Origin of the sequence: Bradyrhizobium sp. SZCCHNR2028 (assembly GCF_032380995.1) — a bacterium.
Lineage (GTDB): Bacteria > Pseudomonadota > Alphaproteobacteria > Rhizobiales > Xanthobacteraceae > Bradyrhizobium.
Map to the genome: position 1 here is coordinate 1 of NZ_JAUHJF010000012.1, position 56745 is coordinate 56745.

At 65.5% G+C, this 56745-nt stretch carries 54 protein-coding genes and 1 tRNA gene (1 of these 55 only partly in view); 24 read left to right on the forward strand and 31 right to left on the reverse strand.

Translation table 11 applies throughout. The features are described 5' to 3' along the window. Positions 1–318: 318 nt before the first annotated feature. Positions 319–1398 (reverse strand): COX15/CtaA family protein, encoded by a 1080-nt coding sequence (locus QX121_RS19205; RefSeq protein WP_315812775.1) that lies wholly within the window; start codon positions 1396–1398, stop codon positions 319–321. Positions 1399–1500: 102 nt separating this feature from the next. On the opposite strand from QX121_RS19205, the gene QX121_RS19210 reads away from it, so the two are divergent. Then, positions 1501–1722: a DUF2842 domain-containing protein gene (locus QX121_RS19210; protein ID WP_315711497.1), complete on the forward strand. Its 222-nt coding sequence runs from the start codon at positions 1501–1503 to the stop codon at positions 1720–1722. Here QX121_RS19210 and QX121_RS19215 read toward each other — a convergent pair whose 3' ends face one another. Then, the gene (locus QX121_RS19215) at positions 1723–2784 is read right to left on the reverse strand and encodes a polysaccharide deacetylase family protein (RefSeq protein WP_315812776.1); all 1062 of its coding nucleotides are present in this window, start codon (positions 2782–2784) and stop codon (positions 1723–1725) included. A gap of 272 nt (positions 2785–3056) precedes the next feature. On the opposite strand from QX121_RS19215, the gene QX121_RS19220 reads away from it, so the two are divergent. Then, a complete protein-coding gene (locus tag QX121_RS19220; protein ID WP_315812777.1) occupies positions 3057–4301 on the forward strand; it encodes a GNAT family N-acetyltransferase in 1245 nt (414 codons plus the stop codon). Here the strand turns inward: QX121_RS19220 and QX121_RS19225 are convergent. Next, the gene (locus tag QX121_RS19225; RefSeq protein ID WP_315812778.1) at positions 4298–6568 is read right to left on the reverse strand and encodes an exopolysaccharide transport family protein; all 2271 of its coding nucleotides are present in this window, start codon (positions 6566–6568) and stop codon (positions 4298–4300) included. The genes QX121_RS19220 and QX121_RS19225 overlap by 4 nt on opposite strands. A gap of 364 nt (positions 6569–6932) precedes the next feature. On the opposite strand from QX121_RS19225, the gene QX121_RS19230 reads away from it, so the two are divergent. The 3 genes from QX121_RS19230 (at position 6933) to QX121_RS19240 (ending at position 11108) form a co-directional block, all read left to right on the forward strand. Continuing rightward, positions 6933–8066: a glycosyltransferase family 4 protein gene (locus QX121_RS19230; protein ID WP_315780317.1), complete on the forward strand. Its 1134-nt coding sequence runs from the start codon at positions 6933–6935 to the stop codon at positions 8064–8066. Positions 8067–8219: 153 nt separating this feature from the next. Continuing rightward, complete coding sequence (locus QX121_RS19235) at positions 8220–9749, forward strand: undecaprenyl-phosphate glucose phosphotransferase (protein ID WP_315780293.1); 1530 nt, start codon at positions 8220–8222, stop codon at positions 9747–9749. 87 nt (positions 9750–9836) lie between these two features. After that, positions 9837–11108 (forward strand): O-antigen ligase family protein, encoded by a 1272-nt coding sequence (locus tag QX121_RS19240; RefSeq protein ID WP_315812779.1) that lies wholly within the window; start codon positions 9837–9839, stop codon positions 11106–11108. On the opposite strand, the gene QX121_RS19245 is transcribed toward QX121_RS19240, so the two are convergent. After that, positions 11105–12283, reverse strand: coding sequence for a saccharopine dehydrogenase family protein (locus tag QX121_RS19245; RefSeq protein WP_315812780.1), 1179 nt, complete (start codon positions 12281–12283; stop codon positions 11105–11107). The genes QX121_RS19240 and QX121_RS19245 overlap by 4 nt on opposite strands. A gap of 120 nt (positions 12284–12403) precedes the next feature. Beyond that, entirely contained in the window at positions 12404–13189 is a 786-nt protein-coding gene (locus tag QX121_RS19250) for a DUF169 domain-containing protein (protein WP_315780298.1), read from the reverse strand. A gap of 186 nt (positions 13190–13375) precedes the next feature. On the opposite strand from QX121_RS19250, the gene QX121_RS19255 reads away from it, so the two are divergent. Next, positions 13376–15223: a tetratricopeptide repeat protein gene (locus QX121_RS19255; RefSeq protein ID WP_315812781.1), complete on the forward strand. Its 1848-nt coding sequence runs from the start codon at positions 13376–13378 to the stop codon at positions 15221–15223. Here QX121_RS19255 and QX121_RS19260 read toward each other — a convergent pair. Next, complete coding sequence (locus tag QX121_RS19260) at positions 15220–16008, reverse strand: YdcF family protein (RefSeq protein WP_315812782.1); 789 nt, start codon at positions 16006–16008, stop codon at positions 15220–15222. The genes QX121_RS19255 and QX121_RS19260 overlap by 4 nt on opposite strands. A 130-nt stretch (positions 16009–16138) precedes the next feature. On the opposite strand from QX121_RS19260, the gene QX121_RS19265 reads away from it, so the two are divergent. From QX121_RS19265 to QX121_RS19275, 3 genes are all read left to right on the forward strand, one after another. Then, on the forward strand, positions 16139–17080 hold the full coding sequence (locus tag QX121_RS19265) for an acetamidase/formamidase family protein (RefSeq protein ID WP_315812783.1): 942 nt from the start codon (positions 16139–16141) through the stop codon (positions 17078–17080). Between the two features lie 1002 nt (positions 17081–18082). Further along, on the forward strand, positions 18083–18280 hold the full coding sequence (locus QX121_RS19270) for a hypothetical protein (RefSeq protein ID WP_006614936.1): 198 nt from the start codon (positions 18083–18085) through the stop codon (positions 18278–18280). A gap of 87 nt (positions 18281–18367) precedes the next feature. After that, the gene (locus QX121_RS19275) at positions 18368–18844 is read left to right on the forward strand and encodes a GcrA family cell cycle regulator (RefSeq protein ID WP_315740196.1); all 477 of its coding nucleotides are present in this window, start codon (positions 18368–18370) and stop codon (positions 18842–18844) included. A 170-nt stretch (positions 18845–19014) separates the two neighbouring features. Here the strand turns inward: QX121_RS19275 and QX121_RS19280 are convergent, their stop codons facing one another. Continuing rightward, entirely contained in the window at positions 19015–19983 is a 969-nt protein-coding gene (locus QX121_RS19280) for an SDR family NAD(P)-dependent oxidoreductase (RefSeq protein ID WP_315774235.1), read from the reverse strand. A gap of 224 nt (positions 19984–20207) precedes the next feature. On the opposite strand from QX121_RS19280, the gene QX121_RS19285 reads away from it, so the two are divergent. From QX121_RS19285 to QX121_RS19320, 8 genes are all read left to right on the forward strand, one after another. Next, the gene (locus QX121_RS19285) at positions 20208–20363 is read left to right on the forward strand and encodes a hypothetical protein (protein WP_315740199.1); all 156 of its coding nucleotides are present in this window, start codon (positions 20208–20210) and stop codon (positions 20361–20363) included. 420 nt (positions 20364–20783) lie between these two features. After that, positions 20784–21893: a BMP family ABC transporter substrate-binding protein gene (locus QX121_RS19290; protein ID WP_315740200.1), complete on the forward strand. Its 1110-nt coding sequence runs from the start codon at positions 20784–20786 to the stop codon at positions 21891–21893. After that, positions 21890–22999 carry an ABC transporter permease gene (locus QX121_RS19295; RefSeq protein WP_315740201.1) on the forward strand — a complete coding sequence of 370 codons (1110 nt, stop codon included), beginning with the start codon at positions 21890–21892 and terminating at the stop codon, positions 22997–22999. The genes QX121_RS19290 and QX121_RS19295 overlap by 4 nt, the downstream gene beginning before the upstream one ends. Before the next feature lie 3 nt (positions 23000–23002). Beyond that, positions 23003–23929: an ABC transporter permease gene (locus tag QX121_RS19300; protein ID WP_315812784.1), complete on the forward strand. Its 927-nt coding sequence runs from the start codon at positions 23003–23005 to the stop codon at positions 23927–23929. Between the two features lie 229 nt (positions 23930–24158). Further along, positions 24159–24842: an isochorismatase family cysteine hydrolase gene (locus QX121_RS19305; RefSeq protein ID WP_315812785.1), complete on the forward strand. Its 684-nt coding sequence runs from the start codon at positions 24159–24161 to the stop codon at positions 24840–24842. Positions 24843–24892: 50 nt separating this feature from the next. Next, positions 24893–26368 carry an ABC transporter ATP-binding protein gene (locus QX121_RS19310; protein WP_315812855.1) on the forward strand — a complete coding sequence of 492 codons (1476 nt, stop codon included), beginning with the start codon at positions 24893–24895 and terminating at the stop codon, positions 26366–26368. A 155-nt stretch (positions 26369–26523) separates the two neighbouring features. Further along, positions 26524–28083 carry an oleate hydratase gene (locus QX121_RS19315; RefSeq protein WP_315774242.1) on the forward strand — a complete coding sequence of 520 codons (1560 nt, stop codon included), beginning with the start codon at positions 26524–26526 and terminating at the stop codon, positions 28081–28083. Between the two features lie 114 nt (positions 28084–28197). Then, positions 28198–29757, forward strand: a complete 1560-nt coding sequence (locus QX121_RS19320) for an oleate hydratase (RefSeq protein WP_315812786.1) — start codon at positions 28198–28200, stop codon at positions 29755–29757. Positions 29758–30278: 521 nt separating this feature from the next. On the opposite strand, the gene QX121_RS19325 is transcribed toward QX121_RS19320, so the two are convergent. The 10 genes from QX121_RS19325 to QX121_RS19370 all read right to left on the reverse strand — a co-directional run bounded on the left by QX121_RS19325 (position 30279) and on the right by QX121_RS19370 (position 37852). Then, positions 30279–31160: an AraC family transcriptional regulator gene (locus QX121_RS19325; RefSeq protein ID WP_315812787.1), complete on the reverse strand. Its 882-nt coding sequence runs from the start codon at positions 31158–31160 to the stop codon at positions 30279–30281. A 104-nt stretch (positions 31161–31264) separates the two neighbouring features. Then, positions 31265–31675, reverse strand: a complete 411-nt coding sequence (locus QX121_RS19330) for a hypothetical protein (protein WP_315740207.1) — start codon at positions 31673–31675, stop codon at positions 31265–31267. Between the two features lie 102 nt (positions 31676–31777). Beyond that, positions 31778–32653 carry a class I SAM-dependent methyltransferase gene (locus QX121_RS19335; RefSeq protein WP_315812788.1) on the reverse strand — a complete coding sequence of 292 codons (876 nt, stop codon included), beginning with the start codon at positions 32651–32653 and terminating at the stop codon, positions 31778–31780. A gap of 183 nt (positions 32654–32836) precedes the next feature. Continuing rightward, positions 32837–32914, reverse strand: a tRNA-Pro gene (locus tag QX121_RS19340). A 216-nt stretch (positions 32915–33130) separates the two neighbouring features. Continuing rightward, positions 33131–33691, reverse strand: a complete 561-nt coding sequence (locus tag QX121_RS19345; RefSeq protein WP_315740210.1) for a MerR family transcriptional regulator — start codon at positions 33689–33691, stop codon at positions 33131–33133. 152 nt (positions 33692–33843) lie between these two features. Then, a complete protein-coding gene (locus QX121_RS19350) occupies positions 33844–34200 on the reverse strand; it encodes an integration host factor subunit alpha (RefSeq protein ID WP_315758632.1) in 357 nt (118 codons plus the stop codon). Between the two features lie 133 nt (positions 34201–34333). Continuing rightward, a complete protein-coding gene (locus tag QX121_RS19355) occupies positions 34334–35308 on the reverse strand; it encodes a beta-ketoacyl-ACP synthase III (protein ID WP_315812789.1) in 975 nt (324 codons plus the stop codon). Next, positions 35305–36366 carry a phosphate acyltransferase PlsX gene (gene plsX, locus QX121_RS19360; protein WP_315740213.1) on the reverse strand — a complete coding sequence of 354 codons (1062 nt, stop codon included), beginning with the start codon at positions 36364–36366 and terminating at the stop codon, positions 35305–35307. Before plsX ends, QX121_RS19355 begins: the two co-directional genes overlap by 4 nt. 318 nt (positions 36367–36684) lie before the next feature. Continuing rightward, complete coding sequence (locus QX121_RS19365; RefSeq protein WP_315812790.1) at positions 36685–37311, reverse strand: DUF177 domain-containing protein; 627 nt, start codon at positions 37309–37311, stop codon at positions 36685–36687. 4 nt (positions 37312–37315) lie between these two features. Further along, the gene (locus QX121_RS19370) at positions 37316–37852 is read right to left on the reverse strand and encodes a ubiquinol-cytochrome C chaperone family protein (protein ID WP_315740215.1); all 537 of its coding nucleotides are present in this window, start codon (positions 37850–37852) and stop codon (positions 37316–37318) included. 129 nt (positions 37853–37981) lie between these two features. Here QX121_RS19370 and QX121_RS19375 point away from each other — a divergent pair, with 129 nt between their 5' ends. The 3 genes from QX121_RS19375 to QX121_RS19385 all read left to right on the forward strand — a co-directional run bounded on the left by QX121_RS19375 (position 37982) and on the right by QX121_RS19385 (position 40908). Next, positions 37982–38443: an outer membrane protein assembly factor BamE gene (locus QX121_RS19375; RefSeq protein WP_315740216.1), complete on the forward strand. Its 462-nt coding sequence runs from the start codon at positions 37982–37984 to the stop codon at positions 38441–38443. Positions 38444–38599: 156 nt separating this feature from the next. Further along, positions 38600–39607, forward strand: a complete 1008-nt coding sequence (locus tag QX121_RS19380) for a tripartite tricarboxylate transporter substrate binding protein (protein WP_315812791.1) — start codon at positions 38600–38602, stop codon at positions 39605–39607. A 218-nt stretch (positions 39608–39825) separates the two neighbouring features. Further along, positions 39826–40908 carry a DUF2336 domain-containing protein gene (locus QX121_RS19385; RefSeq protein WP_315812856.1) on the forward strand — a complete coding sequence of 361 codons (1083 nt, stop codon included), beginning with the start codon at positions 39826–39828 and terminating at the stop codon, positions 40906–40908. An 83-nt stretch (positions 40909–40991) separates the two neighbouring features. Here the strand turns inward: QX121_RS19385 and QX121_RS19390 are convergent, their stop codons facing one another. The 13 genes from QX121_RS19390 to QX121_RS19450 all read right to left on the reverse strand — a co-directional run bounded on the left by QX121_RS19390 (position 40992) and on the right by QX121_RS19450 (position 52021). Further along, positions 40992–43112: a sodium-translocating pyrophosphatase gene (locus QX121_RS19390; protein WP_315740218.1), complete on the reverse strand. Its 2121-nt coding sequence runs from the start codon at positions 43110–43112 to the stop codon at positions 40992–40994. Between the two features lie 201 nt (positions 43113–43313). After that, positions 43314–44306 (reverse strand): thiamine-phosphate kinase, encoded by a 993-nt coding sequence (gene thiL / locus QX121_RS19395; protein WP_315812792.1) that lies wholly within the window; start codon positions 44304–44306, stop codon positions 43314–43316. A 196-nt stretch (positions 44307–44502) separates the two neighbouring features. Next, entirely contained in the window at positions 44503–45012 is a 510-nt protein-coding gene (gene nusB, locus QX121_RS19400) for a transcription antitermination factor NusB (RefSeq protein ID WP_315798031.1), read from the reverse strand. 1 nt (position 45013) lies between these two features. Further along, the gene (ribH, locus tag QX121_RS19405; protein ID WP_315740221.1) at positions 45014–45505 is read right to left on the reverse strand and encodes a 6,7-dimethyl-8-ribityllumazine synthase; all 492 of its coding nucleotides are present in this window, start codon (positions 45503–45505) and stop codon (positions 45014–45016) included. A gap of 182 nt (positions 45506–45687) precedes the next feature. Then, complete coding sequence (locus tag QX121_RS19410; protein WP_315773144.1) at positions 45688–46296, reverse strand: riboflavin synthase; 609 nt, start codon at positions 46294–46296, stop codon at positions 45688–45690. Then, positions 46296–47447, reverse strand: coding sequence for a bifunctional diaminohydroxyphosphoribosylaminopyrimidine deaminase/5-amino-6-(5-phosphoribosylamino)uracil reductase RibD (gene ribD, locus QX121_RS19415; protein WP_315773142.1), 1152 nt, complete (start codon positions 47445–47447; stop codon positions 46296–46298). The genes QX121_RS19410 and ribD overlap by 1 nt, the downstream gene beginning before the upstream one ends. After that, positions 47444–47929: a transcriptional regulator NrdR gene (gene nrdR / locus QX121_RS19420; protein ID WP_006612773.1), complete on the reverse strand. Its 486-nt coding sequence runs from the start codon at positions 47927–47929 to the stop codon at positions 47444–47446. Before nrdR ends, ribD begins: the two co-directional genes overlap by 4 nt. Before the next feature lie 13 nt (positions 47930–47942). Then, positions 47943–49247, reverse strand: coding sequence for a serine hydroxymethyltransferase (gene glyA / locus QX121_RS19425; protein WP_315740224.1), 1305 nt, complete (start codon positions 49245–49247; stop codon positions 47943–47945). Between the two features lie 184 nt (positions 49248–49431). After that, complete coding sequence (locus QX121_RS19430; RefSeq protein ID WP_315812793.1) at positions 49432–49668, reverse strand: hypothetical protein; 237 nt, start codon at positions 49666–49668, stop codon at positions 49432–49434. Positions 49669–50010: 342 nt separating this feature from the next. Beyond that, entirely contained in the window at positions 50011–50232 is a 222-nt protein-coding gene (locus QX121_RS19435) for a hypothetical protein (RefSeq protein ID WP_315711437.1), read from the reverse strand. A gap of 26 nt (positions 50233–50258) precedes the next feature. After that, the gene (locus QX121_RS19440; RefSeq protein WP_315740226.1) at positions 50259–50474 is read right to left on the reverse strand and encodes a hypothetical protein; all 216 of its coding nucleotides are present in this window, start codon (positions 50472–50474) and stop codon (positions 50259–50261) included. A gap of 206 nt (positions 50475–50680) precedes the next feature. Beyond that, positions 50681–51193 (reverse strand): transcriptional regulator LdtR, encoded by a 513-nt coding sequence (gene ldtR / locus QX121_RS19445; protein ID WP_008962376.1) that lies wholly within the window; start codon positions 51191–51193, stop codon positions 50681–50683. A 360-nt stretch (positions 51194–51553) separates the two neighbouring features. Continuing rightward, positions 51554–52021, reverse strand: coding sequence for a DUF6163 family protein (locus QX121_RS19450; RefSeq protein WP_315740227.1), 468 nt, complete (start codon positions 52019–52021; stop codon positions 51554–51556). 215 nt (positions 52022–52236) lie between these two features. On the opposite strand from QX121_RS19450, the gene hemB reads away from it, so the two are divergent. The 3 genes from hemB (at position 52237) to QX121_RS19465 (ending at position 54898) form a co-directional block, all read left to right on the forward strand. After that, on the forward strand, positions 52237–53298 hold the full coding sequence (gene hemB / locus QX121_RS19455) for a porphobilinogen synthase (protein ID WP_315758572.1): 1062 nt from the start codon (positions 52237–52239) through the stop codon (positions 53296–53298). Positions 53299–53496: 198 nt separating this feature from the next. After that, entirely contained in the window at positions 53497–54030 is a 534-nt protein-coding gene (locus tag QX121_RS19460; protein WP_315758573.1) for an RDD family protein, read from the forward strand. A 91-nt stretch (positions 54031–54121) separates the two neighbouring features. Beyond that, positions 54122–54898: an arginyltransferase gene (locus tag QX121_RS19465; protein ID WP_315773141.1), complete on the forward strand. Its 777-nt coding sequence runs from the start codon at positions 54122–54124 to the stop codon at positions 54896–54898. A gap of 88 nt (positions 54899–54986) precedes the next feature. Here the strand turns inward: QX121_RS19465 and QX121_RS19470 are convergent, their stop codons facing one another. Continuing rightward, a complete protein-coding gene (locus QX121_RS19470; protein WP_315775168.1) occupies positions 54987–56363 on the reverse strand; it encodes an Nramp family divalent metal transporter in 1377 nt (458 codons plus the stop codon). Between the two features lie 203 nt (positions 56364–56566). Between QX121_RS19470 and QX121_RS19475 the strand changes: the two genes are divergently transcribed. Then, positions 56567–56745, forward strand: partial view of a class I SAM-dependent methyltransferase gene (locus tag QX121_RS19475; protein WP_315812794.1) — the beginning only. Its footprint extends 610 nt past the window's final position; 179 of the gene's 789 nt are visible here — the first part of the coding sequence; the start codon lies at positions 56567–56569; its stop codon lies off the right edge, out of view.

Below are 56745 nucleotides of genomic sequence, written 5' to 3' on the forward strand. Positions count from 1 at the left end.
CGAACCGCCGTATACGTGATCCGTATGTACGGTGGTGTGGGAGGGGTGGAGTCGCGAGACTCCCCCCTATCCCGATCCGGCCAGGCATCCGGCCTTCCCCGCGCCCTCGCGTGTTTTCGAGGGTGAAACGATCGGCAAAGCTCGGCGCGATAGCGCGCGAGGATGAAAACTGATGTCTCCACGTCATTGCGAGCGAAGCGACTTGTCCGCCGAAGCTCGAAGAGCGAAGGCGGAAGCAATCCAGAGTCGCGCGCGGGACTCTGGATTGCTTCGTCGCCTTCGGCTCCTCGCAATGACGGAAGAGAAACTCTACCCCACCTACCCCGCAGCGACCGCCGCCTGCGGCACGACGACAACAGCGACACGCCGCGGCGACAGGCGCTCGGCCTGCAGCACGGCGAAGGTCAGCACGATGATGGCCGTGCCCTGATGCAACAGCGCCAGCGAGATCGGGACCAGCGCCAGCAAGGTGAGAATGCCGAGCACCGCCTGCACAAAAATCGCGGCGAGCAGCCGGTGCGCGCCACGCACCATGGCCCGTCCGGCGCCGGCGCGCATCACGTCGAAGGCGTGCCACGCGGCCAGCGCCAGCAGCGTGTAGGCGGTCATGCGATGCATGAACTGCACCGTCAGATCGTTCTCGAACAGATTGATCCACCACGGCGAATGGATCCACAGATTGGCCGCCTTCGGGATCAGGCCGCCGTCGATTTCCGGCCAGGTGTTGTAGACGAGGCCGGCGCGCAGGCCGGCGACCAGCGCGCCGAGATAAAGCTGCACGAAGGTGACGCCGACCAGCATCCACGCGGTGAGCCGCAGCCGCGCCGGTGCCGCGGTTTCCTCGCGCGACGCAAGCCGGCGCAGGGTCCAGACGATCGACGCAAAGATCAACAGCGCCAGCGCGAGGTGCGTCGCGAGCCGGACCGGCGCCACCTCGGTGCGCTCGGTGAGGCCGGATGCCACCATCCACCAGCCGACCGCGCCCTGCAGCGCGCCGAGGCTGAAGATCAGCCACAGCCTGCGGCCGAGCGGGCCGGACACGGCGCCGCGCCACAGGAACCACAAGAACGGCAGCAGATAGACCATGCCGATGACGCGGCCGAGCAGCCGGTGGCTCCACTCCCACCAGAAGATGGTCTTGAATTGGTGCAGGGACATGCCGGTGTTCATCTGCCGGTACTGCGGAATGGTCTTGTAGGCCTCGAAGGCGTCGGTCCAGGCCTGTTCGGACAGCGGCGGCAGGGTGCCGGTGACCGGCTTCCATTCCACGATCGAGAGCCCGGATTCGGTCAGCCGCGTCGCGCCGCCGACCAGCACCATCAGCGCGATCAGGCCGGCCACGACGAGCAGCCAGATGCGGATCGCGGCGAGATCTGTCGTGCGGGGAACCGTGGTCATGGACGTTGAGCGCTCGATTGAACCGGGGCTGACAGGCCCTTATAATCCTGGGGAAATCGCGCGCAAGCCGCGCCGCCCCCAGCCGAGGCCGACAATCCCGTCATGACGATCCGCACCCGCAAACTGATCGGCGCCGTCGCGCTGCTCCTGCTCGCTTTCGCCTGGTCGATGATGGGCATGGTGATGGCGCAATTCCCTCTGATCGCCAACTCCGGCTGGCTGCAGGCGGTCTATTACGTCGTCGTCGGCATGGGCTGGGTGCTGCCGGCGATGCCGATCGTGAGCTGGATGCTGCGCCCGGATCCGGAGCGGCAGCAGGGCTGATCAGCCGAGATCGAGCTTCGGCTGCGGCGCGGATTTTTCCCGCGGCAGGGTGATGCCGGCCATCAGCACCTTCAAGGCGCGCAGCGAGCGCGAGCGGCCGTCCCAGGCGATCCGCGGCAGCATGTGCAGGCTGGTGCGGCCCTCGCTTTGCACGACGCCGCCGATGGCGGAAGCCGCACTGACGAAGCCCGCCTGCTCCGCGAGCACGACGTCGCTGCGGCGGAACGAATAGCGATCGCCGAACGGATACGCCATGTGCCGGACCGGTCGCCGCAGCGCCGTCTCCAGCACCGCCATGCCCATCGTGATCTCGCGCTGGGCGTCGGCATCCCGGAGATTGGCGAGGACAGGATAATGCACGGTGGCACTGCCGATCGTGACGTTGGGGTCGGCGGCGAGACGGGCGATGTCGGTCCAGTCCATCGAGGACTCGCGGCTCAGGGCGGCGAGATCGACCGAATGGCGCGCGCAGAGGTCGCGGATCGCGATCGACAGCTCGGCCGGAGGCAGCTTGCGCAGCCAGCCCGCGAGATGGGCGAACAGCTCGTATTTTTCGGCCGTCGTGGACACATTGAAGCGCTGCTCCCGATGCTCGATCACGAGGCTGATGCGGGCCTCGCGCGCGATCACGGCCTCCAGCGCCAGCCACCAGGCCTCGCCGAGCCCATCGGGGAAGGCCGAGGGCACGTAGATGGTGAACGGCACGCCGTGGCGGGCGAGCACAGGATAGGCATGCGTGATCACGTCCTTGGAGGCGCCGTCGAAGCTCAGGCAGGCGAAGCGACGGCTTTCGGGCAGCCGGACCGACCGGTCGCAGGCCTCGTCGAGCGAGACGATGTCATAGCCCCAGCGCTTCAGCGCCCGGATCACCTTGTCGAGGAAGACGGGCGTGATCTCCGCGCATTTCAGCGGCTGGAACGCGCCCTTGCGCCGCGGCCGCACCCGCTCGAACCGCAGCACGGCACCGGCGCCGGCTGTGGCTCGCGACGCGAGCAGCGTGCGACCGCTGAAATAGGCCAGCTCGAGCCGGGCGCTGCGCAGCCACCTGTTGTCCGACGACAATTCCCGCGCCCCTTCCCCGAATCCCACTTGAAACCAAACCGGCGGCGCCCACCTGATGCTGTCAGACCATGGCGCGATCGCGTCATGGTCGCCGCCATCCCATGATAGCGATCATCCGCCGTCAAGATCGCTTGGCCGATGCCGATTTGAACAGGTCTTTGTTTGTGCCAATCCCGATTTGGGACGAAGTCATTGCCATTACCTTTTGTTGAGACTTCTTTGCGAGGGTCTCCCGACAAGCAACAAAATTCCACGACAACGCGAGCTGCGCGATGACCATGGCCGCCGTGATCGAGAGCCGGACGGCGCGGGCGCCCGCGCGGCGACTGCCGTCGGGGCTCGCGCGGATCGACATCGTGTCCGATCTGGCTGCCGCCGAGCCGGTCTGGCGCGCGCTCGAAGTCCCCGAACATGTCTCGACGCCCTACCAACGCTTCGACCTGCTCGGCGCATGGCAGCGCGACGTCGGCGCGCGCGAGCATGCGACGCCTTTCATCGTCATCGGGCGTGATGCCGAGCAACGCCCGCTGCTGCTGCTGCCGTTGACGTTGCGGCACGCCTGCGGCGTCCGCATCGCCACCTTCATGGGCGGCAAGCACGCGACCTTCAACATGCCGCTGATGGATCGCGAATTCGCCACTCGCGCGAGCGCCGGCGATCTCGACGTCCTGCTCGCAGGGTTGCGCGACCGCGGCGGTGTCGACGTGCTCGCCTTGACCCAGCAGCCACAGCGCTGGCGCGATCTCGCCAATCCGCTGGCGCAATGGCCGCACCAGCCGTCAGTGAACGACTGTCCGGTGCTGCTGATGCCGCCGGGGGCGGCGCCGACGGCGCTGTTGTCGAATTCATTTCGCAAGCGGCTGAAGAGCAAGGAAAAGAAGCTGCAGGCGCTGCCCGGCTATCGCTACGTGGTCGCGAGCAGCGACGCCGAGATCGCCGAGCTGCTCGACTGGTTCTTCCGCACCAAGCCGATCCGCATGGCCGAGCAGAGGCTGCCGAACGTGTTCGCCGAGCCCGGTGTCGAGGCCTTCGTGCGCAGCGCTTGCATGGCACAGCTCGATTGCGGGCATCGCGCCATCGATATCCACGCGCTGCGCTGCGATGCCGAGATCATCGCATTGTTTGCCGGCGTAGCCGACGGGGCGCGCTTCTCGATGATGTTCAACACCTACACGCTGTCGGAGAATGCGCGCTGGAGCCCCGGGCTGATCCTGATGCGCTCGATCATCGATCATTACGCGCGAGAGGATTTTCGCGCCCTCGATCTCGGCATCGGATCTGACGACTACAAGCGGATGTTCTGCAAGGATGACGAGCCGATCTTCGACAGCTTCATGCCGTTGACCGCGCGGGGCCGCGTCGCCGCAACGACGATGGCTGCGGTCGGACGGGCCAAGCATGCCGTCAAGCACAGCCCTGCCCTGTTCCGTCTGGCACAGCAGCTGCGCGGCGCGCTGCAATCGCGTGGCGGCGCCGCCCAGGTGGACGAAAAGGCCGACGAGAAGGCCGGAGACTAGGCGGCGACGCCGCGCGGCCCCGGCTGGTTGCGGTTGGCGCCTCCGACCGGTGCCTTCAGCATGGTGACGGCGCCGAAGCCGACCTCACGCAGCTGCTCGCTCATCTGGCTGCGTGCGTCGGCAGACATGTTGGGATCGGGCACGACGATGGCGCGCGCGCCCGCGGTCAAAAGCTCGGCCGGCAGGTCGGAGGCGTTGCCGGCGTCGAGCAGCACGTGGTCATAGACGCGCAGCAGCGCATCGATCGCGAGCGCGAGCCGCGGCGATTGCAGTTGGCTGCGGTCGGCGCCGGGGCGGCCGGCGTTGACCAGATGCAGCCGCGAGGCCTGGTCCTTGGTGATGATGGACGCAAACGATGCCTCACCCAGCATCAGCTCGATGAGGCCGGGCGCGGCCGGATCGACCGACACGCCTGCAAGCAGTTGCGGGCTGCCGGCGAGGTCGACCAGCACCACGCGCGCCTGCGCTGCCATGGTGCGCGCGATCGCGAGCGCGGTGGACGTGACGGCCTCGCCGCCGGCCGTACCGAGCACGGTGACCTTGCGGGCGCCCTCTCCCGCGGCGAGCAGATCGGATGCGAGCTGCTCGAACTCGTTCATCGGCGGCGGCTTGACCGGTTCGGGCGCGACGGCGGCCACCGCTGGCGGCACGACCGCGGCGGGACGCGCCGCTGCAGTCGTTGCCGACGCGGCAACGGCCGGCGCTGCGGCGACCATGGGCGCCGCGATCATCGGCTCGACCCGGGCCGCGAGCACCATGACATCCGGCATCGCGCTCGCCGCTGGGATCTGGCTCGCTGGGCGCGGCGCGGTCAGACGCAGCAGCTCGCCGGTGATGACCACGCCCGAGGTCAGCATCAAGGTCGCCAATGTGGCGATCAGCACGATCGGCAGCTTCTTCGGGTACGCCGGCGTGTTGGACAGCACCGCCCGCGAGATGATCCGCCCATCCGCCGGCGGGGTGTCGAGCGACTCACGGGTGTTCGCCTCGCGGTACTTGGCGAGATACGATTCCAGCAGGTCGCGCTGCGACTTCGCATCGCGCTCCAGCGCCCGCAGCTGGACATCGAGGCCATTGGTGGAGGTGGCCTGCTTCTTGGCCTGATCGAGGCTCTGGCTCAACATCTGCACCCGCCCGTCGGCGATGCGCGCGTCGCTGTCGAGCGAACGCGAGATCTTGCCGGCCTCGTCGCGGATCTGGCGGTCGAGATCAGCCAGTTGCGCTTTCAGCTCCTTGATGCGAGGGTGATTGTCGAGCAGCGTCGACGACTGCTCCGCGAGCTGCGCGCGCAGATTCACGCGCTGCTCGGACAGCCGGCGCATCAGCTCCGAGTTGACCACCTCGGACGCCTCGATCGGCTGGCCGCTCTGCAGCATCTCCCGGATCAGCCGCGCCTTGGTCTCGGCATCCGATTTCAAGGCGCGCGCATTGTTGAGTTGGGTATTGACCTCGCCCATCTGCTGGTTGGACAGCGACGTGTTGTTGGTCCCCATGAACGAATTCGACTTGGCGCGGAACTCCTCGACCCGCGACTCCGCCTCCTCGACCTTCCTGCGCAGCCCCTGGATCTCCCCAGAGAGCCATTGGCTGGCCGATTTCGCCTGCGCCTGGCGGGCATTCTGCTGAACTACGAGATAGCCATCCGCGATCGAATTCGCGACTTGCGCCGCAAGCGCCGGATCCTGCGACTGGAACTCGACGACGAGCACCCGCGATTTGTCCACGGCGTAAACGGTCAAGCGCTCGTAATAGGCGTCCATGACGCGCTCGTCCGGCGTCATGGCGAGCGGATCTTTCACGAGGCCGATCATCGCCGCGACCGACTTCAGCGGCGACACGCCCCGCAGCACGGGATCGAACTCTGACAGCTCGCCCAGCTTGTTCTTCCTGATGATGTCGCGGGCCAGATCGCGCGACAGGACCAGTTGCACCTGGCTCGTGACCGCCTCGGCATCGAGCGCCGTCCGCTCCTCGGTGCGCTCCCCGTTCGGCCGCACGAACACGTTCTCGCGGCCGTCGATCAGAATCCGCGCTTCGGACTTGTAGCGCGGTGTGATCATGTTGACTGCGGCAATCGACAGAACGAGAGCGAGCAGCGTGGGCAGAAGGATGAAGCCACGCTTTCGCGCCAGGGCACGACCAACCAGCCGGATGTCGAGATCGCCGGCCGGGCCGGGCTCCGCCGACGACGGCGAGCCTGTCACAGGTCGGGCGGAGGCTCCGTCAACCTGTGTCTTCTTGCCGGCACGCCAGAACGCCAACCGCATTATCCACTCCCGCGAGACCCGCGCCACGCCGCCACCATACGTGGTACAATTACACTCTATTAAGGTTGCTGACGGGTTAACCGGAGCGCCTGCAACCTCGCCCTATCGAACAATCGTCATCCTTCGCCATATGCTGCTCGCAACACGTGAGCTTGCGCCAGATCGTCACAATGCTGGTGCGAGCTTGCCTGGTAGTGACGACAAGTGAGACTTTGTTAACCATCAAGCCTCTATCGAGGTTGGAGCTATCGATATTCAGCGACGAGAGGCGCCCGTGCTTCCGCTATCCGCCAGTCGTCAGATCAGCTCGCGCAGCGGCGCCTGGCAAAACCAAGCGCAAGCCGAGGGCGCGGGCGAGTTCGACATGGCACCGTCGCAGAACAAACCTCTCAAAATCCTTCACGCGGTCAGAGCTCCCGTCGGCGGCATCTTTCGGCATATCCTCGACCTTGCCAACGGTCAGGTCGATCACGGGCACGACGTGGGCATCATCGCGGACAGCCTGACCGGCGGCGAACGCGCCGATGCCGCGCTGGCCCAGATCGCGCCTCGCCTGACACTCGGCGTGCACCGCATCCCCATTCATCGGGAGCCTTGGCCGAGCGACATTCTGGCACTGAGACGGTTTTATCGACTCGCCCGTACACTCGCCCCGAACGTTCTGCACGGCCACGGCGCCAAGGCCGGCGCATTCGTCCGCCTGCTGCCGCACCGGCCAGGAACGATCCGCATCTACACGCCTCACGGCGGTTCGCTGCACTACCCACGCGACACGTTCAAAGGCGCGCTGTATGGCCGGCTTGAACGTGCGCTGATGAACCGGACCGACCTCTTCCTGTTCGAGAGCGTATTCGCCCGCGATACCTATGAGCGCATGATCGGCCATCCTCAGGGACTGGTGAATTGCGTCTTCAACGGTGTCACTGCAGGCGAGTTCGACCCGATCGCACCAGCCCGGGACCAGACCGACCTGGCGTATGTCGGCGAGTTCAGGCACATCAAGGGCACGGATCTGCTGATCGATGCCGTCGCGGAGCTGCGCTCCCGTGGCCGCCCGCTGACGCTGACTTTGGGCGGCGACGGCGAAGAGATGACGAAACTCAAGGCTCAGGTCGAACGCCTCGGTCTTGCGGCCGCAGTACGCTTCATCGGCCACGTGAAGGCCCGCGACGGATTTTCGAAAGGGCGGCTGCTCGTCGTTCCCTCGCGTGGCGATTCCATGCCCTATGTTGTGATCGAGGCGGGAGCCGCCGGGGTTCCGATGATCGCAGCGAGAGTCGGCGGCATCCCTGAGATCTTCGGACCGCACGACGACGCGATGTTCATGCCGGGCAACGCGACCGCGCTGGCCGACGCAATCGCTGCCGCACTGGACGATCCGGCTACCACGCAACTGCGCGCCAAGGCGCTGCGCGAGCGGGTCTTCCAGCATTTCTCACAGAAAGCGATGGTCGATGGCGTGCTCAACAGCTATCGCGAGGCGTTTACCAAGACCTGACGTCATTTACCATCGCTAACCGTTTCTTCCGATTTGGCCCTTAATCCCGCCGGTGGGGAATTTCCCCCGGCGCTATCAGCGCTTACATGACCACAAATACTAACAAACATAATCCGGGCTTGTACGACTGTGGAACCGATCAACGCTCGCTCGATGTTGGATGCTGCTGCGGCGACGGCCGCATCGACCGCCGCGGCCGGACGGCCGGCCGTTGAACGGCGCCGCCGCTTGTCGCCGGCGGCCCTCGCGGTCGCCAATCAGAAGGTTCACCGCGCCTACTCTCCGATCGTCCTCGCCGGCATCGTTCGCATCATCGATTTCGTGCTGCTGAGCGTCGTCGGCAGCGTCATCTATTTCGGCTACGTGGTTCCGCTCAGCGGCTTCCATTGGGAGTATCTCGTTGCCATTCTCGGCCTGGCCGTGACCACGGTGGTGTGCTTCCAGGCCGCCGACATCTACCAAATCCAGGTCTTCCGCGCCCAGGTGCGGCAGATGACCCGGATGATCTCGTCCTACTGCTTCGTCTTCCTGCTGTTCATCGGGCTCTCCTTCTTCGCCAAGATCGGCAACGAAGTCTCCCGTCTCTGGCTCGCCGCGTTCTTCTTCGTGGGGCTCGGCGCGTTGATCGCGAGCCGCGTCGTGCTGCGCAACCTCATCCGCAGCTGGGCCAGACAAGGACGCCTCGATCGCCGGACCATCATCGTCGGCGCCGACCAGAGCGGCGAGGACTTGGTGCGTGCCCTGAAGGCGCAGGACGACTCCGAGATCGAGATCCTCGGCGTGTTCGATGACCGCAACGATTCCCGCGCGCTCGAGACCTGCGCTGGCGCGCCGAAGCTCGGCAAGGTCGATGATATCGTCGAGTTCGCGCGCAGAACCCGCGTCGACCTGGTGCTGTTCGCGCTGCCGATCTCGGCGGAAACCCGCATCCTGGACATGCTGAAAAAGCTGTGGGTGCTGCCGGTCGACATTCGCCTTTCGGCCCATACCAACAAGCTGCGCTTCCGGCCGCGCTCCTACTCCTATCTGGGCGTGGTCCCGACGCTCGACGTGTTCGAGGCCCCCATCACCGACTGGGACCTGGTGATGAAGATGCTGTTCGACCGGCTGGTCGGCGGCCTCATCCTGCTGCTTGCGCTTCCGGTGATGGCGCTGGTCGCGCTCGCGATCAAGCTCGACAGCCCGGGGCCGGTGCTGTTCCGGCAGAAGCGGTTCGGCTTCAACAACGAGCGCATCGACGTCTTCAAGTTCCGTTCGCTCTATCACCACCAGGCCGACCCCACGGCGTCCAAGGTCGTCACCAAGAACGATCCGCGCGTGACCCGCGTCGGCCGCTTCATCCGCAAGACCAGCCTCGACGAGCTGCCGCAGCTGTTCAACGTGGTGTTCAAGGGCAACCTCTCGCTGGTCGGTCCGCGGCCGCACGCCGTGCAGGGCCAATTGCAGAACCGGATGTTCGACGAGGCCGTCGACGGCTATTTCGCCCGCCACCGCGTCAAGCCCGGCATCACCGGCTGGGCGCAGATCAACGGCTGGCGCGGCGAGATCGACAACCAGGAGAAGATCCAGAAGCGCGTCGAGTTCGACCTCTACTACATCGAGAACTGGTCCGTGCTGTTCGACCTCTACATCCTGCTCAAGACGCCGCTGGCGCTGATGACCAAGAGCGAGAACGCCTATTGATATCGGGGATCCGGAGCGGGCACACGCCCGCTTCGCGCGTGTGTCTGGCCGATCCCGCCATGCGTTGCGTATGAGTGTGAGTTCGCGATGGCCATGACGGCGGCAGCCGGAGAGTTCGCATCGAGGCCGATCGCCCCTCCGGGCGTCGTCGCCCTGCAGCGTGCGCTGGTCTGGCTGGTCGGGGTCTCCGGCGCCATCGTGTTCATCGAACCGAGCCCCTATGAGCTCGTCACGCTCGCCTCCGCCGCGGTGTTCTTCGCGACCGGCATGAGGCTGCGCCTCGTATTCCTGCCGCTCCTGCTGTTGCTGGTCCTGGTCAATCTCGGCTACACGATCAGCGCCATACCGCTGCTCGACGATTCCAAGATCGCGACCTGGATCGCTACCTCCTGGTACATGGCCTTCACGGCGATCTTCATCGCCATGCTGACGTCGGACGACACAGAAGCGCGGCTCGACATGCTCCGCCGCGGTCTCGTGATGGGCGGCGCGATCGCAGCCCTCGCGGGCGTCGCCGGCTATTTCCATCTGGTGCCGGGTGGATACGATCTCCTCACCCTGTATGGCCGTGCGCGCGGCACCTTCAAGGACCCGAACGTGCTCGGCGCGTTCCTGATCCTGCCGGCGCTGCTCGCGCTGCAGAACGCCGTGACCGCCCGCTTCGCCGCGACCTTGCGCGCCAGCTTTGCGCTCGGCGTGATGGCGCTCGCCATCCTGCTCGCCTTCTCGCGCGCGGCCTGGGGCGGCCTCGTCCTCACCGCCGCCTTCATGCTGGCGACGATGGTGCTCACCAGCCAGACGCGGGGCGAGCGCTCCCGCATCATCTTCATGACGTTGGCCGCCGCCGTGGCCGGCATCGTCCTGATCGGCGTTCTGCTCTCCATCGATTCCATCGCCGACATGTTCAAGCAGCGGGCAAGCTTCGACCAGAGCTATGACGAGGGCCGGTTCGGACGCTTCGGACGCCACATTCTCGGCGCCGACATGGCGCTCGACCTGCCGTTCGGGATCGGGCCGCTGCAGTTCCACAACTACTTCCCCGAGGACACCCACAACTCCTATCTGAACGCCTTCATGTCGGGCGGCTGGCTGTCCGGCATCTGCTATCCCGCGCTGGTGTTCACCACTGTCATTCTCGGCTTCCGCTATCTGTTCGTGCGCGTGCCCTGGCAGCGCACCTACATCGCGGTGTTCGCAGCATTCCTCGGCACGGTCGGCGAAAGCTTCATCATCGACACCGACCACTGGCGGCACTTCTTCCTGATGCTCGGCACGATGTGGGGCATGATCGCCGCCACGCGCGCCCATCAGGCCGAAGCGAACCGATCCGCAGGGACCGGTGCGCACATCACCTCTTAATCCTCCACCGCAAACGTCAGCCCGGCATTATCCACCAGCCGCTTGATCAGGCTGTCGCGGAGCGCAGCGCCCGGCGTCCAGAACCCGCCTTTCACGCCGGCGCCGTCGCGTAGCAGGCCGACGGCGCATTCACTGATCATCTTCGAGGTCGAACCGTAGCCGGGATCGCGGTTGCCCTTCACGGATGCGCGGACCTGGCGGCCGTCGGGGGCGATCGCGACGAAGAGAAGATTGTAGTAGCCGTTCTCGCGCTCCTCCTTCGAGGGACCCTCGCCCGGCTTCGGCGCGTTGGGGCCGGTTTTCTCGGCATTTGCCGCCATCACCTTCTTGGCGTTGGCCTCGCCCTTCTCGCCCGGGCCGGTCAGCACCATTTCGTCGTAGACGAAATCCTGACCGTAGGGAAAACCCATCAACATGTTGGAGCGGTGGACGTTGCGGGTGTTGATCAACGCCATCATGAACGGTGCCGTCCAGGACTGCAGATCCTCCTCATAGACCGGCTTGTTACCGGACGGCTGCTTCGGGCCCTTGAAGCCGGGCGTCAGGGCGAACGAGTCCTTGAGGATCGATACCAGGCTCAGATCCCTGGCGACCGCATCGAAGGTCGCCTTGGCGCTCGCGGCGGTGCCGCCCGAGAGCGTGCCGCTCATGCCGCGGACGCGGCCCTTCACGCGCGACGCTGCGGCGCCGAGCACCTTCTTGGCCTGCTGCTGCACGAAGTAGACGCCGAGCTCGAACGGCACGGAATCGAAGCCGCAGGAGAACACGATGCGCGCGCCGCTGTTCTCGGCGGTGGCCTGATGCTTGTCGATCATCTGCCGCATCCACACCGGCTCGCCGCACAGATCGACGTAGTCGGTGCCGGTCTCGACGCAGGCGGCGACGAGTTCGTTGCCATAGAGCTGATACGGACCCACGGTGGTCAGCACCAGCCTGGTCTGCGCCACCATCGCCTTCAGCGACGCCGGGTCCGAGGCATCGGCCGCGATCAGCGGCGTGTCCGCAGGCGCGCCGATCGCATCGCGCACTGCGGCGAGCTTGCCGAGGCTGCGGCCGGCCATCGCCCAGCGCAGCGAGCTGTCGCCGCGATATTGCGTGGTCAGGTATTCAGCGACGAGCTGACCGGTGAAGCCGGTGGCGCCATAGACGATGATGTCGAATTTGGATGACGTCATTCTTGTTTCCTAGATCTGCTGCAAATCAGTTGCTCCGTCATTGCGAGAAGCGCTTGCGACGAAGCAATCCAGACTGTCTCTGCAGAAAGATTGCTTCGCTGCGCTCGCAATGACGATCACCTATTTCTTCCCATACGACACGCTCATGCCGGCGCGGACGTCGTTCTGGATGCCATAGGGCGCGATCGGATAGCGCAGGCCGTTTTTGGCGAGCTGTTTCATGCCGGTGATCGCCCTGGCAAGATCGGCCGGCTTCAGCGCCATCAACATCTCCTCATCCGGCACGCCGCCATAGCGGCGCTCGGCGAAGCACGGCAGCGACAGGCTCGGCTCGCCGGTCTTCAGCGCGCGGCCCCAGGAGTCGGCGCAGGCGGTCTCGCCGACGACGCCCCATTCGAACTTCTTGTAGCCTGTATATTGCAGGCCGTTGATCAGGATGATCATCTGTCCCGGCGTCGCATAGACGAGGCAGATGTCCGGCGGATCGAGCCGGCCGCTCGAAAGCGGGCTGACCGCCATGGCCTGGTAGCGGCCGAACGGCACGACGTCGAGCGCCTCCTGCCGCTTGCGCGCATCCTCGGCCGTGCCGTGCCAGACTCCGACATAGTTCTCGCCCTTGAGCCAGGTCTCGTCCTGCGGGCCGAGTCCGATCACGGCCCGGCATTGCGCGCCGACGAGATCGTCGCCGGTGATGCCGACGGTCCAGCCGAGCCGTGCGGCCATGCTGACGATCTGGTCGGTCGTGTGCACGGCGTTGGGACGGCGGATCTTCTCCACCGCCTCCATGTCGGCGACGCGGGCGAACATCTTGATGCCGATGACGGTCGTCTTCAGCCGCAGCAGGTTGTTGAGATCGGCGACCATGGCAACCAGATCCAGCCTGTCCGGCGCGCTCGGCTGTTGCATGTGGCGTTCCCCTCTGCCGCACCCATCGGATGGCGCGATCCGTGCGTTCGATGTCGGGCGCTTGTTAATGCCTTGCACCGGCCGAGGCCAGTATTTCTGCGCGACGCGCTCGCACGCCATACCATGATCCTTCTCGATGTCCCTAGAATCACTTATGAATTTTTGATCCTCGGACAGGGCCCCGCGATGAGCCAGCGCGACCGGAAAGATGGCGCGACAAGCGCGAAGGCCGGCCCCGGCGGAGCGCCGGTGCTGTCGCCGGCCGCGCTCTACGAGGCCGGGCTGCATCACCTCGGCGCCGGCCAGCTGCTCGATGCCCAGATGTGCTGCGAGCAGGCGCTGGCGGCCGACCCGAACCACGCCGACAGCCTCGCGCTGCTGGGCATCGTCGCGCTGCAGACCGGGCAGCACGACCACGCCGTGGCGTGGTTCTCGCGGGCCATCCGACAAACGCCGAAGATCGACTATCTCACCAGCCTCGGCTTCACCTTGAAGCAGATGGGCCGGCTCGACGATGCGCTCGCGGTGTTCGACAAGGCGATCCAGCTCAAGCCCGACGATGCCGAATTGTGGAAGCATATGGGCGGCGTACTGCTGGCGCTCGACCGCGGCGCCGAGGCGCTGCTGAGCTATCAGCACGCGCTGACGATCGATCCCGCCCACCGTGAGGCTGCGTTCCAGAGCGGCCTGCTGCTGCATCAGCAGCAGCGCTATGAGGAAGCCGCCCGAGCCTTCACGATATGCCTGACGCAGCGGCCGGACGACCTGCAGTCGCTGCAGATGCGCGCCCGATGCCTCCGCGAGCTCAGACGCTACGACGAGTATCTGGCCGATTGCGAACGCGCGCATGCGCTGGCGCCGACAGAGCCGATGGTCTGCAACAATCTCGGTGATGCCTTTGTCTGTCTCGGCCGCAGCGCGGAGGCACTGCCGTGGTTCGATCAGGCCCTGGCGTTGCGGCCGGACTTCGTCGAGGTGCTGCTCAACAAGGGTTTTGCGCTGCTGCAGCTCCTGCGTTTCGAGGATGCTGCTGCCGTCTACCGGCAGATTCTCGCGCTCGTCCCCGATCATCCCAAGGCGGCGTGGCAGCTCGCGCATATCGAGCTGCAGTGCGGCGACTTCGTCTCCGGCTGGGCCCGGCGCGAGGCCCGCTGGGCCATGCCGGATTTCTCGATCGACTATCCGCGCTTTGCCGAGTCCAAATGGCTGGGCCACGAGGACATCGCCGGCAAGACCCTCCTCATCGAGGAGGACGAGGGTTTCGGCGACACCATCCAGTTCGCCCGCTACGTGCCGATGGTCGCCGCGCGCGGCGCCAAGGTGATCCTGGTGGTGCGGGAGGCGCTGCGGCCGCTGATGGCCGGCATCGACGGCGTGACGCAATGCCTCGCCTACGCACCGGACCTGAAGCGGCCGGTCTTCGACATGCACTGCCCGGTGATGAGCCTGCCGCTGGCCTTCGGCACCACGCTCGATACCATTCCACCGCCAAGCTATCTCCCGCCACTGCCGGCCGAGCGCATCGCGGCCTGGGAGCGGCGGCTCCGAGCGCATGACCGGCTGCGGGTCGGTCTCGTCTGGTCCGGCAATCCGCATCAGGGCAACGATCGCAACCGCTCGATGCCGCTTGCGACCCTGCTGCCGCTGCTCGATCTCGGGGCGGATTTCATCAGCCTGCAAAAAGAGCTGCGGCCAGCCGACAAGGCCGTGCTGGCGCAGCAGAGCGGCATCCGCGACCTCACCGTCGAGTTGACCGACTTCGTCGAGACCGCGGCGCTGATCTCCTGCCTCGACGTCGTCGTCACCGTGTGCACCAGCGTCGCGCATCTCGCCGCCACACTGGGACGTCCGACCTGGATCATGCTGCCCCATCTCGCCGACTGGCGCTGGCTGCGCGATCGCGACGACAGCCCGTGGTATCCGAGCGCGCGGCTGTTCCGGCAGGACGCGAGCTGCCGCTACGAGCCGGTCGTCGAGCGCGTGCGCGGCGAGCTGGCGGCAAAGGCGGCGGGCTTCAGCAAGACGATTGCCTAGGCCGGTCCCGGAAACAGATCGTCGATGCGGCCGCGCAGGCGGTAGGCCACGAGCCCGACCCATTCGCGCACGGCGATGTCGGCGCGGCGCAGTCCGAGCAGCGAGATGCCGTCGAAGTCGAGCACGCGGCCGACGCGCCAGTCCACGGGATAGGGCTCGACCGGGAAGCCGGCCTTGCGGAACAGCCCCACCGAGCGCGGCATATGATAGGCCGAGGTCACCAGCAGCCAGCGCTCGCCCGGCTTCGGAGAGATCATCGCCTTGGAGAAGATCGCATTCTCGTAGGTGTTGCGCGACTGCCGCTCCAGCAACAGCCGCTCCTTCGGCACGCCGAGGCTGAGCAGGATCTCGGCGCCGACATCGGCCTCCTTGGCCTCTGTCGCGATCAGGTTGGCGCTGCCGCCGGTGAACAGGATGCGCGCATTCGGGTAGCGCCGCGCCAGCGCGGCTGCCTGGATCACCCGGTCGGCGCCCGCCACCGTCACCGGCATGCCGTACATGACCGACAGGTCGGAATCGACGGGACCGCCAAGCACGATGATGCCGTCCGGCGCGCCGCTCGCCGGGTCCCATTTCGGAAACCGGCTCTCCAGCGGATAGAGCATGAGGCTGCCGAGCGGCGTCAGGCCCACGATCGCCAGCAGCAGCATGGCAGAGACCACGAGCCTGCGGCCGAGCACGGTAAACCGGGTCAGCATGAGGATGGCGCCGAGCAGGCCCAGCGCGATCATGAAATTGGTCGGCAGTGCCAGCAGGCCGAGCGTCTTCGACAGGACAAAGAACATTGCGAGCTCCGGCGCGGGGTGAGGTGCCACGGCCGCCCTCATACACGACAGCCGCCATGCGTCGCCATCTCTCTGCGGCGGCCAGCAGATGCGCTATGCTCGGTCCCGAACCGGTACGAATGAGAGGACCATGGCCCATCACCATCTGCACGCGAGCCCCGAGACCTGCCATTGGGGCTTCTTCGAATCCCGGCTGAAGCCGGTGCTGACGATCGACAGCGGTGACGAGGTCACGATCGATTCGATCAGCGGCGGGCCCGACGTCGTGCCCGACACCAGCAAATTCCACGTTCCGCCGGAATTGTTCGAGGTTCACGCCAAGAGCGAGCGCATGGTGCCCGGCCACATCCTGACCGGCCCGATCGCGGTCAAGGGCGCGGAGGTCGGCGACGTGCTCGAGGTCGACATCCTCGACGTCCAGCTGCGGCAGGACTGGGGCTACAATTTCATCCGGCCGCTGGCCGGCACCCTGCCCGACGATTTCCACGAGAGCCGGCTGATGAACATCCCACTCGACAAGACCAGGATGGTCGGCAAGATGCCGTGGGGGCTGGAGCTGCCGCTGGCGCCGTTCTTCGGCGTGATGGGCGTGGCGCCGCCGCCGGCCTGGGGCCGGATCACATCGCTGATCCCGCGGGCGATGGGCGGCAATCTCGACAACAAGGAGCTTAGGCCGGGCGCCAAGCTGTATCTGCCGGTGTTCGTGCCAGGCGCGCTGTTCTCCTGCGGCGACGGCCATGGCGTGCAGGGCGACGGCGAGGTCTGCGTCACCGCGATCGAGACCGCGCTGCAGGGCCGTTTCCGTCTCACCGTGCGCAAGGATCTCAAATTCGACTATCCGCGCGCCGAGACGGCGACGCACTACATGACGATGGCGATGGACCCCGACCTCGACCAATGCGTGGTGCGGGCGCTGCGCGACATGATCGTGCTGCTGGGCGAGAAGCGCAATCTGTCGCGCGAGGACGCCTACACGCTGTGCAGCCTCGCCGCCGATCTGCGGGTGACCCAGACCGTCAATGGCTCCAAGGGCATTCATTGCATGATCGCGAAGGCGGTGGTGCACGGGTGAGAGCGTCGGGCCAAACACACTGCTGTCGTCCCTGCGAACGCAGGGACCCATAACCACCGAGCCAAGTCCTGACGAGAGGTGGTTGGACTTGCGCAAGCCAACTGCTCCCTGGGGTTATGGGTCCCCGCGTTCGCGGGGACGACGCCATTGATGCCGCGCGAGGGAGCGCATCGAACGACGCGTGACGTCGCGCTGCCGCGGCAGATCCTGCCCGGGTCATGCTGCAGCATCTCACCCTCTGAAAGGTCGGAGGGCGCAGGGAAGGCCAGGCGTCGGCTGACGCCCGCGGCCCGCCTGCGAGAAAAAATGCAGGCGGCAGGTACCACAGGTGCAGCCGAGAAACGCCCGGCCTTCCCTGCGCGATGGTCTTCACGCTTATACGCAGTCTGCCTGGTGCGCCGGGCTTGTTGGCCACCATACGCGATGATGCGCTTTCGCGTACCACCGCGGGGACACCAGCATCGGGGTGTCAGCACGCTGCGACTTCACGTCCGCGCCGAGCCGTTCGTCCGCGCGACCATAAGGACACGCTGCGGCTCCATCGCGGCCATCGCTCCCCGCCTCGCGTGTCGTGACGATCGCGCGCAACGCCCCTCCGGCTGAGGCGGGATGGCGACACTAAAGCACAATTTCCGGAAAAGCGAAAGCATCATTTCTGGAATGACGAATTTTTTTCGCAGTGACCGCGATGGCCGCCGCCCGCTCTGCGGAAAATTCAGCCAGGGTCCCCCAACCAGGCACCGCCGCACGACGGTGGTTGAAGAGACCATCGGGCACCGCGGCTCACGCGAATCTTCTCGACCCGTGCTTCGCCGTCGGATTCCGGCCCCGGACTCGCCGAGCGGGCGGAGAGTCACCGTCGCGACCGGCCCGGTCCGTCATATTTCCATAAAATTCAATACCTTAACCAGTTATCCCCAAGCCGCTGTACAACCTATTAGATTCCTAATAGAGTCTAAAAAGTTACTTTTCTGTACACCGGTTACGGACTAGCTTTTAGGCATGGCGACGGAAAAAGCCGAAACTGACCGCATCCCCGTAACCCTAGCCCTGGCAACCATCGGCTATCTCGAAAAGCTCGTGAAACAGGGAACCCACGGCACCAGCGTTCCGGGTGTCTGCAGAACGTTGATTGAAGAAGGCATCCGGCTCGCCATCAAGGATGGGCTGCTGTCGATTCGCGACAACGGACGGGCGTAAGCTAGGGACACGCAACGCGGACAACAGTTTTCGGTGCAGCCGTCGGCCAGGACGATCCAGGACGGATCAAACTTGGAAGCGACAACAATGCCCGCCGAACGACAGACACTCCCCACCTGGACCGAGGAACGGCTCCAGGCCCTGAAGCAGCACTTTGAGGCCGGGCTGACCTGCCGAGAGATCGCCGCCGAGCTCGGCGTCAGCCGCAACGCCGTGATCGGCAAGATCTCCCGCCTGGCACTGACGCGCGACAATGGCGGCGATTCCAGGCGCGTGGTCCGCGCCGAGACGACACGCGATGGCGCACGCCGTCCCGTGCCAAAGCTGCGCCGCCGCATCCTGCGCGCGGTGCAGAACGACCCGCCGCCTGTGATTGTCGAGGAGCCGGTCGGCACCGTCGTGAACGGCTGCTCGCTGTTCGAGCTCTCCAAGGAACGCTGCCGCTGGCCGATCTCGACGCCCGGCGCCGACGATTTCTGCTTCTGCGGGTCGAAGCCGATCGAGGGCTTGCCGTATTGCCCCAGCCATACGCGAATGGCGTATCGGGTGGCGTCGTCGCGGTAATGAGGGCGGCGTAGCAAAGATCCTACGGGCCTAATGGCTTTCACGCTTTGCCTAGTCTCCGCATTTTGCGGGGACGGCGCGGCGGCCTCGTCTCCCCTCCCCGCAAGGGGGAGGGGAGCTCACCGTCTCGGGGCGAGAGATCCCGTCCCAACTACACCAATGGACCTGCCCTACCCCAGCTTCCACCCAGCCTCCTGCGCGAAGCGCTGGAAGAATTCCGGCTCGTAGGCCTGCTCCGGCGACTGGCGGACGCGCAAGTCCAGCAGCTTGGCGTCCTCGCCCACCAGAATCCGCCACTGCTCGGCCTTGACGCCGTCGAGGATGATCTTGGCGGCCTGCGCCGCCGTGGTCGGGGCGTCCTCGAGGAAGCTGCGGGCGCGCTCGCGGGCGGCAGCCTGGATGTCGGCGTCGCTCATGGCGGCGACGTCGATGCCCATGCCCTGCATGCGCTGGCGGGCCAGGATGATCTCGGTCTCGCTGAGCTCGTCGGACTCGGTGCCGCTCTGCACCTTGCGCGAGTTGGAGACGATCGAGGTGCCGATATGGCCGGGCATCACCACGGAGCATTTGATGTGCGGCGCGTTGAGGCGGAGGTCGTTGATCAGCGCTTCGGTAAAACCCTTCACCGCGAACTTCGCGGCGCTGTAGGCGGTGTGCGAGACGCCCATGCCGACCGAGGCCCAGAAGCCGTTGACGCTCGAGGTGTTGACGATATGCGCCTCGTCCGCCTTCAGCAGCATCGGCAGGAAGGTGCGGACGCCGAGATAGACGCCGCCCCAGCAGATGTTGAAGGTGCGCTCCCACTGCTCGCGGCTGTTGGTGAACAGGCTGCCGCCGCCGCCGATGCCGGCATTGTTGAACAGCAGATGGATCTTGTCGGTGGCCTGCTGCTCGGCGAGCTCGTCGCGAAAGCGTTGGAGCTGCGCTTCGATCGAGACGTCGGCGACATGGGTGGTGACGCGCAGGCCCTGCGGCAGCTTCTCGGCCTCGCACAGCCGCTTGGTCTCGGCCATCGCCTCGACCGAGACGTCGCACATCGCGACGTTGCAGCCCTCGGCCACGAGCTGGCGGGCAAGCTCGCGGCCCATGCCCGTGCCGCCTCCGGTGATCACGGCGATCCTGCCGGCGAAATCCTTCATCAGATGCTCTTCCTTCCCTACTGCGGGCGCAGCCCTGCCGCCCGGCCACTTCCTCGTTCTCTTCGCGGAACGCGTCCCGAGCTTAGGTCGTTTCGCGGGCCTGACCAGAGGGGATGTCGGGGATTTGCGTTGCAGCGCACGCAACGAAGATTTCAGCTTGGGGTTGAACCTTTCCAAGGGGTGTCCGACTTATCCCACGGGGAGGCAGGCTCGAGGAGGTTCGCATGGCGTACCAACAGGGGCACTGGCAGGAGGAAGGCTGGCGCGACACGATGGTCGATCCCGCGGGATCGGACGACGGCGCCTATGTGACGGGCTGGACGATCAGCGGGCTCGCTGTGATCGGCACCATCGTCGCGGTCTGGCTGCTCGGGATCTGAGACCCCAGACAGTCTGCAGCAGATATGAAAAGGGCTCGCTCACCGGCGAACAGCCTGCGGAGGACGATTGCGCCACCGCTCCCCCTCACTGCGACATTCGTTCTGCCTCGCTTTGAGCTGGCGGCCGCCGCCGCGTCGCAGCCTCCGGCTCGCGGGCACGGTTGGCGCCGGTACCACGCGGCCGAACTCATTGCATACAATTGAAGTCGATTGATTATTTTATAGGCTGAAACCGAGCAGGGAATTCGTCTGCCTAAGCTCCGATCATCTGCAAAATGGCGCTATTTCAACGACTTGGTGCGCCTGCCTGCCCGCACGCCGCTGGCACAAAGCTTGCGATCACTCCCTTTCGAGGCTCCGCCGTGCCGGTGAAGCCGTGATGACAGCGCGGGCGGATCGACCCGCCGAGGGAGCTCACCAATGGACTTTGGCAGGATTTCACGACGGCATCTGTTGCAGGGTGGCGCGGCGCTGACGCTCGGCGCAGCCGCCGGCCTGCGGCCGGCCTTCGCGGCGGAGACGACGATCGGCTTCATCTATGTCGGCTCGCGCGACGACTACGGCTACAACCAGGCGCATGCGCAAGGTGCAGCGGCGCTGAAGAAGCTGCCTGGGCTGAAGGTCATCGAAGAGGAGAAGGTGCCGGAGACCGACGCGGTCGAGAAGACGATCGAGTCGATGATCAATCTCGACGGCGCCACCCTGCTCTTCCCGACCTCGTTCGGCTACTACAATCCGCACATGATCAAGATGGCCGCGAAGTATCCGAAGCTGCGCTTCGAGCACTGCGGCGGCCTGTGGAGCGAGAAGGACCCGAAGAACGCCGGCTCCTATTTCGGCTATATCGATGAGGCGCAATACATCGCCGGCATCGTCGCCGGCTATACGAGCAAGAGCGGCAAGCTCGGCTTCGTCGCGGCCAAGCCGATCCCGCAGGTCCTGCGCAACATCAACGCCTTCACGCTCGGCGCGCAGCTCGCGAACCCGAAGGCCACCACGCAGGTGATCTTCACCGGCGACTGGTCGATGCCGGTCAAGGAGGCCGAGGCCACCAACAGCCTGATCGACCAGGGCGTCGACGTCCTGACCTGCCATGTCGACGGCCCCAAGACGATGGTGGAGAATGCCGCGCGCCGCGGCGCCTTCGTCACCGGCTATCACGTCAACCAGTCGCCACTGGCGCCCAAGGCGTATCTGACCGGCGCGGAATGGAATTGGGAAGCGCTGTATCCGAAATTCGTCAAGATGCTCCAGGCTGGCGAGAGCATCCCGAACTTCTATCGCGGCGGCCTCAAGGAAGAAGTGGTCAAGATCTCGGCGTATGGCGAGGCGGTCTCCGAGCAGGCACGCAAGCATGCCGACGAAATCAAGAGCAAGTTCCTCGGTGAGGGCTACACCATCTTCAAGGGCCCGATCAAGGACAACAAGGGCAACACCGTGATCACCGCCGGGACCGAGCGCGGCCAGAAGGATCCTGAGCTCGAGAAGATGGACTACCTGGTCGAGGGCGTGATCGGAGCCACGTCGTGACATCAGAGGCGGCCGATCCGGTTGATGCGGCCGCCATCGCGCCGGCCGCCGACGCAGGTTTCCTGCAACGTTACGGCGGGAGCATCGAGTACATATTGATCCCGGGCGCGGCGCTTGTCGCCGCGCTCATCGTGTTCGGCATCTTCGTCGCGCTGTTCGGCAAGAACCCGCTCGATCTCTACTGGTACATGTATTACGGCGCCTTCGGCACCTGGTTCTCCTGGCAGAACACCCTGACGCGGGCAGCTCCCTTGATCCTGACGGCGCTGTGCACCGCCCTGCCCGCGCAATTGGGCATGGTGATCATCGGCGGCGAAGGCGCGCTGCTGATCGGCGCGCTGTCGGCGACCTCGGCGGCCCTGGCGCTGCAGGGCATGCCGCCGCTCGTGGTGCAGATCGCGATGGTGATCGCCGGCATGACTGGCGGCGGTTTGTGGATCCTGCTGTCCGGGGCCTTGCGGCAGTATCGTGGTGTCAACGAGACGATCTCGAGCCTGCTGCTGGTCTACATCGCGCTCGCGATCCTCAATCATCTCGTCGAAGGCGCGATGCGCGATCCGGCGAGCCTCAACAAGCCGTCGACGCGTGAGATCGGCGCGGCCAACATGATCGGCAGCATTCCCGGCACCGACGTGCACTGGGGCCTGGTGTTCGGCCTGATTGCCGCCATCGCGGCCTATGGGCTGATCTACCACACCACCTTCGGCTTTGCCGCGCGCGTCGCCGGCGGCAACATCCGCGCCGCCAAGATCGTCGGTCTGTCGGTCGGCAAATTGATCCTCACCGTCTGCTTCCTCGCCGGCGCCTGCGCCGGGCTGGCCGGCATGGTCGAGGTCGCCGCCGTGCAGGGCCGCACCAACGCCAATCTCGCCGTCGGCTACGGTTTCACCGGCATTCTGGTCGCGTTCCTGGCACGGCAGAATCCGCTCGCCATCATTCCGGTCGCGATCCTGCTCGGCGGCATCAATGCGTCGGGCGGACTGCTGCAGCGCCGGCTCGGCCTGCCCGACGCCTCGGTGCTGGTGCTGCAGGGCATCCTCTTCATCTCGGTGCTGGCGAGCGACGCGCTCTACGGCCGCATCGGTTTCCTCAAGGGAAAGTCGTGATCCATGGCTGACGGCAATATCGGGCTCTGGACCGTGCCGCTCGCGGTGCTCGGCGGCGCCATCCGCGTCTCCACGCCCTTCCTGTTCGTGAGCCTCGGCGAATGCATCACCGAGCGCTCCGGCCGCATCAATCTCGGCCTCGAAGGCACGCTGGTAATGGGCGCAATGAGCGCCTACGGCATCTCCTACCTCTCGGGATCGCCGTGGGCAGGCGTGCTCGCCGCCGGCCTCACCGGCGCGCTGCTGGGGGCCTTGCACGCCGGCATCTGCTCGCTGCCGCGCGTCAACGACGTCGCGGTGGGAATCTCCTTGATGCTGTTCGGCACCGGCCTCGCCTTCTTCCTCGGCAAGCCGCTGATCGAGCCGACGGCGGCGCGGCTTCCGGCGATCGATTTCGGCTGGTGGAGCGACGTGCCGCAGGTGCGTGCGGCCTTGCGCATCAACGTCCTCTTCCTGCTCGGCGTCGTGCTCGCGCCGCTGTTGCTGTGGGCATTCCGAACCACGCGCTGGGGCCTCCTGATCCGCACCGCCGGCGAGAGCGCCGACGCGGCGCGGGCGATGGGCCATTCGGTGCTGATGATCCGACTGCGCGCCACCATGGCCGGCGGCTTCCTCGCCGGCATCGGCGGCTCGTTCCTGTCGCTGTTCTATCCCGGCAGTTGGAACGAGGGCTTGTCGTCGGGACAAGGCATCACGGCGGTGGCGCTCGTGATCTTCGCACGCTGGGACCCGATGCTGTGCCTGTGGGCCTCGCTGGCTTTCGGCGGTGCTGCCGCGCTCGGACCGGCGCTGCAATCGGTCGGCGTCACCTCCGGCTATCATTTGTTCAACGCCGCGCCCTACATCCTGACGCTTCTCATCATGATCATCACCTGCTCCCCGAAGCGCACCCTCAGCGGCGCACCGGCCGAGCTGTCCATCACGCGGTGACAGGTAGTTGGCCATGAGGACAGAAGTTGGAGCGGGCACTTCCTTCGCGGCCATCCTTCGAGACGGCCGCCTTCGGCGGCCTCCTCAGGATGAGGAGTCTCTGCGCGGCAACATGCCCACCCTCATGGTGAGGAGCGTCGCACTTGCGACGCGTCTCGAACCATGAGGCCCGAGATGGTGCGGCGACGCAAGCACTGCCGATAGCTTCGACTGTTAAGGGAGACCACACATGACCGGCCGCACCATCCGCTCCGAGCCCTATGCCTGGCCGTATAACGGCGATCTGCGCCCCGAAAACACCGCGCTGATCGTGATCGACATGCAGACCGATTTCTGCGGCGTCGGCGGCTATGTCGACAAGATGGGCTATGACCTCTCCTTGACCCGCGCCCCCATCGAGCCGATCAAGACGCTGCTCACGGTGATGCGCGCGCAGGGCTTCTGCATCATCCACACCCGGGAGGGCCACCGCACCGATCTCTCCGACCTGCCCGCCAACAAGCGTTGGCGCTCGCAGCAGATCGGCGCCGGCATTGGCGACCCCGGCCCCTGCGGCCGCATCCTGGTGCGCGGCGAGCCGGGCTGGGAGATCATTCCCGAGCTGGCCCCGGCTCCGGGGGAGATCGTGATCGACAAGCCCGGCAAGGGCTCGTTCTGTGCGACCGATCTGGAGCTGATCCTGCGCCTGAAGGGCATCCAAAACATCGTGCTGACCGGCATCACGACCGACGTCTGCGTCCACACCACGATGCGCGAGGCCAATGATCGCGGCTTCGAATGCGTGCTGCTGTCGGACTGCTGCGGCGCCACCGACAAGGGCAATCACGACCACGCACTGAAGATGATCAAGATGCAGGGCGGCGTGTTCGGCGCGGTCGCGACCTCGTCGGCGCTGATCGAGGCGCTGTCGTGATCGGCGACGATCCGACGCCTGCGGGGGCATTCGGGGTCGAAGCGATCGCGATGACGATGCGCTTCGGCGCGTTCACCGCGCTCGACAATGTCGAGCTGAAGGTCAAGCCCGGCTCGTTCCACGCGCTGCTCGGCGAGAACGGCGCCGGCAAGTCGACGCTGGTCAAATGCATCATGGGCTACTACCGCCCGACCGAGGGCGACGTGCTGATCGGCGAGCGCGAACGGGAGATCAACAATCCCAAGGACGCGCATGCGCTCGGCCTCGGCATGGTCTACCAGCACTTCACGCTGGTACCGGCGATGACGGTGGCCGAGAACCTGGTGCTGGCGCGTGACGACATACCGGCGGTGGTCAACTGGGCCAAGGAGAGGAAGGAGCTGGAGGCCTTCTTGGCGCGCATGCCGTTCCGCGTGCCGCTCGACGCCAAGGTGTCGGACATCTCCGCCGGCGAGCGGCAGAAATGCGAGATCCTCAAGCAGCTCTATCTCAAGCGGCGCTTCCTGATCCTGGACGAGCCGACCTCGGTGCTGACGCCGGGCGAGGCGGATGAAGTCCTGGGCATGCTGCGCAAGATGGTCGAGGCCGGCGAGCTGACCATTTTGATGATCACCCACAAATTCCGCGAGGTGATGGCGTTCGCCGATGAGGTCACGATCCTCAGGCGCGGCAAGCTCGCCGGCCGCGGCAAGGTGTCGGAGCTGACACCGGACGACATGGCGCGGATGATGATCGGCGCCGAGCAGCTCACCGTACAGCCGGCGCGCTCCGGCGAGGCCGGCGTGGTCAGGCTCGAGGTCGACAAGCTGGTGGCACGCGACGATGCCGGCGGAGTGGCCGTGCATGATCTGTCGCTGACCGTGCGCGCCGGCGAGATCGTCGGCATCGCCGGCGTCTCCGGCAACGGCCAGCGCCAGCTGGTCGAGGTGCTTGCCGGCCAGCGTGAGGCCGAGAGCGGCGCTGTCCGTGTCTCCGGCCAATCCTATTCCGCGAGCCGCGAGGAGATGCGGCGCCACAAGATGTCGCTGCTGCCCGAGGAGCCGCTGAAGAACGCCTGCGTCGGCGGCATGAGCGTCGCCGACAACATCGCGCTGCGCGAGTTCGACCGCGCTCCGTTCGCCCGCGGTGGCTGGTGGCTGAACAAGTCCGCCTTCCGAAAGGATGCGACCGCCAAGATCAACCGCTACAAGATCAAGACCCGCACGCCGGATACGCCGATCTCGGCACTGTCCGGCGGCAACGTGCAGCGCGCCGTCCTGGCGCGCGAGCTCGGCCACGACGTCGAAGTGCTGATCGCCGCCAATCCGTGCTTCGGCCTCGACTTCGCGGCGGTGGCGCAGATCCATGCCGAGATCATGGCCGCCCGCAACCGCGGCGCCGCGGTGCTGCTGGTCAGCGAGGATCTCGACGAGCTGCTCGAACTCTCCGACCGCCTGGTCGTGATTTTCCACGGCCAGCTCGTCTACGAGACCCGCGTCGGCGAAGCCGACCTGACCGAGATCGGCCGCCACATGGCGGGACATTGAGCCGCATGCGGATAGACGACCTCAACGTGTTGACGACTAATTCATCCCGCCGCGGCAACATGACCCTCGGCGGGTTTTTATTCGGCTTTTGATACGCCGCGCCTGCCGGCATTTTCGTCATTGTGTTTCAAACCCTTGGATAGCAGGTCGATCTCATGAAGGCCTATTTCATCGGCGGCGGCATCGGCTCGCTCTCGGGCGCAGCATTCATGATCCGCGACGGCGGCATCCCCGGTCAGGACATCACCATTTTCGAGAAGCGCCTGCCCTATGGCGGCAGCCTCGACGGCACCAGGCTTGCCGACGGCTCCTACTCCATGCGCGGCGGACGCATGCTGACGACCGAACAATACGAATGCACCTGGGACCTGCTGTCGACGATTCCCAGCTACTCACGGCCCAAGGAGAACATCCTCAACGAAACCGTCGCCTTCAACGAGCTCCACGTCACGCACGCGCAGGCGCGGCTGGTCGATGCCAACCGGCACAAGGTCGACGTTTCCACCATGGGATTCTCGATGCAGGATCGCATCGAGCTGACGAGGCTCACGGAGACTTCCGAGGAGAAGCTCGGCAATTCGCTGATCTCGGACTGGCTGTCGCCGCCGTTCTTCACCACCAATTTCTGGTACATGTGGCAGACGACCTTCGCCTTCCAGACCTGGCACAGCGCCGTCGAGTTCAGGCGCTATCTGCGGCGCTTCATGAACGAATTCCCGATGATGAATACGCTCGGCGGCGTCAAGCGGACCGTCTACAACCAGTATGACTCGATCGTGCTGCCGCTGGTGCGCTGGCTCGAGGGTCGCGGCGTCAACTTCGTCGGCGGCGCCGACGTCGAGGACATCGAGATCGTCACCACGGACGGCCGCCACCGCGCGAGCCGGCTCGTGCTCAATCAGGACGGCGCACGCCGCAGCATCGATCTCGCGAGCGACGATCTCGTGTTCTACACCGCGGGCTCGATGACCGACGCGACCAGCCTCGGCAGCCATGACAGCCCGCCGAAGCCGCTTACCAAAGCCGACAGCCATGGCTGGACCTTGTGGGAGAAGCTCGCGGCCGGCCGGCCCGAGTTCGGCAATCCCGCCGTGTTCAACGCGTGCATCCCGGAGTCGAGCTTCGAATCCTTCACGGTGACCTGCCGCAATCCACGTTTCTTCGACGCGATGCAGGCCTTCAGCGGCAACGTCGCCGGCACCGGCGGGCTCGTGACCTTCACCGACTCGAACTGGCGCATGTCGATCGTGCTCTATACCCAGCCGTACTTTCCGAACCAGCCTGACGACATCCAGATCTTCTGGGGCTACGGCCTGTTTCCCGATCGCGTCGGCAATTTCGTGCCCAGGCCGATGTCCGAGTGCAGCGGCGCCGAGATCCTGAAAGAACTATGCGGGCACCTGCGCTTTCCGCTCTCGGTGTTCGCCGACGCGAGCTGCGTGCCGTGCTGGATGCCGTACATCATGAGCATGTTCATGCCGCGCAGCTATGGCGACCGGCCGCTGCCGGTGCCGCTCACCTCGCAGAATCTCGCCTTCATCGGCCAATATGTCGAGCTGCCCGAAGACGCCGTTTTCACGATCGAATATTCGGTGCGCGCGGCCATGCATGCGGTCTATCAGCTCTTGAAGATCGACCGTGCCATTCCGCCGGTCACGCCGTATGACAAATCGCTGAAGGTTTTGCTGCAATCGGTGGTGAAATCATTCGCATGAGGGACCACGCGAGATCGTGATCACCGCGCGCCGCGGCGGTTGACCTGGATCAGTTCCGCCAGGGAACACAGCGGCTAAGCCCCGGATCGCAACAGACGATCCGGGTGAACCATCATGAAGGCGTATTTCATCGGCAGCGGCATCGGCGCATTGGCCGGCGCGGCATTCCTGATCCGTGACGGCGGCGTCGCGGGACGCGACATCACCATCTACGAGAAGCGTCTGCCCTATGGCGGCAGCCTCGATGGCGCGCGGCTGCCCGACGGTTCCTATTCGCTGCGCGGCGGCCGCATGCTGACGACCGATCACTACGAATGCACGTGGGACCTGCTCTCCACCATCCCCAATGCCGGCGATCCCGGCCGCACCGTGCGCGACGAGACGCTCGCCTTCAACGAGGCCCATGTCGCGCATTCGCAGGCGCGCCTCGTCGATCGCAACCGGCACAAGGTCGACGTCTCCACCATGGGCTTTACGATGCAGGATCGGCTCGAGCTCGTCAGGCTGACCGAGGCCTCCGAGGACAAGCTCGGCAACTCCCGCATCACCGACTGGCTGTCGCCGCCGTTCTTCACCACGAATTTCTGGTTCATGTGGCAGACGACGTTCGCATTCCAGCCCTGGCACAGTGCGGTCGAGTTCAAGCGCTATCTGCATCGCTTCATGAACGAGTTTCCGCGCATCGAGACGCTGGCCGGCGTCAAGCGCACCGTGTTCAATCAGTACGACGCGATCGTGGTGCCGCTCGTCAAATGGCTGGAGGGCCATGACGTGAATTTCGCCGGCGGCGTCGATGTCACCGACATCGAGATCGCGACGGAAGCCGGCAAGCACGTCGTCAAGCGCTTGACCCTCGATCGCAACGGCAAGCCGGAGACGGTCGTGGTAGCAACCGACGATCTGGTCTTCCTGCAAAACGGCTCGATGACGGATGCGACCAGCCTGGGCACGCAGGATGCGCCGCCGCCGCGGCTCACCAAGCAGGACAGCCAGGGCTGGACGCTGTGGGAGAAGATCGCAAGGGAACGCCCGGAGTTCGGCAATCCCGCCGCGTTCAACTCATCGATCCCCGAATCCTGCTGGGAGTCCTTCACCGTCACCTGCCGCAATCCGCGCTTCTTCGACGCGATGGAAGCGTTCACCGGCAATGTCGCCGGCACCGGCGGGCTCGTTACCTTCACCGAGTCCAACTGGCTGATGTCGGTCGTGCTGTATCACCAGCCGCATTTCGCCGGCCAGCCTGCGGACGTGCAGGTGTTCTGGGGCTACGCGCTGCATCCCGACCGCATCGGCAACTTCGTGCCGAAGGCGATGGCCGATTGCGGCGGCGCCGACATTCTCAAGGAACTGTGCGGCCATCTCAACTTCGACCTTTCGGTGTTCGACGAGGCGACCTGCGTGCCCTGCCGCCTGCCCTACATCACCAGCATGTTCATGCCGCGCAACATCAGCGACCGCCCGCTGCCGGTGCCGGCGAATTCGAAGAATCTCGCCTTCGTCAGCCAGTTCGTCGAGATTCCCGACGACGTCGTGTTCACCGTGGAATATTCGGTGCGCGCGGCGCAGATGGCGGTCTATCAGCTGCTCGGCATCACCCGGGCGATTCCGCCGATCACCCGCCACGACAAGTCATTCCGCGTGCTGATCGAGACGGTGGAAAAGGCCTTCGCATAGCGCCTTGGCCCTTCGCATCCGCAAAAACGCGCGCCCGGATCAGGCTCGATCCGGGCGCTTTCCATCTCGCGAGGCAGAGTGCGCCTCTATGCTTGCGTGAGCTATCAGTAGCCGAGCAGTGCGAGACCGACCCAGCTGACGGCAAACAGCGACACCACCGAGGTTGCAGCGGCGAAAACGGACAGCGACACTTTCAAAGTCCTGAGGACCATACGCGCCTCCTTCAACGACAATGAACAGCACATCGAGGTGAACCCCGATGTCAGCCTGAAATTTCCTGAAACCCGACTCCGCGACGAGCCGAACACAGGTTTGGTGCGCGCGTGCGCGCAAAGGTTCAATGTCAGGGTGTGGGCCCCGACTGAGCTGCTTGATCGTTAACGACATGACCGGATCGCGGTTCCCGGACGAGAACTGGAACCGCTCCAAGGTCGGCCCGCTCCCCCCGAGCCCTGCATGCGGGACTCGCGGGTTGAGACGGCTCATTGTTACACGTTTTAGGAAGGGTCGGCCGTCAGGGGCTATTTCAGCGGCAGGAACAGGTCCGCAGCCGTCTCGTGCTCGGGAACCTCCGGGAAGAAGTTCAGCCGCTGGCAATAGATCGGGAAGTCACGCGCCTCCTCGCCGCTGGCCGGAAGCCAGTCGCGATAGAGAAACAGCGCGGCCGGCTCCAGATTGTGGGTGTTGCCGACGACGCGCAGCACGGCGCAGCGTCCGCCGGGGATCTCGCCGACCCCGATTGTCGCGTCATCGGTCTCGACCGGCTGATCGGTCCCGACACAGAGATCCACGCTGTAATCGGCAGGCGACGCGGGGCGCCGCTCGGAGCGCCAGACCGTGAAGGTCGGATTGGTCCTGGGGTGCAGGCCGGCAGCCTTGCGCCAGGCGATGAAGCGCTGGATCGTGGCGCCGAGCGTCGCCGGGTCGCCGCGATGCTCCATGATCGCCACCGGCGTGGTCGGCACCTCGCGAATCGTCACGTCGTCAGGGGTATAGGTCGTCCGCATCAGCTTGCTCCTTGCTTCGTCGAAAGGCCCGAAGGCCGCAAGCCACGGCTCCCAGTCGGGAGATTTCCGGAACGATGACGGCGATTGCCCGAACCGTTGCCGAAAGGCGCGGGCGAAGGCGTCCGGTGCATCGTAGCCGGCATCCATCGCGACCTCCGTGACGGTTTGGGCATCGCTGTAGGCCAGCTGATAGGACGCCCGCTTCATGCGTGCGAGCTGGATGTAGCGATGCACGGACAGCCCGAAGGTCGCCGTGAACTGCCGGTGGAAATGATATTTCGAGTAGGCAGCGATGCTGCTCAGCGCGTGCAGGTCCAGATCATCGTCCAGATGCCGGTCGATGTGATCCAGGACCCGCTGCATCCGCGCATGGTAGTTCTGCAGCGCCGCCTTCATCGTTCAGTACTCCGTGGCCGCAGCAGCTAAGCGCGCTCAACGCTGACGCGCTCGACCGATCTTGCGGCTTTGTCACGGGGGCAAAACCAGCACGAAGGATCGGGTCACCTCTTGTTGGCCTGGTCCTTTCTGCTCGCGCATATCTTCACGAAGACTGGATAAGCGGCGCCTGTTCCATGCTCATACAAATTGAAAATGTAGCGGCCCGGCTTGTCCGTGTAGATGATCCGATCATCCGCCTCGCGGTAGCCATCCTTGAGGAAACCATCAGGACCGTTCACCCAGACCTGCGCGCCACTATAGACAACCGCCTCCATCCCACCTTTCTCGTTCAATTGCTGCTCGACAATCCCGACGGTCAGAGCTTGGCCGCCCGCAAAGTTGCCGTAAAATCGCGTATCCAATCCTTGGTAGGACCAGCATTGTGAGCCTGGCTGCATATTGATTTGAACGTCGGCCTTCGCCGCCGACAGGAAGCCGACCAACACGGCACCGGCTGAGAGCAGTCTCGTCATCTTGCACATCTCGAAACGCGTTCTTTCTATCGCATATGCGCTGTCGCAAGTTCCGCGCTCGCATAGATGGCGCCGCGCTTGAGCTCCGGCGCGGCCGTCGCATTACGGATCGACCGCTGTCACGATCCAGAACGATGCCGGCACCACGACGCGCGGCCCCTTGGCGTAGCGCGCCAGCGCCTTCCTCACGGCAGCGATCGCGGCCTCCGTGGCCTCGGACGGCTGCCCGGCCACGGCGCGGCCGGCGGGCCCGATCGCGAGCGCCGTCTGCACCGCGCTGTCGAGGCCGGCGCCTGCGCCGAAGTCGAGCGCGATGTCGTGGCGTTCCAGCCGAATGCGCCGCAGCCCGGCATCGGTCATGACTTTCTCGATCCACTCGGCGGCTCCGAACGCGAAATCGTCCGGCGCGTGCGGCGGCAATCCCGGCAACTTCGGCACGTGGTCATAGGCCGCCTGCAGCGGCTCCAGCGCCCACGGGTTGTCGCGCAGCTCGCCCCAGCAGGCGAAGGCGACGCGCCCCTCCGAATGCAGCGCATTGCGGATGTTGAGCACGGCGCGCACCGGATTGGCGAAGTACATGACGCCGAAGCGCGAGATCATGAGATCGGCGCTCGCGGCCTTGAAGTGATGCACCATGGCGTCGCCCTGCACGAAGCTCACCGGCGCATCGGCGGGGGCGAACTCGTGGGCCGCGGTCAGCATGGCTGCGGACACGTCGAGGCCAAGCACGCTGCCGCCGGGGCCGACCTTCTCGGCCGCCGCGATCAAGGTCGCCCCGCAACCGCAGCCGATGTCGAGCACCCGCTCGCCCGCCTGGATCGCCGCACGCTCCAGCAGCGCCTCCTGCACCGGCGCCAGTAGCGCATCGATCTCGGCGCGGCGCGCGACCCAGCGCCCGCCGCCCGCACCGTTCCAGAAGGCGATCTGCTCGGCGTTCTCGAAATGCCCAAAGGAGATGTCGGCGACGGCGGCGTCCATGACGGAAGTCTCGGCAACAAAGTTCACAAATGAAACGAGCCGGATCGAACAGCGTCCAGCGGCCCAATTTGGGAGTTTAGGGGGCGGTCTGCGGCTTGAAAAGCCAGTCTCACGGACGAAGCGGCCGCGGCAGGGCCACGCTGAAACGCATCGGCCGATGTCAAATGTGGCGATTCGAGAAAATGGTCGGAGCGGCGGGATTCGAACCCACGACCCCTAGTCCCCCAGACTAGTGCGCTAACCGGGCTGCGCCACGCTCCGATGGCCGATCGTGTAGCCGTGATCGGGATGGGATGCAAGGCACGGCGGACGGGTTTCGTTGGCGCGCTGGATAGAGCGGAGGTCGGGGACCCCCACCCCCAACCCCTCCCCACAAGGGGGAGGGGAGCGCACCGACTCGTGGCGCCGCTGCGGCTCCGAACTGGCAAATGGCTTGGCGCCGTCGGCTCATCCTGTGTTTAGGGCAGCAGGCGCCCCTCACACCTCTTTCATGGCGCGATCGAGCAGCGCGCGGCAGTCGAGCAGCTCCTTGAGCACGCCCTGGAGCTTGTCGCGCTCCTCCGGCTTCATGCCGGCGCGGGCGGGCGGGCCGACCCGGAAGGTGTCGAGGATGTCGTCCTCGGTGTCGACGAAGCGGAAGTCGATGCCCTCCTCGTCGGAGGTCTCCTCCTCGTCCTCCGATTCGACCTCGGCCTCGCCGATCGGCTCCTCCTCCATGAGGGCCTGGCCGAGCGTCTCCTCCATCGCACCGAACGAGACCGCGGCAGAGCTGTCGGCCAGTCCCTGGACCGACTTGACGCCGTGCTCCTTCAGGATCCGCTGCACCCCCTTGATGGTGTAGCCTTCGCCATAGAGCAGGCGCCGGATGCCCTTGAGCAGGTCGACGTCGTCGGGCCGGTAATAGCGCCGGCCCCCGCTCCGCTTCATCGGCTTGATCTGGGCGAACCGGGTCTCCCAAAACCGCAGCACGTGCTGCGGAATGTCGAGCTCCTGCGCGACCTCGCTGATCGTCCGAAACGCATCCGGCGCCTTGTCCAAATGCCCGTTCCCCTTCGATCGTGCTGACAAGAAAGTGGCAGACTACGCTGAATAGATTGGACGAACTGTACGCGGGACGAACTGTACGCGGAACGAACGATACGCGTTCGTCACGGCCCTGCCGACAATGCGGCGGGGCGACGGCCCCGGCCCTATTCCGGCTCGGCGCCGAACTCAGCGCTGGCCTCGCCGTTCATCTTGCCGCTGCCCTGTTGGCCGTTGATGCGCTGCTTCAGGATCGCGGACGGCTTGAACACCATGACCCGCCGCGGCGAGATCGGCACTTCCGTGCCGGTCTTGGGGTTTCGTCCGATGCGCTGCCCCTTCTTGCGCACCATGAACGACCCGAAGGACGATAGCTTGACCGTCTCGCCGCGCTCGAGGCAGTCGGTGATCTCTTTCAAGACCAGCTCGACGAATGCAGACGACTCCGTCCGCGACAGCCCCACCTTCTGGTAGACTGCCTCGCAGAGATCGACGCGTGTGACTGTTTTTCCGGTTCCCGCCATCGCCTGCCCCAAACTCACGGCGAATAATTCGCTCCGGAAATTAAGAGGTTAAGCGGCGGTGGTCAACAGCAGCGTGAATAGAAGTACAGGCCGTAGTGTCGATCTCTGGGCGTAATCCCGCCGCACGGCAGGCTCACCAGCGCACCAGGGCCGAGGCCCAGGTGAAGCCGCCGCCCATCGCCTCCAGCAAAACCACGTCGCCCTTCTTGATGCGGCCGTCCTTGACGGCCACGTCGAGCGCCAGCGGGATCGAGGCAGCGGAGGTATTTCCATGCAGATCGACCGTCAAGACCACCTTCTCCGGCGCGATGTGCAGCTTGTGCGCCGAAGCGTCGATGATTCGCTTGTTGGCCTGGTGCGGCACGAACCAGTCGATGGTCTCGGCCGACAGGCCGGTGGCATCGAAGGCGTCGACGATCACGTCGGTGATCATGCCGACCGCGTGCTTGAACACCTCGCGGCCCTCCATCCGCAGATGCCCGACGGTCTGGGTCGAGGACGGACCGCCGTCGACATAGAGCTTGGCCTTGTGGCGACCGTCGGAGCGCAGATGCGTGGTCAATACGCCGCGATCGGCCGAGGTGCCGCCCTGCTCCTGGGCGTCCAGGATCACCGCGCCCGCGCCGTCACCGAACAGCACGCAGGTGGTGCGGTCGTTCCAGTCGAGGATGCGCGAGAAGGTCTCGGCGCCGATCACGAGCGCACGCTTGAACGAGCGGCTGCGGAGGAAATTGTCGGCGGTGGCGAGCGCAAAGACGAAGCCCGAGCAGACCGCCTGCAGGTCGAACGCCGCGCCATGGTGGATGCCGAGTTCGTTCTGGACCGCAACCGCGGTCGCCGGAAAGGTGTTGTCCGGCGTCGAGGTGCCGAGCACGATCAGGTCGATCGACTGCGGATCGACGTCGGCCGCCGCAAGGGCGGCCCGGGCCGCCTTGACCGCCAGATGTGAGGTGAACTCGCCCTCGGCTGCGACATGGCGCTCACGGATGCCGGTGCGCTGGACGATCCACTCGTCCGAGGTCTCGATGCGGCTTGCCAGCTCGGCATTGGTCACGACCCGCTGCGGGAGGTAGGAGCCACAGCCGAGCACGACCGAACGAATTGTCACGAGACAGCCTCCTGGACGACGGATTCGGACGCCGGTGCGCCGCCGTCGGGATTGAGTGTTTGATTGATCTTGGTCAGGAGATCGTAGCGGGCCATCTCATAGCCAACCCTGACCGCCGAGGCAAAGCCCTCGGCATCGGTTCCACCGTGGCTCTTGACCACCATGCCCTTGAGGCCGAGCACCACGCTGCCGTTGGATTTGCGCGGGTCGAGCCGGGCCCGCAAAGCGGCAAAGGCGCCGCGGGCCAACAGATAGCCGATCCGGGCAAGCCAGCTCGCCTGGATCGCGCCGCGCAGGAAATCCGTGACCTGGCGGACGGTGCCCTCGGCCGTCTTCAAAGCGATGTTGCCGCTGAAGCCCTCGGTCACGACCACGTCGGCCGCACCCTTGCCAATGCCGTCGCCCTCGACGAAGCCGATATAGTCGAGCTGCGGCAGGTTCATCGCGCGCAGCTGCTCGGCCGCCTCGCGGATCTCCTCATGGCCCTTGATCTCCTCGACGCCGATGTTGAGAAGGCCGACGGTCGGCCGCGGCTTGTTGAACAGCACGCTCGCCAGCGCGCCGCCCATCACGGCCAGCGCGACGAGGTGGTGGGCATCGCCGCCGATCGTCGCACCGAGGTCGAGCACGACCGATTCGCCGCGCGCGGTCGGCCAGATCGCGGCCAGAGCCGGCCGGTCGATCCCGTCCAGCGTGCGCAGGCAGAAGCGCGCCATCGCCACCAGCGCGCCGGTGTTGCCGGCGGATACCGCGACGTCGGCCTCCCCCTTCTTGACCGCCTCGAGCGCGAGCCACATCGACGAGGTCTTTCGGCCGCGCCGGAGCGCCTGGCTCGGCTTGTCCTCCATGCTGACGGCGACGTCGGTGTGGATGACCCGCGAGACGGCCTTCAGCCGCGGATGCCGGTCGAGTTCGGGTACGATCTTGGCGCTATCGCCGAACAGCAGAAACTCCGCATCCGGATGGCGGCTCAGTGCGATCGCAGCACCGGGAATGACGATGGCCGCGCCGAAATCCCCGCCCATGGCGTCCAGCGCGATTCGAACCTTTTGAGGCATGACGTCCCGGAAACCTGATCTCGAGCTTTGTCTCGTCTTGGCCGTGACTTGCTTGGCCCTGTTTGGCGGTCGTTCAGAGGCATTGCGCGGCCGATGGACAGGCCAGAGGCCGTCCGGGCCTTTTCGTCGCACCCCGACCCGGGCGCGACAATAGCGTCTCTCCGTGTCGAAACAACCTCCCGGGGACAATGCAATTTGCAACCGCCACGCGGTCCGGGGCCAGCAGGGACCCGTCTTTGCCATCGAAATCAGCAGCTTGAGAGGATTTCGAGAGGCTTTGTGACAGGATCGACCGCTTCCGGTCTGCACAACGGCGCGTCAATCCTCACCCGTTTTCTTCGCTTTGACGGCGCCCGGCCCGGCGGCATCTGCCGATTTCAGCGCCTTCAGCGCCGCGAAGGGATGGTCCTCCGGCTCGGCGGCTGCCGCCATCGGCTGCTCGAACACGGCACCCGGCTTGCGCGGATAGGGATCGATCCCCAGGAACAGCGCGTCGGCGGCAAGCCGGCCGAGGTCGATCTGCCCGCCAATGATCGGCTCCGGCGGATCAGCCGTCTCCACCTCGCTGTTGGGATCGTCCTCGACCAGATCGGCAAGCTCGGGAATCTGCTCCGGCGGGGCGAACATCTGGTCGATCGGCTCGTCGATCTCGATCTCGATCGGATCGAGCGTGACGACGCAGGTCTGACCGATCCGGGCCCGCACCCGGCCCTCGACATGCACCTTGCCGTCGCGCTTCTGGACGACGTCGAACGAGGCATGGGCCGAGATGACCTCGCGCAGCTCGGCGAGCGCGGCGAGCGCGCGGCGCGTGGCCTCGTCGGCCTCGATCTCGCGATGCAGGCCGGCCTCCGGAATCTGCGCCACGATCACCGGAGGCGCCCGCCAGGGATCCTTCGCCGGATCTCGCCCCGTCTGTCGCGATGTGTCTGTGTCTCTGCTCATCTCGCTAGTCCTGCTGCACCGGCTGCGGGAAGCTCCAGCCGGCGCCGAGCAGCCTGTTGTCGTCGAGAGCGGCGAGGTGCGCGGCCACCCGCGCCGCGTAGGCGGCAAGTCCGGCCGCGCTGTCCGGATGCTCCCCGTTCAAGATATTCTTCTGCAGCGCCTCCGCCAGCCGCGCCTCGCTCTCGGACCAGGCGAGGTCATAGGCGGCTGTGCGGCCATAGAATGCCTCGCCGAACTTCTGCATCCGCTTCGGCACGGTGAGATCCCCCACCCCCATCTCGCGCAGATTGTCGTCCATGTCGTCGCAGAAGCGGTCGAATAGCGCCTGCGATAGCTCCGACCCCACCCCGCGCAGCCGCCGCAGCACCAGCCAGAGGTGCAGAATCAGCAGATCGAGCCGTCCCTCGACCGTGTCGGGGACATTCAAGTGTCTATAAAACAACGGGTCTCGGGTTTGTGCCACGATCGTGCCATAGATCGGCTCGATGGTCCCACGCGGGGACGGTCGGGATTTGCTGAGAAGGTTGAATGGCCAGAGCATGACGGTTCCGCGGTCGAGTTTCCCTGACCCTGTTCGGGGGCATGTTGCAATCCGCAAGTTTGCCCGGTACGTCAACGCCCTGCCCGACGCAAGGGGACGGGATCCGATCTGAAGAAGATGACCCAGACAATGCGAACGACTGCCCGCCTGCTCTCCCGCGGCCTGAGCACCCGACTGCGCACCGCCGGCGCGATCGCGCTGACCTGTCTGGCGCTGGCCGCCTGCACCGGCGAGCAGTTCCAGAAGGGCTACATCATGCCCCCCGGCGCGCTGGAGCAGATCCCGATCGGCGCCAGCCAGGACCAGGTGCTGATCGTGATGGGCACGCCGTCAACGGTGGCGACGCTCGACGGCGAGGTATTCTACTACATCTCCCAGCGCGCCGAGCGCCCTGTCGCCTTCATGAACCAGAAGGTGGTCGATCAGCGCGTCATCGCGATCTATTTCGACAAGAACCGCCAGGTCCGGCGGCTCGCCAATTACGGCATGAAGGACGGCAAGATCTTCGACTTCGTCAGCCGCACCACGCCGACCTCCGGCCAGGAGCTCAGCTACCTGACACCGCTGTTCAAGCTGCTCAGCTTCAACTGATCCCGACACGATCGCCGCAGCCCGGAATGTGATTCCGGGCCACGGCACAAAGCCGGACCGCAGCGCTGAATTGCGCAGCTCGCGCGCAATTGGCCTGCTTGCTCTGGCGCTGCAATCTTCCCTACCCTGCTGCAAAACAAGAGCAGGGAGGAATCATTGGCTCATAGCATCGCGCTGTCGCGCCGCAGGCTTCTGTCCGGAGCCGCAGCGCTGTCGACCGCCGCCATTCTGCCGCGCACGAGTCTCGCCGACTGGCGTCCGACCGAGACGATCAAGCTGATCGTGCCCGCCGCGCCCGGCGGCAGCACCGACGTGATGGGACGGCTGCTGGCCGCGCATCTGCAGGCGGCTTGGGGACAATCGGCGGTGGTCGAGAATCGCTCCGGCGGTGGCGGCACGATCGGCACCGCCGAGGTCGCGCGCAACACCAAGGGGGACGGGTACACGATCCTGATCGGCAATCCCGGTCCCAACGCGATCGCCTATTCGATCTTCCGCAACCTCGCCTACAAGCCGGATCAGCTGCAGGCGGTGTCCAACATGATCCGCATCCCGAACATCGTCTCGGCGCATCCGTCGACCGGGATCAAGTCGATCCCGGAGCTGATCGCCTACCTCAAGGCCAATCCCGACAAGCTCAACTACGGCTCGTCAGGCGTCGGCCAGAGCCCGCATCTCACCGGCGCCTGGTTCCTGCAGCTCACCGGGTTGAAGATGACGCACATCCCGTTCCGCGGCGCCGGCCCCGCGCTGCAGGCCGCGCTCGCCGGCGACATCCAGATCCTGTTCGACAATCTGTTTCCGTCGCTGCCGCAGGTGCAGGACGGCAAGCTGACCGGCCTGTGCGTGACGACGCCGGAGCGCAGCGCCAACGCGCCCGACCTGCCGACGATGCGCGAAAGCGCGCCGGAGCTGGCCAAGTTCGACGTGTCGTCCTGGTTCGGCGTGTTCCTGCCCAAGGCCTGCCCGCCGGAGATCGTCAGCGCGCTCAACCTGCAGGTCAAGGCGATGCTGGAGCGCGAGGACATCGCTAAGAACATCGCGGCCATGGGCGCCCGCGCCGACTACGGCACGCCGCAGCAGTTCGGCGATTTCGTCCAGGCCGAGACAGCCAAGTTCGCGTCGATCATCCAGAAGGAAGGCCTGCAGATGGACGTGAAGTAGCCCTGGGCCCGGCGGCGCCGCGTCTCGGTGGAGCATTGGAATAGGGTTCGTGGTGTAACGGCACCTTAAGCGGGATGGTGCGATAGATGGCGGCCGCGCGTCCTTGATCCGGTTGCGAGATACCATCAGCCGATGCCGGGCCGACGACCTCGCGTGGATGCGGTCCGATCACCGTCCGCGGGGCAGGCGCCGGCGATGTCCATCGCATGAGCCGTGCCTTGCCCAACAGCGTTCTCCACCAGCTCGAAGACATTCTCGCCAGCCGATACGTGTCGCGGCGCGCCGAGATCCTGGAGCGCGTCACCGACCTGTTCGTCGTGGGCTCGGGCAAGTTCACCGAAGAACATGTCGATCTGTTCGACCACGTGCTGTTCAAGCTGCTCGACAACGTCGCCATTGCGGCGCGGGCGCAGCTCGGCAGCCGACTCGCGGTGCTGCCTGACGCGCCGCCGCGGCTGCTCCGGCTGCTCGCCAGCGACGAGACGATCGCGGTGGCAGGTTCCGTGCTGCGCCAGAGCGACCGGCTCGACGACGAGACCCTGGTCGCGACCGCGCAGACCCGGGGCCAGGAGCATCTGCTCGCGATCTCCGACCGCAAGATCCTCACGGAATCCGTCACCGACGTTCTGGTCGATCGCGGCAATCAGGCCGTCGTTTCGAACACCGCCAACAATGGCGGCGCGCGCTTCTCCGATCACGGCTTCTCCGGCCTGGTGACGAAGGCATCCGAAGATCCCGGCCTCGCCTTGAAGCTCTGGAGCCGAACCGACAGCCCACGCGAGGTGCTGGTCCGGCTGTTCGTCGAAGCCTCCGACGCGGTGCGCAGCCAGCTCGCCAGCGCTGATGCGGCGCGGGCCGAGATCGTCGAGCTCGCCGTGGCGCAGGCTTCGGATCATCTGCAGGCCGCCGCGCGGACGCGCTCGGCCGATTTCGTCACCGCCAAGGACTATGTCGAGCTGCTGCACGCGACCGGCCAGCTCCACGAGGCGCAGCTGCACGGCTTCGCCAAGGAAGGCAGCTTCGACAAGGTCACGCTGGCGCTGTCCCTGATGTGCAAGCTGCCGCTCGACGTGGTCGAGCGCGCCTTCGTGCGCAACCAGCCGGATCAGCTCCTGGTGCTCGCCAAGGCGTTCGACCTGTCCTGGGTCACCACCACGACGCTGCTGTTCATGCAGGCGCATGCCAGCGGCAGCGCACGCCCACAGCTCGACCAGCATCTGGCGAGCTTCTCGCAAATGCAGCCGCGAACCGCGCAGAGCACGCTGCAGTCGTATCGGACGCGGCAGCGCGCGGCGGAATAGATGGCGTCACGACACAACGAGAGACAATGAAAGACCCCGCGGCTCGCGCCGCGGGGTCTTTATTGGTCAGGACATCGCCCCGCTCAGTGCGCGAGGATCGCCAGCAGCAGCAGGGCCACGATGTTGGTGATCTTGATCATCGGGTTCACCGCGGGGCCGGCCGTGTCCTTGTAGGGGTCGCCGACGGTGTCACCCGTCACCGCCGCCTTGTGAGCATCCGAGCCCTTGCCGCCGTAGTGGCCGTCCTCGATGTACTTCTTGGCGTTGTCCCAGGCGCCGCCGCCTGAGGTCATCGAGATCGCGACGAACAAGCCGGTGACGATGACGCCGAGCAGCATGGCGCCGACGGCCGAGAACGCCGCCGACTTGCCGGCCGCGCCGCCGCCCGCGATGGCGTAGATCAGGAAGTACACGACGATTGGCGACAGCACCGGCAGCAGCGAGGGGATGATCATCTCCTTGATCGCCGCCTTGGTCAGCAGGTCAACCGCCTTGCCGTAGTCCGGCTTGTCGGTGCCCTGCATGATGCCCGGCTTCTCGCGGAACTGGCGCCGCACCTCCTCGACGATTGCGCCGGCCGCACGGCCGACCGCGGTCATGCCCATCGCGCCGAACAGATACGGCAGCAGGCCGCCGAACAGCAGACCAACCACGACATAAGGGTTGTTCAGCGAGAAGTCCGGCTTGATCCCCGCGAAATAGGGATGGTGTGCCGAATCCGCGATGAAGAACTGCAGGTCCTGGTTATAGGCCGCGAACAGCACCAGGGCGCCGAGACCGGCCGAGCCGATCGCGTAGCCCTTGGTGACCGCCTTGGTGGTGTTGCCGACCGCGTCGAGCGCGTCGGTCGACTTGCGGACCTCCTTCGGCAGGCCGGCCATCTCGGCGATGCCGCCGGCATTGTCGGTGACCGGGCCGAAGGCGTCGAGCGCGACGATCATGCCGGCCAGAGCCAGCATGGTCGTGGTGGCGATCGCGATGCCGAACAGGCCGGCCAGGCTATAAGTGACCAGGATGCCGGCGATGATGACGATCGCAGGCAGCGCGGTCGACTCCATCGAGATGGCGAGGCCCTGGATCACGTTGGTGCCGTGACCGGTCACCGAGGCCGCCGCAATCGACTTCACCGGGCGGAAGTCGGTGCCGGTGTAGTATTCGGTGATCCAGATGATGAGGCCGGTGACGACCAGGCCGACCACGCCGCACATGAACAGCGCCGTGCCGGTGTAGTCGACGCCGTCGAGCTTGCCGAAGCCGATCAGCCAGGCGATGGCCAGCGCCACGCCACCGAGCGACAGGACGCCGGTCGCAATCAGGCCCTTGTAGAGAGCGCCCATGATCGACTGGCTGGCGCCGAGCTTGACGAAGAAGGTGCCTGCGATCGAGGTGATGATGCAGATGCCGCCGATGGCGAGCGGCAGGGTCATCATGTTGGTCAGCAGCGACGACTTGGCGAAGAAGATGGCCGCCAGAACCATGGTGGCGACCGCGGTCACCGCATAGGTCTCGAACAGGTCGGCGGCCATGCCGGCGCAGTCACCGACGTTGTCGCCGACGTTGTCGGCGATGGTCGCGGGGTTGCGCGGATCGTCCTCCGGGATTCCGGCTTCGACCTTGCCGACGAGATCACCGCCGACGTCGGCGCCCTTGGTGAAGATGCCGCCGCCGAGACGGGCGAAGATCGAGATCAGCGAGGCGCCGAAGCCGAGCGCGACCAGCGCGTCGATCACGGTGCGGCTGTCGGGCGCGAGCTTCATGAAGCCGGTCAGGATGCCGAAATAGATGGTGACGCCGAGCAGCGCGAGACCAGCCACGAGCAGACCGGTGATGGCGCCGGCCTTGAAGGCGAGTTCGAGGCCGCCGGCGAGCGAGGTGATGGCCGCCTGTGCCGTGCGGACGTTGGCGCGCACCGACACGTTCATGCCGATGAAGCCAGCCGCGCCGGAGAGGATCGCGCCGATCGCAAAGCCGATCGCGACGAGCATGCCGAGGAAATACGCAAGGAGCACGAAGATCACGACACCGACGATTCCGATCGTCATGTATTGGCGGCGAAGATAGGCCTGCGCGCCCTCACGCACGGCCGCCGCGATTTCCTGCATGCGCGCATTGCCGGCGTCCGCGCTGAGCACCGATTGTGTGGCCCAGATCGCATAGACGATCGACAGCGCTCCGCAGAGCACGATCACCCATAAAGCTGACATTTAGTTTCCTCGGCTCTTTGCTTTTCTAACTACGTCACGCCGCGATGGTGCGACGCACGCCCCCTGTCAGGCCGCCCCGGGCGGAGCCGCCTCGAACATCATGAAGCTTGCCAAAATCGCCATGATGACGCAACGCCGCGACGCCTGAACCGCTCCAAATTCAGACGCTTCTTTGGTCGCATTGTGCGGTGCAAATAGGTGTCAGAAGTGGCTGAAGGACAAGCGCGTCAGTGTGACGGGACGGCCCTGCCCGTCCAGGAAGCGCGGGGCTCGCGTTCCTTCGACGATGGCGCCGATGTCGGTGACGGCAACGCCCGCCGTCTCGGCTGCGCCACGGAAGGCTGCGCATTGCGCTGCGGGAACAGTGCAGAGAATCTCGTAATCGTCGCCGCCGGAGATCATGCTTTCAAGCTGCGCGGCCCCGACAGCGAGCAGCTTCGCCGCCGCCGGCGATCGTGGAATGTGTGACAGCGTGATGTCGGCGCTCACGGAAGAGGCGGCGCAGAGCTTGATCAGGTCGCCTGCGAGGCCATCGGAGACGTCCATCGAGGCGGTCGCGTAGTCTCTCACGGCCGCGGCCAGGGCATTGCGCGGCTGCGGCGTGCGATAGCGGCCGATCAGCATATCCCGCGCGACGGGATCGTCGGCCAGCGCCGCCGCCTCCGCTGTGCCCGTCAGCATGCACAGGCCGAGCGCAGCATCACCGATCGTTCCCGTGACCATCACCCGGTCGCCGGGACGCGCCCCGAAGCGATGCACCATCCGGCCCCTAGGCACCCGCCCCCAGGCTGCGATCGAGATCATCACGGGACCGGGCGTCGACACGGTGTCGCCACCAAGCAGCGGACAGCCGAACGCAGCCGCGTCCTCGCCGAGGCCACGCGCGAACTCCGACAGCCACGCCTCGTCCTTCTCGCGCAGCGCCAGCGTCAGGACGAAGCCGGTGGGCACGGCGCCCTTGGCGGCGAGATCGGACAGGTTCACGCGCAGCGCCTTGCGCGCGACGGTGTCGGGGGGATCGCTGGCGAGAAAATGGACGCCTTCGACGATGGCGTCGGTCTTGACGACGATGTCGTCACCATTGGCCGGAATGATCGCGGCATCGTCGACGAGGCCGAAGGCGCCGGGGTCGGTCGCCAGCGGCTTGAAATAGCGGGCGATCAGGGAGTCTTCGCCGGAGGGGTTGTGGGTCACGCGCTCGTCCCCCACACTTTGCACACTCTGCTGTCATCGCCCGGCTCGACCGGGCGATCCAGTACGCCGCGGCCCTTCCGTATCCCTTGAACGTCTCTGGAATACGGGATCACCCGCCGTCGCGGGTGATGACAGTCGAGGAAAGAGACTGGCATCGCGCCGGTTCGCAGCGATCGTGCTCCGGCGCCCCCCATCGCTACTTCGGCCCCATCTCGTCGGCTCGGTATTGCCGGGCGAGTTGCTCCAGCACGGCGTTGACCATGCCGGTCTCGTCGCGCTCGACGAAGGCATGGGCGATGTCGACATATTCGGACACGACGACCCGCGCCGGAATGTCCTTGCGCCGCTCCAGCTCATAGGCGCCGGCACGCAGCACCGCGCGCAAGATCGCCTCGATCCGCTGCAGCGGCCAGCCGCGCTCCAGCGCATTGTCCAGCACGGGATCGATCTTGGTCTGGTCGCGCACCACGCCGGAGACGATGTCGCGGAAGAAGGCGGCCTCGGCCGGCAGATACTGCTCGCCCTCGACCTCGTTGCCGAGCCAGTGGCTCTCGAACTCGGCCAGCACGTCGTTGATGCCGGCGCCGGCGATGTCCATCTGGTAGAGCGCCTGCACGGCGGCAAGCCGCGCCGCGCCGCGCCGGTTGGCCTTCCGATCGTTTGCTCTGACCGGGCCCTTGAACGGTTTGTTGCTGCTCTCGGCCATCTCAGCCTCGCGCCAGACGGCGTTTGATGCGCAGCACGGCGAGCGCGGCCCGCGCAGCATCGCCGCCCTTGTTCATTTCCGAGACGCGGGCGCGCGCCCAGGCCTGGTCCTCGGTGTTGACCGTCAGGATGCCGTTGCCGAGCGGCAGGCCGCGCGCCACCGACAGGTCCATCAGCGCCCGCGAGGACTCCTGCGACACGATCTCGAAATGGATGGTGTCGCCGCGGATGACGCAACCGAGCGCGATCGCCGCATCATAGGGCTTGCCGTTCTTGGCGGCCGCATCGAGCGCAATGGCAATGGTCGCCGGAATCTCCAACGATCCGGTGACCGTGAGAACATCATAGCCCACGCCCGCCGCCTTCAGCTCGGCGGTGGCGCCCTCCAGCAGGGCATCCTGAAGATCGTCGTAGAAGCGGGCCTCGACGATCAGCGCCCGGGCGCCGGAGATGTCGGTCTGGTCTTTGAGCGGCGCGCGCCGTGCGTCTGCCATGGTTCTGTTTCCATTGTCTTCAGGTGCCTCGTCCCAAGGGAGCGGCCATCCGGCCGCCTCGCGAAGGGCGAGATGAAATCGGCCTCATGCTGCGAGACGACACATCAGCGCCTCCTCGCAATCAGGGCTGGCCTTGTAGGCGCCAGCGCCCTCAAAGCCAAGACGGAAAGCCCCCTTCGAGGCTACTTCATTTCCGTAAGGCGCGCGGCATAGCGCGCCATCAGGTCGACCTCGATATTGACCTCGCTGCCGGCCTGCCAGGACGACAGCGTGGTGACCGACAGCGTATGCGGAATGATCAGCACCGAGAAGGCCAGTTCGTCGACGGTGTTGACCGTGAGCGAGACGCCGTCGAGGGTGACTGAGCCCTTGGTGGCGATGAAGCGCGCCAGATCCCGCGTTGTCTTCAGCACGAACCGCGCCATATCAGGCAGGTCGTCGCGGCTGACGATGGTCGCGATGCCGTCGACATGACCCGAGACGATGTGACCGCCGAGTTCGTCGCCGATCTTCAGCGCCCGCTCCAGGTTCAGCTTCGTTCCGACGCGCCAGTGCTTGGCCGTGGTCAGCGCCAGCGTCTCCGCGGCGGCATCGACCTCGAACCAGGTCTTGCCGTCGGTGAGGCCCGACTGCACGACCGTGAGGCAGACGCCGTTGTTGGCGATGGACGCGCCATCGGCGATCGTGGCCTGGTCGTAGCTGCAGGCGATGCGCAGCCGGTGCAGCTTGCCCTCGGTCCGCGGCGTCAGGCTGACGATCTCGCCGATGTCGGTGACGATGCCGGTAAACATTACGCGCGCTCGTAAATCGTAAGGGTGTCGGGATCGAGCGTTTCGCTAGCACGAACGCGATAGGCCGGCGACTGCGTGATTGCGGTCAGCGGCAATGCATCCAGCGCAGCGATCCCGTCCGCTCCGATCTCCCCGGGACCACGCAGCAGCCAGATTTCATCGACCAAGCCACTTGCCATGAAAGATGATGCGACGCGGCTGCCGCCTTCGATCATCAAACGGGTGATGCCCTTCTCGGCGAGCGCCTTGAGCACGGCGGGTGGCTCCAGTGCCGACGGTGCGACCTGCGGCGGCAGGCGGATCACCTGCGCGCCGGCGGCCCCCAGCTTGGTCGCTGCGGCGGGCTCCGCCACCTCAGAGGCAACGAGCCAAAGCGGCGTCGTCCGCGCTGACTGCACCAGACGGCTGGCGGTCGGGAGGCGCAGGACGGGGTCGAGCACGACACGGACCGGCGAGCGAGATTCCATGCCGGGCAGCCGGCAGGTCAGCAGCGGATCGTCGGCGATCGCGGTGCGCACGCCGATCAGGATCGCGTCGCTCTGGGCACGCAACACATGCACGCGCGTCCGCGCCGCTTCGCCGGTGATCGCGACCGGCGTGTTGCCCGCGGCTGCAATCTTGTCGTCGGCCGAGACGGCAAGCTTCAGGATCACATGCGGCCGCCCGTCGCGGATGCGTCGGAAATGACCCGAATGGTCGCGCTTGGCGTCCGCCGAGCAGAGGCCGACCTCGACCTGGATGCCGGCAGCGCGGAGCTTCGCATGTCCCTGCCCTGCGACCTCTGGATTGGGATCCTCGATCGCCGAGACGACGCGGCTGATTCCGGCTGCGATGACAGCGTCCACGCAAGGCGGCGACTTGCCGACATGCGAACACGGCTCCAGCGTCACGTAGAGCGTGGCGCCTTTGGCTGCCTCCCCGGCACGGCGCAGCGCCTCGGGCTCGCCATGAGGACGTCCACCGGGCTGGGTCCAGCCGCGGCCGACGATCACGCCGTCCTTGACCACCACGGCACCGACGGCGGGATTGGGCCAGGTCCGCCCCAACCCGCGGCGGCCGAGCGTCAGCGCGAGCTGCATGAAGCGGCGGTCGGCGTCCTTCTGAGCCTTCAGCTTCTCGCCGACCTGATCGACCAGAACCCGGAAGATCATTTGCGGACCGGCGCGAGGCGCGGTGCTTCGTCCTCCGCCGAGAGCTCGCCGAGCACGGCCTCGAAATCCTTGGCCTCGCGGAAATTGCGGTAGACCGAGGCGAAGCGGACATAGGCCACGTCGTCGAGATCGCGCAGATGCTCCATCACGATCTCGCCGATCGCCTCCGAGGACACTTCCGACTCGCCGCCGCTCTCGAGCTCGCGCACGATCGCCGAGACCATCTTCTCGACCCGCTCCGGATCGACCGAGCGCTTGCGCAAGGAGATCTGCACCGAGCGCATCAGCTTGTCGCGGTCGAACGGCACGCGGCGGCCGTTGCGCTTGATCACGGTCAGTTCGCGCAGCTGCACCCGCTCGAAGGTCGTGAAGCGGAAATTGCAGGTGACGCAGACCCGCCGCCGCCGGATCACCGAGGAATCCTCGGTGGGGCGGGAGTCCTTCACCTGCGTATCGAGACTGTTGCAGCTCGGGCAGCGCATTTCGCGTTAAGCCTTACTGATAGATCGGGAACCGGTCGGTCAGCGCCTTCACCTTCTCCTTGACCGCAGCTTCCACCAGCGGCGCGCTGCCGTCCGGCGCCTGTGCGATCGCGTTCAGCACCTCGGCGATCAGGCTGCCGACCTGCTGGAATTCGGCGACGCCGAAGCCGCGGGTGGTCGCCGCGGGGGTGCCGAGACGCAGGCCCGAGGTGACGAACGGCTTCTCGGGGTCGAACGGGATGCCGTTCTTGTTGCAGGTGATGCCGGCGCGGACCAGCGCCTTCTCCGAGACGTTGCCCTTCAGGGCCTTGGGCCGGAGGTCGACCAGCATCAAATGGTTGTCGGTGCCGCCGGAGACGATGTCGAAGCCGTGCGCGCGCAGCGATTCCGCCAACGCCTTCGCATTCTCGACGATGTTCTTCGCGTAAGTCTTGAACTCCGGCCGCAGCGCCTCGGCGAAGGCCACCGCCTTGGCCGCGATCACATGCATCAGCGGACCGCCCTGCAGGCCCGGGAAGATCGCCGAGTTCAGCTTCTTGGTCAGCGCCTCGTCGTTCCAGAGGATCAGGCCGCCGCGCGGGCCACGCAGCGATTTGTGGGTCGTGGTCGTCGTGACGTGGGCATGCGGCACCGGCGAGGCATGTACGCCGCCGGCGACGAGACCGGCGAAGTGCGCCATGTCGACCAGGAGGTAGGCTCCGACGTGGTCTGCGATCTCGCGGAAGCGCTTGAAGTCCCACGGGCGCGAGTAGGCGCTGCCACCGGCGATGATCAGCTTCGGCTTGACCTCCTCGGCCTGCTTGGCGACCGCATCCATGTCGATCAGATGATCGTCACGGCGGACCGTGTAATGCGCGGCCTTGAACCACTTGCCGGACATGTTGACCGGCGAGCCGTGGGTGAGATGGCCGCCGGCGGCGAGGTCGAGGCCCATGAAGGTGTCGCCGGGCTGCAGGAGCGCCAGGAACACGGCCTGGTTCATCTGGCTGCCGGAGTTCGGCTGGACGTTGGCGAAATTGGCGCCGAACAGCTTCTTGGCGCGGTCGATCGCGAGGTTCTCCGCGACGTCGACCCATTCGCAGCCGCCATAATAGCGCGCGCCCGGATACCCTTCCGCGTACTTGTTGGTCATCACCGAGCCCTGGGCCTCCAGGACCGCCCGGCTGACGATGTTTTCCGAGGCGATCAGCTCGATCTCGTGTCGTTGCCGACCGAGCTCACCCTTGATGGCGGCGGCGATCTCGGGATCGGCCTCGGCCAGGGTGGCGGAGAAGAAGGAATCGACTGACGAGGCGGGCTTGGCGCTGGAAGCGGTCATCGGCGGAATATCTCCACGTCCGCAAGGCCTTAGGTGGCCTGCGGTCGGTTCAGTGAAGTCGGTCGGAAAAGACCCCTGCCCTTACCATATGGGCGGCGGCAGGCCAAGGGACAGACCAAGCGGTTGCGGGTCAAACCGGATATTTGCGCCAGATATGGTGGACGAGGTCCGGAGCAAGCCCTGCTCAAGCCCCGCCGCAGGAGTGCCAGCTCTCCGATATCTGCCACGTTTCCTTGGTCCGGAGATTGGTCGCCTTGTAGATTCGCCCGCGATCATCGCCGGGCGGGCACTGCTTCGGCTTCGAGACGGTGCAGAGACGCACGGGATCGCCCAGTTTGGAATGGGCCACGGCGGCGTTCCACTCTGCGTCGATCTGCTCGGCACCGTTCTGGTACAGCACGTGCTTCCCCGGATCCATCATGGGATCACCATCCTTGTCGACCTTTTCGCTGGAGTTGAACGGGGTCGGCGACAGCGGCTCATCAAACCGATCAGCAATTTTCGTGATCGTCGTCGCTGCGCAGGCGCCTATTCTGGCCAGTGCTTCTCGACTGTTCGGTCCCTTCTGGGGTTAAACCGTCTCAGCCATACTCCTCGTGGGCAGGCTCAGCTCACCGCACGCGAAGGCCAAGATTCCTGCCACGACAATGACTCGGGACACCAAATGCATCGCCCCCCAAATACAAACAACCTGCATGAAACCGGACGGTCTCATACAGGTTGTGAGGCAAGCGCGCGGCGAGCAATGCCGCACCGAAAGAAATCAGAGGCCGGTGTAGCCCGCCTTCACCGGATCGACGCGGCCATCGAGCTGACGCAGATAGGTCAGGCCGCATACCGTCAGGCGGTGCGGATCGCGCTCGCCGGCTTCGAACAAGGTCTGGATATAGGCGCTCACCTTGCGGCGCGCCTCGTCGCTCGCCGCGGCGGTGCGGTTCGCCAGCAGGTCGTAAGTGTGCATGATGCGATCGATGGCGGCTTCCATATCATCCCCTCTTGAACGTCAGGCCGTCAGGCAGACTTGAACATCGAGATCGCCTTGTTGGCGAGCTTGAGCTTGTTGAATTCTCCGCGGTGAATCAGCTGAACAATGATGTCGACAAGTCTCTCGTTCGGCGCGAACTCCTCTGGCAGCTCGCCGGAGAGACGCAGATAGTTGGAGGCGATGGCATAGGCATCCCCAACCATCGCCACGTTCATGACTTGCATTCCGGCATCGTGCAGCATGGTCCGACCTCCGGTCCAGGGACATAAGCCCAGGAGCCTCGATTGGTTCCAATTCGGACCGGGGTTTTTGCCAAGGTTTTTGCCAAGGCGAACAAGAAAACGCCGGCCCGAAGGGGCCGGCGCAAGAACGACTTCCAGACGATCAACGGCTGTCCGGTTTTGGCTCTCGATGTCTGAGCCGGCTCAGCCGAAACGGTGAGACTGGCTCAGAGGCGATACAGGATCTGGTCGGTCCAGAACCGCTCGAGACGATGCAGCGACTTGTTGAGCGTGGAGAACTCCTCGCTCGAAATGCCGCCGACCTGCTCCACGGTCTTGACGTGCTTCTGATACAGCGAGTCGACGATGCGGCGGATCTCCTGCCCCTGCGGGGTCAGGCGGATGCGGACCGAGCGGCGATCGACGCGCGAGCGCTGGTGATCGAGGAAGCCGAGCTCGACCAGCTTCTTCAGGTTGTAGGAGACGTTGGAGCCGAGATAGTAGCCGCGCGTGCGCAGCTCGCCCGCGGTCAGCTCCTTGTCGCCGATGTTATAGAGCAGCAGCGCCTGGACCGAATTGATATCGGAACGACCACGGCGGTCGAACTCGTCCTTGATGACGTCGAGCAGACGGCGATGCAGCCGCTCCACCAGCGTCAGTGCTTCCAGATAGAGCGACTGCACGGTGCCGCCCTGGCCCGGCGCAGCAGTCTCCACGGCCGTCGCAACGGCTTTCATCATGACACTTCCCCTGTCGTCGTTTTTGTCGACTTATTCGACGAAACTTTTGTCCCGTCTGATAGAACGAACTTAAGGGGCGTGCTTTGAAGATCGCCTTAAATAAGAGCATAAAGAGAGAATGAATCGCGGAGAGTGAATCCTCTTTTAATTCAGTAATTACAGAGGCTTTTGCAATAGTCCGTTGACGGTCGAGGGGCGATGTTCGCGGTTCGTTTCACCCACCTGTCGCATTACAAAACACGCTTGGGTAGCGCCGCTAAGGTCTCTGTAACGGCTGTGGCAGACGCTCTTAAGGTGTTCGAAACATTACTTGCATCGCGCTGAAAAGATTTACAGCGTGCAACGAATTTTCCGCACGACCTATGGTGGCCGCTCCCGGGCCGCCATCCAGGCCAGCACGAGGTAGGCGGCGAGCATGACCGCCTCGCCCGCGACCACCAGCAGATTGCCGCCATAGATGCCCGGGAACATGAGCTCGATGACCGCCATCGAGACGACCGTGGTGAGCCACACCACCGCGCCCCACGGCGTGGCCAGCCACAGGCCCACGGCGGCGACGAGCTCGATCACCGCGAAATAGACCGTCGCGGCCTGCCAGGCCATCGCCTGGTTCTCGAACGCGTCGTCCTCGCCGCCGATGAAGCCGGTCACCTGGGCCCAATGGTAAAGGCCCTTGGCAATCGAGAGCATGGCCATGACCCGCAGGAACAGCACGAGCCGCCGCGTCCAGACATTGTCGTCGCTCTCGCGCCGATCCGAGGACATGGCGGCAATCGACATGGCGGCGTTGTCACGCGCCAGATCTCGCGCCGAGGGAATCTCAGCCATGGCAGCTCGAGCAGAACAGGCGGGTCGTCATTGGGGCCTCTCAAGACCAGGAGCATGGCGATTCTTGGCCGGCCGGACCGTGAAATCAACCGGGCCGGAAATCAACCGGGCCGCTTGCGTCAGGTCAAGTGACGGGCGACGGGCAAAGTGCTACAGATTGTTGGAATTACAACAAGTCAAAATCCGGCTCGCCGGTCAGCAAGGAGCCAGCCCTCATGGCGATCAAATTCGGGCGCCCGATCGACCTGCGCGACACCGCGCGCAATCCGGCCACTGGACTGACGCCGGCGCTCGACCTCACCATCCGTCCCCGCCGCAACCGCAAAGCTGAATGGGCCCGCCGGCTGGTGCGCGAGAACGTGCTCACGACGGACGATCTGATCTGGCCCCTGTTCGTGGTGCAGGGCGACCGGACCCGCAGCACCGTCGCCTCGATGCCGGGCGTGGAGCGGCTGAGCGTCGACGAGATCGTCCGCGACGCCGAGCGCGCCGCCAAGCTCGACATTCCCTGCATCGCGCTGTTCCCCTATACCGAGCCGTCGCTGCGCGACGAGCACGGCTCCGAGGCCTGCAATCCGGACAATTTGGTCTGCCAGGCGGTGCGTGCGATCAAGAAGGAGTTCCCGGAGATCGGCGTGCTCTGCGACGTCGCGCTCGATCCGTTCACCAGCCACGGTCATGACGGCCTCATCAAGGACGGCCGCATTCTCAACGACGAGACGGTCGCCGTGCTGGTGCGCCAGGCCCTGGTCCAGGCCGAAGCCGGCTGCGACATCATCGCGCCGTCGGACATGATGGACGGCCGGGTCGGCGCGATCCGCCAGGCCCTGGATCAAGCCGGCTTCCTCGACGTGCAGATCATGGCCTATGCGGCCAAATATGCCTCCGCCTTCTACGGCCCGTTCCGCGACGCGATCGGCTCGGCCAAGACGCTGACCGGCGACAAGCGCACCTATCAGATGGACAGCGCCAACTCCGACGAGGCGCTGCGCGAGGTCGAGCTCGACATCGCCGAGGGCGCCGACATGGTGATGGTGAAGCCAGGCATGCCCTATCTCGACGTCGTCAGGCGCGTGAAGGACACGTTCAGCATGCCGACCTTCGCCTATCAGGTGTCGGGCGAATACGCGATGATCACGGCCGCCGCCAACAATGGCTGGATCGACGGCGACCGGGCGATGATGGAAAGCCTGCTGGCGTTCAAGCGTGCCGGCGCCGACGGCGTGCTCACCTATTTCGCCCCGCAAGCTGCCGAGCGGCTGCGGCAGCAGCGCTGAGGAGGCGCCAGGATCTTTCCGAGACCCCCACGCTCCTTGAGCGGGCCGCTCCTTTCGCCTGCGCGGGCCGCCGGCTCGCGAAGTTCTGGCTTACAAGTCGCGAAATAGCCGGAAATTTGCCGCGCCCCGAGCAAGAACAGCCCTTGCAAGCGCAAGAGGGGTTCCCATGTCCTGGGTGCCAATCCGGAGGGCTTATTCATGGCGTATATGGGTTCAGGCGATAGCAATGGCGGTCCCGGTGCTCGGCCACACGCTTACGATCCCTATCAGCAGCCGGAATTGTTTCGCGGCGTGCTGACGCGGCGGATGATTGCGTTCCTGATCGATCTCCTGGTGCTCTCGGTCCCGGTGATCCTGGCGGTGATCTTCATTGCCGTGTTCGGCGTGGTCACGCTGGGTCTCGGCTGGGCGTTGTTCTGGCTGGTGTCGCCGGCTGCGGTGATCTGGGCCATCGTCTACTACGGCGCAACGATCGGCGGGCCGAACTCGGCGACGATCGGCATGCGGGTGATGGATCTGGAGGTACGGACCTGGTATGGCGCGCCGGGCTATTTCGTGCTCGGTGCCGTGCACGCGGTCTGCTTCTGGATCTCGGTCTCGGCGTTGTCGCCGTTCGTGCTGCTGATCGGACTGTTCAACAGCCGCCGCCGGCTGCTGCACGATTTCGTGCTCGGTACCGTCGTGATCAACACGTCCGTGCGCTCGCAACTGACTGAACCGGCTCGCACCTGATGAGACGTCCGGTGGCACTGCAAAAGCGATTGACCGGCCGCCTCCGGAGCGCAATTCTGTTGATGATCGCCTCGGAGGCTCACGACGTTCCTTGACCCAGCATTCGCGTGACACCCCGCAATTCTACCTGACCGCGCCCTCGCCCTGCCCCTATCTGCCGGGGCGGCAGGAACGCAAGGTGTTCACGCATCTGGTCGGCGACAAGGCGACCGATCTCAACGACCTCCTGACCCATGGCGGCTTCCGCCGCAGCCAGTCGATCGCTTACCGGCCGGCCTGCGACCAATGCCGGGCCTGCGTGTCCGTCCGCGTGATCGCCAACGAATTCCGCCCCTCGCGCAACTTCCGCAAGGTGCTCGCGCGCAATTCCGATCTGGTCGGCGAGCAGCGCAGCGCCGTGCCGACCTCCGAGCAATATTCGATCTTCCGCAGCTATCTCGATCAGCGCCATCGTCATGGCGGCATGGCCGACATGACGGTGCTCGATTACGCCATGATGGTCGAGGACAGCCATGTCGAGACGCGAATCATCGAGTACCGCCGCCGCAATCTGAGCAACGGTCCGAATGCCCGCAGCGGCGAACTGGTCGCAGTGGCGCTGACGGACGTGCTCAGCGACGGCCTGTCGATGGTGTACTCGTTCTTCGACCCCTCGGAGACCACGCGCTCGCTCGGCACCTTCATGATCCTCGACCACATCGCCCGGGCGCGGCGCCAGGGCCTGCCCTACGTCTATCTGGGCTACTGGATCGAGGGTTCGAAGAAGATGGACTACAAGAGTCGCTATCTGCCGCAACAACGTCTCGCGGCTGCCGGCTGGCTGCGCGTGGATGCCGAAGGCGACACCGCGCCCGAGCCGCAGGACTAGAGGAGGCGAATAGCGAATGGGGAGTAGCGAATAGAGCGCTTCGAACGTCCCTATTCGCTACTCCCCACTCGCTATTCGCCTCTCCTCATCATCCCGTGGCCAGATCCCACACCAGCTTGGTATTGAGCGCAATGATCACCACCGCGATCAAGGTCGCGAGCGCCGTCAGCCAGCGCGGCGCCACGAACTGCCCCATCTTGGCCCGGCTCGCGGTGAACAGCACCAGCGGCACGATCGCGAACGGCAGTTGCAGGCTGAGCACGACCTGACTGAGGATCAGGAGCTGCCCGGTCGCCTTCTCGCCGGCCCAGATCGTCACCACCACGGCCGGCACGATTGCGATCATGCGGGTGATCAGCCGGCGCAGCCAGGGCGCGATCCGCCAGTGAAGAAAGCCTTCCATCACGATCTGACCGGACAGGGTCGCGGTGATCGTCGAATTCAGGCCGCAGCACAAAAGCGCGATCGCAAACAGCGTCGGTGCCAGCGTCGACCCGAGCAGCGGCGCCAGGAAGGAATGCGCCTGATCAAGCTCGGCGACGTCGCGTTGTCCGGTCCGGTGGAACGTCGCCGCCGCCAGGATCAGGATCGAGGCGTTGATGGTCAGCGCAAGGCACAGCGCGATGGTCGAATCGATCGTGGAGAGCGTGATCGCCTCGCGCTTGTCCTCTGGGCTGTCGCCGTAGCCGCGGGTCTGGACCAGACCCGAGTGGAGATACAAATTGTGCGGCATCACGGTGGCGCCGAGAATGCCGAGCGCCAGATAGAGCATCTCCGGGTTGGCGATCAGCTGTCCGCTGGGGACGAAGCCTTTCACCACCTCGGCCCAGTCCGGCTGCGCCATCGCGATCTGGATCGCGAAGCACAGCGCGATGATGCCGAGCAGCGCGACCACGAACGCCTCGATCCAACGGAAGCCGAAGGCCTGCAGCGCCAGGATCAGAAAGACATCGAGCGCGGTGACGCAGACGCCGATCGACAGCGGCAGCCCGAACAGCAGGCTGAGACCGATCGCAGTACCGATCACCTCGGCGAGGTCGGTGGCCGTGATCGCGATCTCCGCCGACAGCCACAGCGGCAACGAGACCCAGCGCGGCGTCGAATCGCGGCACGCCTGGGCCAGGTCGCGGCCGGTGGCGACGCCGAGCCGGGTGCACAGCGACTGCAGCACGATCGCCATCAGGTTGGACAGCAGCGCGACCGACAACAGCACGTAGCCGAACTTGGCACCGCCGGCGAGCGAGGTCGCCCAATTGCCGGGGTCCATGTAGCCGACCGCGACCAGATAGCCGGGCCCGAGAAAGGCGAGCAGCTTTCGCCAGAGCGACCCCTTGGTTGCGGTTCGCACCGTCGCGAACATGTCGCCGAGAGAGGGCTCACCGCGCTCACCGCGCCAGCCGGAGCGGCCGTCGCTGGGCTGAACCAAGGCTTGCAGTTGCGAAAGATCTGACGGTTTTGCGTCCATTCCGCTATCCTGAACGAAACCGACCTTTAATGCAACTGATTTGCAAGTAGAGGAGCGCTGCAGGCGGGTGCCCGCGAGCGTTGGTATTAATCCAATACCATTCCATCATGGCAGCTGCTCGCCCTTGCCGATTCGCGAGAGCGCCTGAAGCACACACGAATCGGCGCGGCCGGGTCCCCGTCTCCCCACTGACCGGATCCAACATGTCTGCCCACCTTGGCCTCCGACCGATCTCCAACGCGCCTGTTCCTTGCAAGATCTGTGACGGTCCTGCCGACCTCTACGGCGTCGTCGACATGAACCGCCCATGCCAGACGGCGCATGCGTATCGCGCGCCGCTCTCGGGTGTGCCCATCTATTACCGGCGCTGCGCGGACTGCGG

Excerpts from the sequence above, each read along its gene's own strand:
- QX121_RS19365 (WP_315812790.1), bottom strand. The coding sequence starts at position 37,311 with ATGAGCAGAGACACAGACACATCGCGACAGACGGGGCGAGATCCGGCG.
- QX121_RS19270 (WP_006614936.1), top strand. The coding sequence starts at position 18,083 with ATGGCGACGGAAAAAGCCGAAACTGACCGCATCCCCGTAACCCTAGCC.
- QX121_RS19205 (WP_315812775.1), bottom strand. The coding sequence starts at position 1,398 with ATGACCACGGTTCCCCGCACGACAGATCTCGCCGCGATCCGCATCTGG.
- QX121_RS19390 (WP_315740218.1), bottom strand. The coding sequence starts at position 43,112 with ATGTCAGCTTTATGGGTGATCGTGCTCTGCGGAGCGCTGTCGATCGTC.
- plsX (WP_315740213.1), bottom strand. The coding sequence starts at position 36,366 with ATGCCTCAAAAGGTTCGAATCGCGCTGGACGCCATGGGCGGGGATTTC.
- QX121_RS19325 (WP_315812787.1), bottom strand. The coding sequence starts at position 31,160 with ATGAAGGCGGCGCTGCAGAACTACCATGCGCGGATGCAGCGGGTCCTG.
- nusB (WP_315798031.1), bottom strand. The coding sequence starts at position 45,012 with ATGGCCGAGAGCAGCAACAAACCGTTCAAGGGCCCGGTCAGAGCAAAC.
- QX121_RS19350 (WP_315758632.1), bottom strand. The coding sequence starts at position 34,200 with ATGGCGGGAACCGGAAAAACAGTCACACGCGTCGATCTCTGCGAGGCA.
- QX121_RS19230 (WP_315780317.1), top strand. The coding sequence starts at position 6,933 with ATGGCACCGTCGCAGAACAAACCTCTCAAAATCCTTCACGCGGTCAGA.
- QX121_RS19225 (WP_315812778.1), bottom strand. The coding sequence starts at position 6,568 with ATGCGGTTGGCGTTCTGGCGTGCCGGCAAGAAGACACAGGTTGACGGA.
- QX121_RS19210 (WP_315711497.1), top strand. The coding sequence starts at position 1,501 with ATGACGATCCGCACCCGCAAACTGATCGGCGCCGTCGCGCTGCTCCTG.
- QX121_RS19240 (WP_315812779.1), top strand. The coding sequence starts at position 9,837 with ATGGCCATGACGGCGGCAGCCGGAGAGTTCGCATCGAGGCCGATCGCC.
- QX121_RS19285 (WP_315740199.1), top strand. The coding sequence starts at position 20,208 with ATGGCGTACCAACAGGGGCACTGGCAGGAGGAAGGCTGGCGCGACACG.
- QX121_RS19440 (WP_315740226.1), bottom strand. The coding sequence starts at position 50,474 with ATGCTGCACGATGCCGGAATGCAAGTCATGAACGTGGCGATGGTTGGG.
- QX121_RS19220 (WP_315812777.1), top strand. The coding sequence starts at position 3,057 with ATGACCATGGCCGCCGTGATCGAGAGCCGGACGGCGCGGGCGCCCGCG.
- QX121_RS19290 (WP_315740200.1), top strand. The coding sequence starts at position 20,784 with ATGGACTTTGGCAGGATTTCACGACGGCATCTGTTGCAGGGTGGCGCG.
- QX121_RS19470 (WP_315775168.1), bottom strand. The coding sequence starts at position 56,363 with ATGGACGCAAAACCGTCAGATCTTTCGCAACTGCAAGCCTTGGTTCAG.
- QX121_RS19335 (WP_315812788.1), bottom strand. The coding sequence starts at position 32,653 with ATGGACGCCGCCGTCGCCGACATCTCCTTTGGGCATTTCGAGAACGCC.
- QX121_RS19435 (WP_315711437.1), bottom strand. The coding sequence starts at position 50,232 with ATGGAAGCCGCCATCGATCGCATCATGCACACTTACGACCTGCTGGCG.
- QX121_RS19265 (WP_315812783.1), top strand. The coding sequence starts at position 16,139 with ATGGCCCATCACCATCTGCACGCGAGCCCCGAGACCTGCCATTGGGGC.
- ribD (WP_315773142.1), bottom strand. The coding sequence starts at position 47,447 with ATGATCTTCCGGGTTCTGGTCGATCAGGTCGGCGAGAAGCTGAAGGCT.
- QX121_RS19260 (WP_315812782.1), bottom strand. The coding sequence starts at position 16,008 with ATGTTCTTTGTCCTGTCGAAGACGCTCGGCCTGCTGGCACTGCCGACC.
- glyA (WP_315740224.1), bottom strand. The coding sequence starts at position 49,247 with ATGACCGCTTCCAGCGCCAAGCCCGCCTCGTCAGTCGATTCCTTCTTC.
- QX121_RS19450 (WP_315740227.1), bottom strand. The coding sequence starts at position 52,021 with ATGGCTGAGATTCCCTCGGCGCGAGATCTGGCGCGTGACAACGCCGCC.
- QX121_RS19275 (WP_315740196.1), top strand. The coding sequence starts at position 18,368 with ATGCCCGCCGAACGACAGACACTCCCCACCTGGACCGAGGAACGGCTC.
- ldtR (WP_008962376.1), bottom strand. The coding sequence starts at position 51,193 with ATGATGAAAGCCGTTGCGACGGCCGTGGAGACTGCTGCGCCGGGCCAG.
- QX121_RS19430 (WP_315812793.1), bottom strand. The coding sequence starts at position 49,668 with ATGATGGATCCGGGGAAGCACGTGCTGTACCAGAACGGTGCCGAGCAG.
- QX121_RS19235 (WP_315780293.1), top strand. The coding sequence starts at position 8,220 with ATGTTGGATGCTGCTGCGGCGACGGCCGCATCGACCGCCGCGGCCGGA.
- QX121_RS19320 (WP_315812786.1), top strand. The coding sequence starts at position 28,198 with ATGAAGGCGTATTTCATCGGCAGCGGCATCGGCGCATTGGCCGGCGCG.
- hemB (WP_315758572.1), top strand. The coding sequence starts at position 52,237 with ATGGCGATCAAATTCGGGCGCCCGATCGACCTGCGCGACACCGCGCGC.
- QX121_RS19250 (WP_315780298.1), bottom strand. The coding sequence starts at position 13,189 with ATGCAACAGCCGAGCGCGCCGGACAGGCTGGATCTGGTTGCCATGGTC.
- QX121_RS19245 (WP_315812780.1), bottom strand. The coding sequence starts at position 12,283 with ATGACGTCATCCAAATTCGACATCATCGTCTATGGCGCCACCGGCTTC.
- QX121_RS19300 (WP_315812784.1), top strand. The coding sequence starts at position 23,003 with ATGGCTGACGGCAATATCGGGCTCTGGACCGTGCCGCTCGCGGTGCTC.
- ribH (WP_315740221.1), bottom strand. The coding sequence starts at position 45,505 with ATGGCAGACGCACGGCGCGCGCCGCTCAAAGACCAGACCGACATCTCC.
- QX121_RS19310 (WP_315812855.1), top strand. The coding sequence starts at position 24,893 with ATGACGATGCGCTTCGGCGCGTTCACCGCGCTCGACAATGTCGAGCTG.
- QX121_RS19460 (WP_315758573.1), top strand. The coding sequence starts at position 53,497 with ATGGCGTATATGGGTTCAGGCGATAGCAATGGCGGTCCCGGTGCTCGG.
- QX121_RS19410 (WP_315773144.1), bottom strand. The coding sequence starts at position 46,296 with ATGTTTACCGGCATCGTCACCGACATCGGCGAGATCGTCAGCCTGACG.
- QX121_RS19330 (WP_315740207.1), bottom strand. The coding sequence starts at position 31,675 with ATGACGAGACTGCTCTCAGCCGGTGCCGTGTTGGTCGGCTTCCTGTCG.
- QX121_RS19255 (WP_315812781.1), top strand. The coding sequence starts at position 13,376 with ATGAGCCAGCGCGACCGGAAAGATGGCGCGACAAGCGCGAAGGCCGGC.
- QX121_RS19305 (WP_315812785.1), top strand. The coding sequence starts at position 24,159 with ATGACCGGCCGCACCATCCGCTCCGAGCCCTATGCCTGGCCGTATAAC.
- QX121_RS19375 (WP_315740216.1), top strand. The coding sequence starts at position 37,982 with ATGCGAACGACTGCCCGCCTGCTCTCCCGCGGCCTGAGCACCCGACTG.
- nrdR (WP_006612773.1), bottom strand. The coding sequence starts at position 47,929 with ATGCGCTGCCCGAGCTGCAACAGTCTCGATACGCAGGTGAAGGACTCC.
- QX121_RS19315 (WP_315774242.1), top strand. The coding sequence starts at position 26,524 with ATGAAGGCCTATTTCATCGGCGGCGGCATCGGCTCGCTCTCGGGCGCA.
- QX121_RS19370 (WP_315740215.1), bottom strand. The coding sequence starts at position 37,852 with ATGCTCTGGCCATTCAACCTTCTCAGCAAATCCCGACCGTCCCCGCGT.
- QX121_RS19280 (WP_315774235.1), bottom strand. The coding sequence starts at position 19,983 with ATGAAGGATTTCGCCGGCAGGATCGCCGTGATCACCGGAGGCGGCACG.